Origin of the sequence: Microcoleus sp. Pol7_B2 (genome assembly GCF_036701035.1) — a bacterium.
Taxonomy (GTDB): Bacteria; Cyanobacteriota; Cyanobacteriia; order Cyanobacteriales; family Microcoleaceae; genus Microcoleus.
Genome location: NZ_JAUBQB010000027.1, coordinates 1 through 57671 on the forward strand (window position 1 = coordinate 1; position 57671 = coordinate 57671).

Annotated in this window: 49 protein-coding genes and 1 tRNA gene (1 of these 50 running past the window's edge); 29 read left to right on the forward strand and 21 right to left on the reverse strand. The window is 46.2% G+C overall.

Annotation, left to right across the window (positions count from 1 at the left end):
- Positions 1-238: 238 nt before the first annotated feature.
- A complete protein-coding gene (locus tag QUA57_RS12815; RefSeq protein WP_333251134.1) occupies positions 239-3364 on the reverse strand; it encodes an EAL domain-containing protein in 3126 nt (1041 codons plus the stop codon).
- A 161-nt stretch (positions 3365-3525) separates the two neighbouring features.
- A complete protein-coding gene (locus tag QUA57_RS12820; protein ID WP_333061268.1) occupies positions 3526-4359 on the reverse strand; it encodes a prohibitin family protein in 834 nt (277 codons plus the stop codon).
- Between the two features lie 626 nt (positions 4360-4985).
- Here QUA57_RS12820 and nfi point away from each other — a divergent pair.
- The 10 genes from nfi (at position 4986) to QUA57_RS12870 (ending at position 17703) form a co-directional block, all read left to right on the forward strand.
- Positions 4986-5639, forward strand: coding sequence for a deoxyribonuclease V (nfi, locus tag QUA57_RS12825; protein ID WP_333042515.1), 654 nt, complete (start codon positions 4986-4988; stop codon positions 5637-5639).
- Positions 5640-6093: 454 nt separating this feature from the next.
- Entirely contained in the window at positions 6094-6324 is a 231-nt protein-coding gene (locus QUA57_RS12830) for a KGG domain-containing protein (RefSeq protein ID WP_006631632.1), read from the forward strand.
- Between the two features lie 480 nt (positions 6325-6804).
- Positions 6805-7335, forward strand: a complete 531-nt coding sequence (locus tag QUA57_RS12835; protein ID WP_333061269.1) for an FHA domain-containing protein — start codon at positions 6805-6807, stop codon at positions 7333-7335.
- Positions 7336-7440: 105 nt separating this feature from the next.
- Positions 7441-9444, forward strand: coding sequence for an FHA domain-containing protein (locus tag QUA57_RS12840; protein WP_333061271.1), 2004 nt, complete (start codon positions 7441-7443; stop codon positions 9442-9444).
- Positions 9445-9721: 277 nt separating this feature from the next.
- The gene (locus QUA57_RS12845) at positions 9722-10150 is read left to right on the forward strand and encodes a hypothetical protein (protein WP_333061274.1); all 429 of its coding nucleotides are present in this window, start codon (positions 9722-9724) and stop codon (positions 10148-10150) included.
- 187 nt (positions 10151-10337) lie between these two features.
- Positions 10338-11480 carry a DNA cytosine methyltransferase gene (locus QUA57_RS12850; RefSeq protein ID WP_333061276.1) on the forward strand — a complete coding sequence of 381 codons (1143 nt, stop codon included), beginning with the start codon at positions 10338-10340 and terminating at the stop codon, positions 11478-11480.
- Between the two features lie 452 nt (positions 11481-11932).
- Positions 11933-13273, forward strand: coding sequence for a tRNA (N6-isopentenyl adenosine(37)-C2)-methylthiotransferase MiaB (gene miaB, locus QUA57_RS12855; protein WP_333042505.1), 1341 nt, complete (start codon positions 11933-11935; stop codon positions 13271-13273).
- 193 nt (positions 13274-13466) lie between these two features.
- Positions 13467-14537 carry a D-alanine--D-alanine ligase family protein gene (locus QUA57_RS12860; protein ID WP_333061277.1) on the forward strand — a complete coding sequence of 357 codons (1071 nt, stop codon included), beginning with the start codon at positions 13467-13469 and terminating at the stop codon, positions 14535-14537.
- Between the two features lie 261 nt (positions 14538-14798).
- On the forward strand, positions 14799-15881 hold the full coding sequence (locus QUA57_RS12865) for an AI-2E family transporter (RefSeq protein WP_333061279.1): 1083 nt from the start codon (positions 14799-14801) through the stop codon (positions 15879-15881).
- A 586-nt stretch (positions 15882-16467) separates the two neighbouring features.
- Complete coding sequence (locus QUA57_RS12870) at positions 16468-17703, forward strand: HhoA/HhoB/HtrA family serine endopeptidase (RefSeq protein WP_333061280.1); 1236 nt, start codon at positions 16468-16470, stop codon at positions 17701-17703.
- Positions 17704-17784: 81 nt separating this feature from the next.
- On the opposite strand, the gene QUA57_RS12875 is transcribed toward QUA57_RS12870, so the two are convergent.
- Positions 17785-17919, reverse strand: coding sequence for a hypothetical protein (locus QUA57_RS12875; RefSeq protein WP_333061281.1), 135 nt, complete (start codon positions 17917-17919; stop codon positions 17785-17787).
- A 30-nt stretch (positions 17920-17949) separates the two neighbouring features.
- On the opposite strand from QUA57_RS12875, the gene QUA57_RS12880 reads away from it, so the two are divergent.
- Complete coding sequence (locus tag QUA57_RS12880; RefSeq protein WP_333061283.1) at positions 17950-18822, forward strand: MBL fold metallo-hydrolase; 873 nt, start codon at positions 17950-17952, stop codon at positions 18820-18822.
- Positions 18823-19045: 223 nt separating this feature from the next.
- Here QUA57_RS12880 and QUA57_RS12885 read toward each other — a convergent pair whose 3' ends face one another.
- The 3 genes from QUA57_RS12885 to gcvH form a co-directional block, all read right to left on the reverse strand.
- A complete protein-coding gene (locus QUA57_RS12885; RefSeq protein WP_333042496.1) occupies positions 19046-19378 on the reverse strand; it encodes a hypothetical protein in 333 nt (110 codons plus the stop codon).
- A 118-nt stretch (positions 19379-19496) separates the two neighbouring features.
- Complete coding sequence (gene gcvP / locus QUA57_RS12890) at positions 19497-22448, reverse strand: aminomethyl-transferring glycine dehydrogenase (protein WP_333061285.1); 2952 nt, start codon at positions 22446-22448, stop codon at positions 19497-19499.
- Between the two features lie 393 nt (positions 22449-22841).
- Positions 22842-23231, reverse strand: a complete 390-nt coding sequence (gene gcvH / locus QUA57_RS12895; protein WP_333042492.1) for a glycine cleavage system protein GcvH — start codon at positions 23229-23231, stop codon at positions 22842-22844.
- A 59-nt stretch (positions 23232-23290) separates the two neighbouring features.
- Here gcvH and QUA57_RS12900 point away from each other — a divergent pair, with 59 nt between their 5' ends.
- Positions 23291-24136 carry an alpha/beta hydrolase gene (locus QUA57_RS12900; protein WP_333061286.1) on the forward strand — a complete coding sequence of 282 codons (846 nt, stop codon included), beginning with the start codon at positions 23291-23293 and terminating at the stop codon, positions 24134-24136.
- Positions 24137-24238: 102 nt separating this feature from the next.
- Here the strand turns inward: QUA57_RS12900 and gcvT are convergent, their stop codons facing one another.
- The 3 genes from gcvT to QUA57_RS12915 form a co-directional block, all read right to left on the reverse strand.
- Positions 24239-25390 (reverse strand): glycine cleavage system aminomethyltransferase GcvT, encoded by a 1152-nt coding sequence (gcvT, locus tag QUA57_RS12905; protein ID WP_333061287.1) that lies wholly within the window; start codon positions 25388-25390, stop codon positions 24239-24241.
- Between the two features lie 203 nt (positions 25391-25593).
- A tRNA-Ala gene (locus QUA57_RS12910) sits at positions 25594-25666 on the reverse strand.
- 153 nt (positions 25667-25819) lie between these two features.
- On the reverse strand, positions 25820-26023 hold the full coding sequence (locus QUA57_RS12915; RefSeq protein WP_190659577.1) for a hypothetical protein: 204 nt from the start codon (positions 26021-26023) through the stop codon (positions 25820-25822).
- Between the two features lie 968 nt (positions 26024-26991).
- On the opposite strand from QUA57_RS12915, the gene QUA57_RS12920 reads away from it, so the two are divergent.
- On the forward strand, positions 26992-27363 hold the full coding sequence (locus QUA57_RS12920; RefSeq protein WP_333061289.1) for a hypothetical protein: 372 nt from the start codon (positions 26992-26994) through the stop codon (positions 27361-27363).
- Between the two features lie 923 nt (positions 27364-28286).
- On the opposite strand, the gene QUA57_RS12925 is transcribed toward QUA57_RS12920, so the two are convergent.
- Positions 28287-28748: a cupin domain-containing protein gene (locus QUA57_RS12925; RefSeq protein WP_333061291.1), complete on the reverse strand. Its 462-nt coding sequence runs from the start codon at positions 28746-28748 to the stop codon at positions 28287-28289.
- Positions 28749-29009: 261 nt separating this feature from the next.
- Here QUA57_RS12925 and QUA57_RS12930 point away from each other — a divergent pair, with 261 nt between their 5' ends.
- The 3 genes from QUA57_RS12930 (at position 29010) to QUA57_RS12940 (ending at position 33215) form a co-directional block, all read left to right on the forward strand.
- Positions 29010-30464, forward strand: a complete 1455-nt coding sequence (locus QUA57_RS12930; protein ID WP_333061292.1) for a folate/biopterin family MFS transporter — start codon at positions 29010-29012, stop codon at positions 30462-30464.
- Positions 30465-30594: 130 nt separating this feature from the next.
- On the forward strand, positions 30595-32091 hold the full coding sequence (locus QUA57_RS12935; RefSeq protein ID WP_333061293.1) for a carotenoid oxygenase family protein: 1497 nt from the start codon (positions 30595-30597) through the stop codon (positions 32089-32091).
- Between the two features lie 224 nt (positions 32092-32315).
- On the forward strand, positions 32316-33215 hold the full coding sequence (locus QUA57_RS12940; protein WP_333061295.1) for a DUF4436 family protein: 900 nt from the start codon (positions 32316-32318) through the stop codon (positions 33213-33215).
- A gap of 239 nt (positions 33216-33454) precedes the next feature.
- Here QUA57_RS12940 and QUA57_RS12945 read toward each other — a convergent pair whose 3' ends face one another.
- Entirely contained in the window at positions 33455-34309 is an 855-nt protein-coding gene (locus QUA57_RS12945) for an SGNH/GDSL hydrolase family protein (protein ID WP_333042338.1), read from the reverse strand.
- 358 nt (positions 34310-34667) lie between these two features.
- Between QUA57_RS12945 and QUA57_RS12950 the strand changes: the two genes are divergently transcribed.
- The 8 genes from QUA57_RS12950 to QUA57_RS12985 all read left to right on the forward strand — a co-directional run bounded on the left by QUA57_RS12950 (position 34668) and on the right by QUA57_RS12985 (position 43146).
- On the forward strand, positions 34668-34910 hold the full coding sequence (locus QUA57_RS12950) for a DUF7219 family protein (protein WP_333061297.1): 243 nt from the start codon (positions 34668-34670) through the stop codon (positions 34908-34910).
- Positions 34911-35016: 106 nt separating this feature from the next.
- Positions 35017-35550, forward strand: a complete 534-nt coding sequence (locus QUA57_RS12955) for an RDD family protein (protein ID WP_333061298.1) — start codon at positions 35017-35019, stop codon at positions 35548-35550.
- A gap of 38 nt (positions 35551-35588) precedes the next feature.
- A complete protein-coding gene (rpmG, locus tag QUA57_RS12960) occupies positions 35589-35777 on the forward strand; it encodes a 50S ribosomal protein L33 (RefSeq protein WP_190658616.1) in 189 nt (62 codons plus the stop codon).
- A 168-nt stretch (positions 35778-35945) separates the two neighbouring features.
- The gene (rpsR, locus tag QUA57_RS12965; RefSeq protein ID WP_006631377.1) at positions 35946-36161 is read left to right on the forward strand and encodes a 30S ribosomal protein S18; all 216 of its coding nucleotides are present in this window, start codon (positions 35946-35948) and stop codon (positions 36159-36161) included.
- A 312-nt stretch (positions 36162-36473) separates the two neighbouring features.
- Positions 36474-38495, forward strand: coding sequence for a ribonuclease R family protein (locus QUA57_RS12970; RefSeq protein ID WP_333061300.1), 2022 nt, complete (start codon positions 36474-36476; stop codon positions 38493-38495).
- Between the two features lie 418 nt (positions 38496-38913).
- Positions 38914-40353, forward strand: a complete 1440-nt coding sequence (locus tag QUA57_RS12975; RefSeq protein ID WP_333061302.1) for a 1-acyl-sn-glycerol-3-phosphate acyltransferase — start codon at positions 38914-38916, stop codon at positions 40351-40353.
- A gap of 157 nt (positions 40354-40510) precedes the next feature.
- Positions 40511-41398, forward strand: a complete 888-nt coding sequence (locus QUA57_RS12980; protein ID WP_333061303.1) for a histidine kinase dimerization/phospho-acceptor domain-containing protein — start codon at positions 40511-40513, stop codon at positions 41396-41398.
- A 284-nt stretch (positions 41399-41682) separates the two neighbouring features.
- Positions 41683-43146, forward strand: a complete 1464-nt coding sequence (locus QUA57_RS12985) for an IctB family putative bicarbonate transporter (protein WP_333061304.1) — start codon at positions 41683-41685, stop codon at positions 43144-43146.
- Between the two features lie 282 nt (positions 43147-43428).
- Here the strand turns inward: QUA57_RS12985 and QUA57_RS12990 are convergent, their stop codons facing one another.
- The 3 genes from QUA57_RS12990 to smpB form a co-directional block, all read right to left on the reverse strand.
- A complete protein-coding gene (locus QUA57_RS12990) occupies positions 43429-43659 on the reverse strand; it encodes an Osc7112_2153 family protein (protein ID WP_333061305.1) in 231 nt (76 codons plus the stop codon).
- On the reverse strand, positions 43656-44381 hold the full coding sequence (locus QUA57_RS12995) for a tetratricopeptide repeat protein (protein WP_333061307.1): 726 nt from the start codon (positions 44379-44381) through the stop codon (positions 43656-43658). The genes QUA57_RS12990 and QUA57_RS12995 overlap by 4 nt, the downstream gene beginning before the upstream one ends.
- A gap of 713 nt (positions 44382-45094) precedes the next feature.
- Positions 45095-45562, reverse strand: coding sequence for an SsrA-binding protein SmpB (gene smpB, locus QUA57_RS13000; protein WP_006631384.1), 468 nt, complete (start codon positions 45560-45562; stop codon positions 45095-45097).
- Between the two features lie 127 nt (positions 45563-45689).
- On the opposite strand from smpB, the gene xrtO reads away from it, so the two are divergent.
- Both xrtO and QUA57_RS13010 read left to right on the forward strand, forming a co-directional pair.
- Positions 45690-47255 (forward strand): exosortase O, encoded by a 1566-nt coding sequence (xrtO, locus tag QUA57_RS13005; protein ID WP_333061310.1) that lies wholly within the window; start codon positions 45690-45692, stop codon positions 47253-47255.
- Positions 47233-50133: a TIGR02921 family PEP-CTERM protein gene (locus QUA57_RS13010; protein WP_333061311.1), complete on the forward strand. Its 2901-nt coding sequence runs from the start codon at positions 47233-47235 to the stop codon at positions 50131-50133. The genes xrtO and QUA57_RS13010 overlap by 23 nt, the downstream gene beginning before the upstream one ends.
- A gap of 208 nt (positions 50134-50341) precedes the next feature.
- Here QUA57_RS13010 and QUA57_RS13015 read toward each other — a convergent pair whose 3' ends face one another.
- The 4 genes from QUA57_RS13015 to QUA57_RS13030 all read right to left on the reverse strand — a co-directional run bounded on the left by QUA57_RS13015 (position 50342) and on the right by QUA57_RS13030 (position 52990).
- The gene (locus tag QUA57_RS13015) at positions 50342-50644 is read right to left on the reverse strand and encodes a Rieske (2Fe-2S) protein (protein WP_333061312.1); all 303 of its coding nucleotides are present in this window, start codon (positions 50642-50644) and stop codon (positions 50342-50344) included.
- A 144-nt stretch (positions 50645-50788) separates the two neighbouring features.
- The gene (locus tag QUA57_RS13020) at positions 50789-51457 is read right to left on the reverse strand and encodes an HAS-barrel domain-containing protein (protein WP_333061313.1); all 669 of its coding nucleotides are present in this window, start codon (positions 51455-51457) and stop codon (positions 50789-50791) included.
- A 139-nt stretch (positions 51458-51596) separates the two neighbouring features.
- The gene (locus QUA57_RS13025; protein WP_006631389.1) at positions 51597-51788 is read right to left on the reverse strand and encodes an NAD(P)H dehydrogenase subunit NdhS; all 192 of its coding nucleotides are present in this window, start codon (positions 51786-51788) and stop codon (positions 51597-51599) included.
- Positions 51789-51919: 131 nt separating this feature from the next.
- Positions 51920-52990, reverse strand: a complete 1071-nt coding sequence (locus QUA57_RS13030; RefSeq protein WP_006631390.1) for an Mrp/NBP35 family ATP-binding protein — start codon at positions 52988-52990, stop codon at positions 51920-51922.
- A gap of 190 nt (positions 52991-53180) precedes the next feature.
- Here QUA57_RS13030 and hemF point away from each other — a divergent pair, with 190 nt between their 5' ends.
- Both hemF and QUA57_RS13040 read left to right on the forward strand, forming a co-directional pair.
- A complete protein-coding gene (gene hemF, locus QUA57_RS13035) occupies positions 53181-54224 on the forward strand; it encodes an oxygen-dependent coproporphyrinogen oxidase (protein WP_333061314.1) in 1044 nt (347 codons plus the stop codon).
- Positions 54225-54281: 57 nt separating this feature from the next.
- Positions 54282-54644: an STAS domain-containing protein gene (locus QUA57_RS13040; protein ID WP_006631392.1), complete on the forward strand. Its 363-nt coding sequence runs from the start codon at positions 54282-54284 to the stop codon at positions 54642-54644.
- 245 nt (positions 54645-54889) lie between these two features.
- On the opposite strand, the gene QUA57_RS13045 is transcribed toward QUA57_RS13040, so the two are convergent.
- The gene (locus QUA57_RS13045; protein ID WP_333061315.1) at positions 54890-55510 is read right to left on the reverse strand and encodes a chromophore lyase CpcT/CpeT; all 621 of its coding nucleotides are present in this window, start codon (positions 55508-55510) and stop codon (positions 54890-54892) included.
- Between the two features lie 339 nt (positions 55511-55849).
- Between QUA57_RS13045 and psb29 the strand changes: the two genes are divergently transcribed.
- Positions 55850-56563, forward strand: coding sequence for a photosystem II biogenesis protein Psp29 (gene psb29 / locus QUA57_RS13050; RefSeq protein WP_333061335.1), 714 nt, complete (start codon positions 55850-55852; stop codon positions 56561-56563).
- A gap of 243 nt (positions 56564-56806) precedes the next feature.
- Here the strand turns inward: psb29 and QUA57_RS13055 are convergent, their stop codons facing one another.
- Both QUA57_RS13055 and QUA57_RS13060 read right to left on the reverse strand, forming a co-directional pair.
- Complete coding sequence (locus tag QUA57_RS13055) at positions 56807-57343, reverse strand: late competence development ComFB family protein (protein ID WP_006631395.1); 537 nt, start codon at positions 57341-57343, stop codon at positions 56807-56809.
- A gap of 208 nt (positions 57344-57551) precedes the next feature.
- Positions 57552-57671: the 3' end of a M23 family metallopeptidase gene (locus tag QUA57_RS13060; RefSeq protein ID WP_333061317.1), read on the reverse strand. It continues 822 nt past the right edge of the window; only the last 120 of its 942 coding nucleotides appear in the window; the start codon falls outside the window, past its right edge — the gene reads right to left on this strand; the stop codon is at positions 57552-57554.

Below are 57671 nucleotides of genomic sequence, written 5' to 3' on the forward strand. Positions count from 1 at the left end.
TGGTTAATCCACAGCACTTTAAAAACTGGTTTACAAGCTGCTGCTACTGTACTTCATAAACCTGGAATCGGCTGTATATTTTTACCTATCTCTATAGTTTGCTATTATACTCAATTGTAATTTTAACACTCAAGACATCGATTACCAAAAGATCGATCGCCCTTATTGAATCTCCAATAAGCACAGGCCGCAAGAGCTTTAATATTTTTCAAAATACAAATTAAATATTTGGTTCAGTTCACCATTTGGGCGATCGCCTCAACAAGGCTGTAGCTGCCTCACTGTCGAGAGGTTTAGAGAAAAAGTACCCCTGACCGTACTCGCAGCCGATCGCCCGCATTTGAGCCAATTGGACGGCGGTTTCGACACCTTCTGCTACTACCTCCATCCCCAAACTGCGGGCCAGCATGACGATCGCCCGCACGATTTCCAAATTTTCGCCCATTTCCCCGATGCGGGTAACAAAAGAGCGATCGACCTTCAAAATATTAATCGGGAACTTGTGCAAATAACTCAGAGACGAATAACCAGTGCCGAAATCATCAATACACAGCCCGATACCCAAGTCTCTCAAATGCGAAAGCATCGCCGCCGCCGCTTCCCCATCTTCCATCACCACACTTTCAGTAATCTCCAACTTCAAACAGCGAGCGTCAACACCTGTTTCCAGCAAAACTTGCTTAATTTGCTCGATCGACTCGGGTTCCGCAAACTGCCTCCCGGAAAGATTTACTGCGACTGTCAGCGGCGAATTTCCCACAGGTAAATTCAAACTCTGCCACTTAATCATTTGGCGGCAGCTTTCGTTCAAAACCCACAAACCCAAAGGCGTAATTAACCCTGTTTCCTCCGCCATCGCAATAAATTCCATCGGGGAAACTAAACCCCTTTCCGGGTGCAGCCAGCGCACCAGCGCCTCAAATCCGATAACCGATCCGCTTTTTAAACAAACAATCGGCTGATAATAAACAGTAAAAGGACATTCCAATTTATAAGGAGCCAATGGCGATTTCGGACGATCCAACTTCCGATCTATTTCGCTCATCGGTGAGGTTTCCTCCACCGCCACACATCCGAAATCCACTATCGAATATTTCAAATTGAGTTCTTCAACCGACTCCCGCAAATCGTGTTCCAAGTGCATCAAAGCCACCGCCTGAGTGTGCATCGCACTGGTAAAAACTTCGTAGCGAGCTTTACCCAGAGCTTTTGCCCGGTACATCGCAATATCAGCATCGCGCAAAATATCTCCCGGGTACTGATATTTCTCGGTACTCAAAGCAATGCCGATGCTAGCAGTAATTAAAACTTTATTACCTTCCAAATAAAGCGGTCGTTCGATCGTTTTGAGAATTTCCTTTGCTTGGGCGATCGCCTCATCAACACCGTGAATTTCTTCCAGCAAAATCACAAACTCATCTCCTCCCAGACGAGCCACCGTATCCCCTGGCCGCAAACAAGTCAAAAGACGGCGAGCCACGCCCACCAACAGCCGATCGCCCATGCGGTGTCCCTGACTGTCATTAATCACCTTAAACCTGTCCAAATCCAGAAACAGCACCGCAAATTGATAGCTCGGATGCCGTTGCGCGCGGGCAAAAGCTTGCCCCAACCTGTCAGTCAACAAAGCGCGGTTCGGCAACTCTGTCAGCGCATCGTGCAAAGCATCGTGCAACAGTTGTTCTTCAGCCATCTTGCGCTCAGTCACGTCGTGACAGTTGACCACAATTCCCCGCACCGAAGGTTCGTTGAGCAAATTCGTCGCCACCGCTTCCAACACGCACCAGGAACCGTCCTTGTGCTGCACTCGGTATTCCGCCATTCCCTGACTAACTCTCGGCATTTGCATGACACCTTTGAACACTTGATCCACTATCAGCAATTCGTCAGGGTGAATCAAGTCAAATATAGACCGGCCCAGGACTTCCGCCGTCGGGTAGCCCAAAATCCGCTCTAGGGAAGGAGATACATAGCGGCAAAAGCCTTTCTCGTCGAGAATCACAATAATGTCTCTAGCATTTTCAATCAACGATCGAAAGCGCTTCTCGCTTTGCCGCAGCTCTTGTTCCGTGCGCTTTTGGTCGGTAATATCGGTATTCATGTAAATCAGACCGACAATTTTCCCCGTGCGGTCTTTAATAGCATCGGCCCGCAGCAACACTTGCAAAGTTTTACCGCTTTTAGTGCGGTTGGTAATTTCACCAAACCAAGAATAACCCTGGGCGATCGTGTCGAGTACCTCCCCGGCGACTGCGGGGTCAGCAAAAACTGCCGATATACCTCCGGCTAGTTTACATTCCTCTGCGGTGTCCCATTCAAATAGCTGAGAAAACGCTTGATTTTGATAAATGTGAGTACCGTTCGCATCGCTGATGCCGATCGCGTCGCTCGAACTTTCCACCGCCTTGCGAGTCAGCACCAGAGCTTCTTCTGCCTGCTTGCGCTCGGTAATGTCAATCCCTACCAAACAAGCTGCTCTGCCGCGATCGTACTTTTGAGCCACAATCAAATAGTATCCCTCCGACTCTCCCCCGTCGGTTTGTACCTTAACGTTGAGTTCTTTAACCGCTTCCGTAGCCTCGCCGGCAAAAAACTCCACCACAAAAGAGTTAAAATCCGAGCTAGCGCCCAGAAAACCGATATCTTGACCGACAAAAGCCGACGGCCGCAAACCATGCAGTTTGGCTAAGTGTTGGTTAACCCCCAAATAGCGCAAATCCGAGCTAATCCAAGATACTGTTCCCGGAACTGCTTCCAAAATCGTTTGCAGTTGGTCGTTAGCTTGCTGCAATGCTTGTTGCACTTCACATATTGGTTCCGACAAGTCAGATTGAACTCCTACGAAGTGAGTCAAATTAGCGTTGTCGTCTCGCACGGGAGATAGCGATAATTTGGCCCAAAATGGAGTGCCGTCTTTGCGGTAATTTTTGATTGGTGTCTGGATTTCTAGACCTTGGCGCAAGGCGTCGCGGATCTTAGCTACAGTAGTTCGATCGGTATCCGGGCCTTGCAAAAATCGGCAATTGCGCCCCAAGATTTCACTGGCGCAGTAACCTGTCATCCGTTCAAAGGCCGGATTGCAATAAATTATGGGACAATCCGGTGCATTGGCGTCAGCAATGACAATGCCGCTGCTAGTAGCTGCCAAGGCTCGATCGCGCAGCCACAGGGCTTCTGACGCAGTATGGCGATCGCCGACATCCCCGACTTCATCTAAATTAGAAATTGACTGGTTCTCCCGATCTCCCATCAGCCGAACTTTCAAGCAAACCTTTACAATTTCCGAGTTGTTTCTTACTCTAACGTTTTTCAGGACTCGCGCAACGTAAATTGTATCTCCGCATTTAAGTAAGCGGGATTTCACGTTAGTTGCTTGGTATTTTCTACCCTTGCTGTTGGGCATTTAAAAAAGCACATCTTCACTTCCGCAGTGAAAAACCCTCCATTCTTCTCCCCCTCAGACTCTCTCCCCCTCTCCCCTTCTCCCCTTCTCCCAGCGCCCTGGCAATCATGATTTGCAGCAGCTTATTTAGCAGGAGTTGCAGCTTGAGAAGTCGGCGGCGCAATATTAATTAATGGCAAAGTTCCGCCTCCTCCCATTACTGTCGGAAACTGACCGTTCCATTTTTCAATTGCTTGCTGCTGCAAAATTTCGGCCGTTAAAGTTTGTCGCTGCAAGCGTTGAGCTTCTGCATGACCTTTAGCACGGTTGATTTCAGCTTGAGCGTCTTGGGTTGCTTTTTGAACTGTAAATTCTGCTTGTTTGGCCTCTTGTTCTGCTATTTGTTTGGATTCGATGGCTTTGCTAAATTCTGGAGAAAAGCCAAAATTGATTAAAGAAACATCTCTGACAATGACGCCGTAAGGTTCCAAACGCTTTTTGAGGCTGTTGTCGATTTCTGTTTTTAGTTCGGTGCGCTTAGTGATAATTTCTTCTGCGGTTTTTTTAGAAGTTGCTGCTTTGAGAACTTCAGAAATTGCCGGACTTAGAATGCTGGTAACAATTTTTTCTTCGTCTCCTATTTGTTGGTAAATTTGATTTACTTTGGCGGGATCTACATTCCAGTTGACTGCCAAATCTGTAGTAATGCTTTGCAAATCTTTGGATGCTGCATCGGCTTTCAAATCTGTTTTTTGTACCCGCACGCTGAGAGTTTTTACAGAGGTGACGATCGGTAAAATCGGGTGAATGCCTTCATCTAAAATCGCGTCTTGAACTTTCCCGAAGCGCATCATAACGCCGCGTTCCCCTGGGCCGACAAGGGTAAAAGGTCTTAAAATCAAGGCTGCGATAATGAAGACGATGCCACCGACGATGTAGAGAGCTAGGTTGTACTTAACACTTTGCATGGTTTTCATATGTTGATTCACCTATGTTGTGTTACTTGATGTTAGTTTTATATTCATCTTATCTAAGATTATAGCTTCATGTTAATGGTGCAACAGCTCATAAATTCATTGATTTTTTTTCATAAAAGTCATATAGTTGCGAGGCTCAGGGAACCTCTTAGCTCGATGAGCGGGGATGTACAATGGCACTTGTAGCTGGGTGAGATTATTGATTAATAAATGTTTCAATCATCTTGACAAAGAGGACTTTTTTAGATATAGCAGAAGTAAAGAAAGAACTCGATCGCTCTTTGACAAGCGATAAAATGGCGATCGGAAAGATAAAGCTTTCTAGAAAGCTAAAAAATCAGCATCAAATAGGTATTTTTTGTAAATTTTGAGTAGAACATTGGAGAAGGGTGTCGATAAAACCTTTGGGGGTGGGTTCAAGCACAAGCGAAAGATAGAATTTTACTCTCCGACCTACAGACTCTATTTGTAAAATTAGCCTAGGTCGCCTTGCTCAACCCTCCGGAGTAGGAAAAAAGACTCCTTGGGCAAGTTAGGAATTTATAGCTACAAACGATAAAAATCCGAGTTTAAAAATGGCCGAAAAGAAGTTAAGCTTAGATGAGAACGGTTGAAGAGAAATCAAAATGTTGCAGCGACACCCTTGGCCGCAGACAGTTGAAGAGGCGATCGCCATTCAAGAACAGCTTCGGTCAGAGGTAATTACCGCCAATCAACTGGAGACAGTTCAGTACGTCGCAGGCGTAGATGTCGGCTACGACAGTGTAAACGATGTATCGCGGGCCGCTGTAACCGTTCTGAGCTTTCCCGACTTGCAGTTGCAGCAGCAAGCTGTGGTTCGCAGTCCTACCACTTTTCCTTATATTCCGGGTTTCCTGTCTTTTCGAGAAGTGCCGGCAGTTCTCGAAGCTTTGGAAAATATCAGTTTGAGGCCAGACTTGATATTGTGCGACGGTCAAGGACTAGCCCACCCCCGCAGATTCGGTCTTGCGTGCCATTTGGGGGTTTTGACCGGGATTCCCACAATCGGAGTTGCCAAAAATCGATTTATTGGAGAACATTCAGAAGTCGGACTCGACCGGGGCAGTTGGCAACCCTTGCTGCTGGAGGGATCAACGGTAGGCGCAGCGCTAAGGACGCAAACAGGGGTAAAACCGATGTATGTTTCGATAGGTCATAAGGTAAACTTGATAAGTGCGATCGAGTACGTCCTGCGCTGCGCCCCAAAATATCGCTTACCAGAAACAACTCGATCGGCAGACCAACTAACATCGGGATAACTGGCAAGCGCGGAAAGCATCAAAAAAAAAGTAAAAAGACCAAAAAAGCATCCGTCTTTGGACTTTTAATTTTTGAGGTGGCGCCGCCCGAGTCAAAAAATCCTCTGAGTCTACTGCCAATCAGCTTTCGGTTCCATCCTTCCAGCGAACTAAAGAATGACTATACCTGAGAAAGAGGTATAAAAGTTGGGGGGGTTTATAGAATGATTGAAAGACAGTAACCAGCTTAAAACATTGGCGGCTCTAACAATAGTGCCCGGGCGTGAACTATTTTTAGTTCACATTTGTAAATTATGAAAGAGTCATCCTGCGAGTTAAACCAAAAGCTTAGATTCGTGTGATGAGGTTTCATAATTTACCGTCGGATATCTCACCACTGACTGGGAGCAACCACGACAGTGGGAGGCGAAGGCGCGATCGAGCTAAAAAATCAGAAACAAACAAGGAGACAGTCATGGCTGAGAAAAGCAAACGCGGATTCGCTTCTATGGATGCAGAAAAACAGCGCGCAATTGCTAGCAAAGGCGGAAAAGCTGCACACGAGAAAGGAACTGCACACGAATTCACCCCTGAAGAAGCCAGACAAGCTGGTCAAAAAGGTGGGGAAGCTGTCAGCAGAAATCGCGAACACATGGCTCAAATTGGTCGCGAAGGCGGTCGCAAAAGCCGCAAGAGCGAAGCTTAAGTCTCTCAAGGCTGGCCCTGTAATGAAAGATTGCACAGTTGCAGCGTGAGAGATAGCACTAGGACAGTGAACGTTTGAGGAGGTGGGGCGATCGAAGTTACCGAGGTAGTTCGATCGTCCAACCTCCAAAATTCGTCACTAGCGCACCAAAGCTTTGCAAATTTGAAAACCCCACAGCAATTAGTTTTTAGTAATCGCTGGCAAATTTTGAACAGCAATTTTTTAACCAAGCTGCACTGCAGTCAATAATTTTGTGGGAAAGAAAAGCTGGCTAGCGCGAGTCAGCCTCTCAAAAAAAGCCAATACCAGCACTAAAAGCCTCGAACTCAGGGGTTTTTTGTTTAGCTGCACATAATAATATTTTTAGAAGTTCGATCGAGTCGGCCCCAATAATTATAATTAAGTTTTTTAGTGAGGAACTCCGTCCTCAAAATAAATCAGTTAATATTTTTTTATATTTTTGAGCAAACATATACAATCATGACAAACCAGCTAACTTTAGCATGGACAGAAGCTGGGGTGCGTCAAACTCGAACAATTCAAAACGGACAGCCGAGCAAAAATCCGGGAACCGTGAGGCTAGGGCGCGATCCGGCAAAGTGCGATATAGTATTTTCGCATCCCAGCGTATCGGGGCTGCACGTTGAAATATTTTTTAATCAGGAATTGCAGGAGTATGCAGTGCGGAATTTGCGCGAAAGCAATCCGCCCCTGGTAAACGGACAAATTCTCGCCCGAGGCGAAGCAAAATTGAACTCGGGAAGTCACATCCATTTAGGGCAAGTGCAAATCGAGGTGGTGAATGTGACGGAGGTGCAGGTAGCCGCGCCCCAGACAGTTTTGCTGTCTGGGCCTCCCGCACCTGGTAACTTTCAGCCGACGGGGCCTTCAAAATACGGTTTGCAGTGTCCCAAATGCAGCCGAATTTCGCCTTACGCGCAGTTGAATGCGGGGTGTCCGTGGTGCGGTACTTCTTTGGCGGCGGCGGCGAGTGTGGTCATCTCTCCGTGAGAGTGTAAAAAAGGGAAAATCGGGCTATCCGCTAAACACTCTCAACTTCAAAAATCTTTTTTTGCAGAAAGCTCAAAGCCGACGGCTGATGTTTAAAAAATAATCATGAATTCTCAACCCTTGCGCCTGCGACTGACTTGGACAGATACAGCTACGGGGGATTGTCGATCCCCCATACTCGACTTACCCATCGCTTTGGGACGAATTTTTGAAGCTATGCCCGCCACAATCAACGGGAAACGAGTTTCTCGAATTGCGCTCAGCAGCAGTCAAGTGTCTCGCTTTCACGCAGTGATTGGCACCGAAGGTAACAGTATTTTACTTACTGACACGGGTAGCCGCAACGGTACTTTTGTCAACGGCGTTCGCCAAACCCGTTGCGTGCTGGCAAACGGGGATATGCTGCAAGTTGGGCCCTATGCGATCGGCATTTCTTTTGCTGTTAATTCCCCTGAAATGCCGTCGGTCAATTTTCACATTTTCTTTAACCCGCAGACGAATGGGCCCGATCCCGCGTTGGGGCAGCCAGTAATGTTGCAGCTTCCTCAAACAAGTAGTAGGGGAGAATTTCCGCCGATCGAATTTTTGCAAGCTTCTCAAGTGTCAATGCGATCGCTCGAATCTAGGGGACTCCCTGTGACAGAAGTTGATTGGGCTGCCGTTGGCGGCGGTTTGGGCAGCTTTATTTGGGTGGATTTGCTCAGAATTTGCGGTGTGAAAATCGATCGAATTGCGGTTTTGGGCATGGAAAACCAGCCTTACGCCCGCTATCTGCGTCTGTGTCTCAATTCTCAAATTCCGCTGCGGGAACGCCTACGATCGAATTCTGACTCTTGTCCAGACAACATTTGGGGGTGGCCTCCCTATGCTTTGCGGGAAGCTTGGCAGGAATTGCGGAAAGGGCGTTTGGGGATGTCGTTGAAGTTGATGTGGCAGGTGTTTGCTGAACCGACTTTTGCCGAAACTTATACGCCTCGCGCGGGTAATGTGTTTGATTCTATTGACAGGGAAGTCGATCGAATTGGGTGGAATCAGATGTTTCGCTACGGTAGAGTGCGGGGAATTCGCAAAACAGATGACGGCAGGTACGCGATCGCTTATTCTCGATCGGATGCGGATCACCGCGAGCACGCTTTTTTAATCGCCAAATACGTACACTTAGCCACCGGCTATCCCGCCATTCAATTTCTGCCCGATTTGCAAGCTTACCGCGAAAAAACCCAGGATTTTGAGTCGGTTGTCAACGCTTATGAAAGCCACGACGGCGTTTACGAAAAATTGGAAGCCAGCGGCGGCAGCGTGTTAATTAGAGGCCGGGGAATTGTGGCTTCCCGCGTGGTGCAGCGAATTTACGAAGCGCGACAGCGGAACCGCAACATTCAAGTATTGCATTTGATGCGATCGCCCAAACCTCAAGGTAACAAATTTAAACTCGCTCAGCGAAGAGTCGAAAATCACTACGAATTTCAACCTTTCAACTGGCCAAAAGCTTGCTGGGGCGGGGAACTCCGCGTACTTTTGGAACAAGCCGCCCCAGAATTGCGGCCGCAGTTGCTCACCGACTGGGGTGGAACTACTACAGCCCAGCGCAGCGACTGGCGGCGGATTGTCAAAGAAGGTTTAAGTCAAGGATGGTATCAAATTACCTTCGGTGAAGTTGAGCGAGTTGAGCGCGACAGTCAAAACCGCACAGTGACGTACATTCAGGAGAAGGAACTCAAGGGGCAAATTAAGTTAGAGGCTGATTTTATTATTGATGCTACGGGTTTGGACGCTAAGGTAAAAACCAGTCCCCTGTTAAACGATTTGGTAGCTCAATACAATCTTCCCCTCAACGGTTTGGGCCGGCTGAGTGTTAACAACGATTTTGAAGTGCCCGAATTGCGGAATTCTTCTGGTAGCAACACAGAAGGCCGGGTATACGCAGCAGGCGCGATTACTTTGGGAGGGCCTTACGCGCCGGTAGACAGTTTTTTGGGCTTGCAATACGCGGCCTTGCGATCGGTTGAAAGTCTGGCCGCCAACCGAGTTGCTGGTGTGCGGAAATTGAGCGTTTGGCGATCGTTTGTGCAGTGGTTGAAGTGGATTTTAAATAAATCTCCCGACTAACTTGAAGGAGGAAGTTCGGCAACAAGCAATGTACAGGATTTAATGGATTTAACTGAGATATGGCACCATTTTCAATAGGTTTTTTACGGGCAGGATGTCCACCTCACAATAAAACTCACTCTTTGTGGAACACGCAAGATGCCTGTTCTTGAAACTGGTAAAAGATGTAAGATTTAACGGATTTAAACAAACTTCGCCTTCAATCTAAAATCTAAAATCTAAAATAGAACAAACTTCGCCTTCAATCTAAAATCTAAAATCTAAAATCTAAAATCGCATGACTCCCACTTTATTCGGCCGTTGGCAAACTCGGTTATTGTTATTTGCAACCGTAGGCGTTTTAGTAACGCTGCCCTTTTGTTTGGGTTTAATTACCTCCCAATCAGGCTCAATCTTTTTCTGGATTTTAGGGTATGTAGCGATTTTGGGCCTCGGCTGGGATGCTTTATATATCTACATCCAACAGTTCCGCTGGGATCGAGATTGGCCCGGCGCGTTTCAATTACTCGCTGGAATTTGGGAAGCACTTTTTGTGTTATTTTTAATCAAAATTATCGGTTTGCCCGGGATACCTGCACAAGATTTTGACTTGGGAGCTTTTGCTTTGCATTACAGTTTAGTGTGGCTGGCTATTTATCTGGCGTCGCAAACACTGATGCGGATTTTGTTTCCTCACTGGCGTTTCCGAGGCGGACAATGGTTGTAATAATACCTGTAGGGGCGGTTTTTACCAAAAATAATCGCCTCAAACCAATAATTTCATAAACCCGCTCCGGCTATTCTACCAATTCCCAATTCCCTATTTCCTACAGAATTTATAGTCAGGTGTACCGCTCCCTGAGCACCCAACATAATTTATAGTAAGCTCAACTCAAAATTGCTGTGATCCTTCAATGCACCGTCCTCCTTGTATTTTCTCATTTTTTTCGGGTTCTGGGTTGCTCGATCTGGGTTTTGAGTCGATCGGCTTTAATGTAGCGTATGTCAATGAAATTTTCCCACCTTTCATGCAAGCATACCGCTATTCTCGGCAGTGCCTGAATTTGCCGCTACCAGAATACGGATATTGCGAAGGAGAGGAAGCAGATGTAACTCGACTTGTAGGGGGAGAACCAGCTTTTCGCCTACGGGAATTGATGCAGGATGCCCGGAAGCATCACGATATTGTGGGATTTATCGCGGGGCCGCCTTGTCCTGACTTTTCTATTGGTGGCAAAAACCGGGGTCAAGAAGGAGATAAAGGTCAACTTTCAGCTTCATACATTGAATTAATTTGTCAGCAGCAGCCAGATTTCTTTTTATTTGAAAATGTCAAAGGTTTGTGGAGAACCAAAAAACATAAATCTTTTTACGACGAACTAAAACATCAGTTGGCGGATTCGGGCTACGTTTTTGCCGAACGTTTAATTAATGCGATAGAATACGGGGTTCCGCAAGATAGGGATAGAATTATTTTGATTGGGGTTAGAAAAAATATTGTCAAATATCTGGGCATTTCCCTAGAGGAAAAAAGCCAAATGTTATCCGAAAGTTTATTTCCTTGGCAAAGTCAGATCTTATATCCCAAATCAGAAATTTTTTCGCATCCTTGGCCTGATAGAACAGCCTTTGCAGGTGATGGTTTTGTGCCTTGTCCTGATGGCATTCCCCAAGATTTAACGGTAGAATTTTGGTTCCAAAAAAATGACGTTCTCAACCATCCCAATGCCAAACACTATTTCCAACCCAAAGCAGGTCTTAAGCGGTTTGCTTCCGTTGATGAAGGAGATGATTCAAAAAAATCTTTCAAGCGATTGCACCGATGGCGTTATTCGCCAACAGCTTGTTACGGCAATAACGAAGTTCACTTGCACCCTTACAAACTTCGCCGGCTTTCAGTTGCAGAAACACTGGCTATTCAGTCAATGCCAAAAGATTTTGCACTGCCGGCCAAAATGACGTTGACTAATATGTTTAAAACTGTTGGCAATGGGGTTCCTTATTTGGCTGCACAAGGTATTGCCAAAACAATTTTACAGTTTTTACAGACAAAATAAATAGAGAAATACGCCCAAATAAACCTTAGCATTAGGACTTTCGGTGTTGTGCAAGAGGGCGAGTAATTTTTGCATTCAAACTGTAAGATTTTTAACACTCACCCACCGCCAAAACTACATTTTGGTGCCTGACGCGCGGTTTAAGATTGATTGTCGGTGGCGCAAGTTACTCGCAGCGCCTCACACACCCTACAGATTTGTGAAAGTGATTTTTTTAAGAGACAAGATTGTATGCCTTAGCAAATTATCTTGAAAGGCATTTGCGTTTATCTGCGTTTATCTGCGGTTTCCCCTATTCATCAAAGATTTATGCAATAAGTCTAATAAACAGCAGAGGGTGCTGAGAAAAAGAAAAGAGTGATAAAAATAAAAGTTCACAAAGGGTTTAGACTTGTTATATAATAGTTGGTTAAGGTTGAAAACCTATATTTTTTATTTGCCTGCAATTCGCCATGACCGTTAAACCCCGCCGCTATCACATCACTACTTTCGGATGCCAGATGAATAAAGCCGACTCGGAACGGATGGCCGGCATTCTCGAAAATATGGGCTTTGAGTTCTCGGAAGACCCGAACGAAGCTAGCTTGATTCTCTACAATACTTGCACAATTCGCGACAATGCCGAACAAAGAGTTTATTCTAACCTCGGAAGGCAAGCTCATCGCAAGCGCCAAGAACCGGGTTTAACTTTAATTGTAGCTGGATGCGTCGCGCAGCAGGAAGGTGAAGCGCTGCTGCGGAGAGTGCCGGAATTAGACTTAGTAATGGGGCCGCAACACGCTAACCGACTTGAAGATTTGCTGGAACAAGTTTTTGAGGGCAATCAAGTTGTGGCGACAGAAGCTGTTGAGATTATGGAGGATATTACTAAGCCGCGCCGCGACAGCAAGGTGACTGCTTGGGTGAATGTAATTTACGGCTGTAATGAACGCTGCACTTATTGTGTTGTCCCGAATGTTCGCGGGGTTGAACAATCGCGAATGCCGGAGGCAATTCGGGCGGAAATGGAGGATTTGGGGCGTCAAGGTTACAAGGAAGTAACTTTATTGGGGCAAAATATTGATGCTTACGGACGCGATTTGCCTGGAACAAAACCGGACGGCAGCAACCAGCATACTTTGACGGATTTGCTTTATTTTGTGCAGGATGTGCCGGGAGTCGATCGCCTCAGATTTGCTACTAGCCACCCGCGCTATTTTACGGAAAGATTGATTAAGGCTTGTGCTGAATTACCGCAGGTTTGCGAACATTTTCACATTCCTTTTCAGTCTGGAGATAATGATATTTTGAAAGCGATGTCGCGGGGTTATACTCAGGAAAAATATCGCCGGATTATTGATACCATTCGCCGTTATATGCCGGATGCTTCGATTACGGCGGATGCGATTGTCGGTTTTCCGGGGGAGACGGAAGCACAGTTTGAGAAGACTTTGAAGTTAATCGAAGACGTTGGTTTCGATTTGGTGAATACTGCTGCTTATTCGCCGCGCCCGGGAACGCCGGCGGCTTTGTGGGAAAATCAGTTGAGTGAGGAGGTGAAAGCCGATCGCCTGCAACGAATCAATCATGTAGTCACAACAACGGCGATGGAACGATCGCAGCGCTATTTCGGACGCACTGAAGAGGTTTTGGTGGAAGTCCAGAATCTCAAAGATTCAACTCAGGTGATGGGACGCACTCGTGGCAATCGTCTCACATTTTTTAAGGGCGATATTGCAGAATTGGCGGGTAAAATTGTGCGGGTTAAAATTACAGATATTCGCGCTTTTAGTTTGACGGGAGAAATGCTGTAAGCTGTTGGGGGATTTAAATTGTATGTCAAGAAATCATCAAACTATGACTGGGGAGTTTCTTCGAGGCCGCCCGCAATATACAATTTAAATTCGCAACAGCTTATGCTTAATTCTTAGTTTCTGTCGCATACTTCCTGTGATAGCTGCGCTAACTGCGTGTATATTTGTCAAAAAGTACCGGGAGTATTAAAAAATGACAAAGATGCGGATCGGGCTATTGTTCGGGGGGCGATCGGGCGAACACGAAGTCTCAATTAGTTCAGCGCGGGCAATCGCCCGCGCCCTCGCTGCTGACGAAAATGCCTCTAAATACGAAGTTCTGCCCTTTTACATCCAAAAAAACGGTCGCTGGTTGTGGGGAACATTACCTCAACAAGTCTTAGCCAGCGGAAAACCTCTGGAAATAGAGGAACAAACAGGACAAGACGACTCTCCCGCTGGACAGTTTCCTAATTTTAATGCCGTAGATGTTTGGTTCCCTGTTTTGCACGGACCAAACGGCGAAGACGGTACGGTGCAAGGATTGCTGAAATTAATGCAAGTTCCTTTTGTCGGTTCCGGGGTTTTAGGGTCGGCGCTGGGAATGGATAAAATTGCGATGAAAATGGCTTTTGCTCAGGCTGGTTTGCCGCAGGTAAAATACATCGCTGTCAACCGTTCCGAAATCTGGTCTAATCCTTGCGTTTTCCCCAAACTGTGCGACAAAATTGAAGCTGAGTTGGGCTATCCTTGCTTTGTCAAACCGGCGAATTTGGGCTCGTCTGTGGGGATTTCTAAAGCTCGATCGCGTGCTGAATTAGAAGCAGCTCTCGACAGCGCCGCCAGCTACGACAGGCGGATAATTGTCGAAGCGGGTGTGGTTGCTAGAGAATTAGAATGTGCAGTTTTAGGTAACGACAACCCCCAAGCTTCAACGGTGGGAGAAATTACTTTCCAAAGCGATTTCTACGACTACGAAACTAAATATACCCAGGGACAAGCCGACTGCTCAATCCCGGCAAAAGTCAGCGGTGCGATCGTCTCGCAAATCCAAGAAATGGCAGTGCAAGCATTTTTGGCTATAGACGCGGCAGGTTTAGCGCGAGTAGACTTTTTCTACATTGAATCAACCGGAGAAGTTTTGATTAACGAAATCAACACTTTTCCTGGCTTTACAGCTACCAGTATGTATCCGCAAATGTGGGCAGCGGACGGCATTTCTTTCCCGGAATTAGTAGACCGTTTAATTCAATTAGCTCTCGAACGGCACGGGGAAAAAGGTTGAATCCCGCGCTGCAAACTGCTGCCTTGCCAACAGCAAAAAATATTTTTTTCGCAGGTGATATATCCATACCAGCGGAAACGATATAACATGGTTGTGGCAGGCACTGCCTGCCAGCAACCCAATTTCCGCTGCTGGTCGAGCAACTGGGAATTTTCAGCAGTCGGGTATAAAAAAATGCACTATAAAATGGTTAACAGAGAAGGGCGAATAGCAGCGCCAATCTCACATCTTGCATCTCAAATTTTAACTCGGTTAACTTAGATGAGACGTTTCACTCAACTGCCGCAGTGGTGGATTTACGGACTGGTATTTCCCCTAGCGGTACTCAACTGCTGGTTAGCCCTCCTAGTCTTTGAATATTTTCGCGCCCTGATTACTGTTTTGGTAGTGGCTACAGTGCTGTCTTTTTTGCTAGATTATCCAGTGCGCTTTCTGCACAGATACGGCTTGAAGCGCGATCGAGCAGTTTTGTCGGTATTATTTTTGACTTTACTGCTATTGGTGGTTTTAGGTCTGACTCTAGCCCCGATTCTGCTAAACCAAATTACTGAACTTGCCACCCGACTGCCGACTTGGATAGTTTCTGGCACAGAACAGATTGAAGCGTTCAACAAGTGGGCGGAAAATCGCAATCTCCGCATTGATGTCAGCGGTTTGACTACCCAATTGAGCGATCGACTTTCATCTCAATTGCAGTCTCTCACTGGCGAAATTCTCAAATTTGGCTTAGGTGCTGCCGACAGTCTGTTGAATTTCCTCCTCACAATAGTCGTGACATTCTACTTGCTCTTGCACGGCGATCGCGTATGGGAAGGATTGTTTAAATGGTTTCCTTCCAAGCAGAGCCTTCAATTGCGAGAGTTGCTGGCGCGAAGCTTCCACAACTACTTCGTCGGGCAAGCAACTTTGGCAGGTTTGATGGGACTGTCTATCACTGTTGCTTTTTTAATTTTGCGAGTTCCCTTCGGACTTCTGTTCGGTTTGGGTGTGGGTGTAATGACTATGATTCCCTTCGGCGCACCTTTCAGTATTTGCATTGTCAGTTTGCTCATCACATTAAACAACTTTTGGCTCGGCGTCACAGTTTTAGCTGTCGCTACAGTAATTGAGCAAATAATTGAAAGCGGGGTTGCTCCTCGGTTATTAGGCGGTTTTATCGGCCTCAATCCTGTGTGGATTTTAGTGGCGCTGCTGGTAGGGGTTAAGGTGGCAGGAGTAGCAGGTTTGTTAGTTGCTGTGCCGATGGCTGGTTTTATTAAGAATACTGTTGATGTTTTGGAAAGTTCGAGGAAAAAGTCGAGGGAAATCGATTCGGTTAGTTCCATTGAACCTATGGAGCAATAAAATTCCTCCATAGGTTCAAATTTTAGATTTGAAGAGAGTTTTTGCAGGCTATTTTGACTTAGGTTTAGTTGGTACTTTAGCTTGAGGCTTTACAGGTTTTTTACTTCCTGCTTTCGGGTGAGGCTTTCCGGTGCTTTAGCTGCTATCCTTCCTGGATGCAGGCGGGGTCAAAAACTCCGTTTCTAGGTTAACGTCGATCGCTGACAACGAAGATTTTGCGTAGAAACCTGGTTTTTTTGAGTGCAAGCAAGATTGTTGTTGACTTCGGATATCAATCCAGTGAAAAGTTCGCGGGAAATGCGGAATATGCGAGCTGGCTACCGTAGTTTGTATTATCGCACTCAGACAGCAAGTCGCCAGTGCCGACCCAGTTCGATCGCACTCAAAAGCTCGATTTCACAAACAAGTTGCCTGCGACTGTCCGGTTTCTACCCCAGCTTGTAGGGTAAACCCCACCAGTCAAGCAGACATCACAAATGCTTGAATTAAAATTAAAGAGCCTTTACTTCTAACTTAATTACAGTAGGTGCTAAAAATGCAAAACCATAATTATAACTCTCGCTCTAACTCTCACCAAATCAATACTATGTCAACTCAAAATATGCCTGCATCTCAGCGTTCTCGCACTTTTACGTGGTCGAAAAAAATTGCTTTTTTATCTCTCCTTTTACTCGGCTCCACTGCAACTGTTGGGTGCAACGCCCTAACTTCTCAAGTTCCTGGAAGTTCTAACGCCATTCAAGCTGAACCTTCAACTACAGCGCCAATCTCAGCATTGCCCGCGAATATACTGCCCTCTCAAGACTCTAACTTTGTCACTAAAGTTGTGCAGGAAGTCGGCCCGGCAGTGGTGCGGATCAATTCGTCTCGCACGGTGACGAACCAAGTTCCAGATGAGATACCCGAGCAATTCCGGCGCTTCTTCGGTTCGGAATCTCCCATTCAACCGGGAAATCGAGTAGAACGGGGTTCCGGTTCGGGTTTTGTTTTTGGTTCCGACGGCCGCATTTTGACTAACGCTCACGTTGTTAATGGCGCGGATACGGTGACGGTAAAACTGAAGGATGGCCGCGAATTTGTCGGCAAAGTTTTAGGCGTAGATACAGTTACTGATGTGGCTGTTGTTAAAATAGAAGCTAACAACTTGCCTGTGGTGAATTTGGGCAAATCTGAAGAGTTACAGCCGGGAGAATGGGCGATCGCGATCGGCAATCCCCTCGGTTTGGACAATACTGTGACTGTGGGAATTATTAGCGCTACAGGCCGTTCTAGCGCCGATGTCGGTGTTCCCGACAAGCGCGTCAGCTTTATTCAAACCGACGCTGCGATCAATCCCGGCAATTCTGGTGGGCCGCTGCTGAACCAGCGCGGTCAAGTTATCGGCATGAATACGGCGATTATTCAAGGCGCTCAAGGATTGGGTTTTGCTATTCCGATCGATCGAGCACAACAAATTGCCGACCAATTAGTAACAGCAGGAAAAGCCGAACATCCTTATCTCGGCGTTCGGATGTTGAGCATTACTCCCGAAATCAAGAGAGAATTTAATCAAAATCCCAACACCAAATTGAGGCTGACTGAAGATAAAGGCGTGTTAGTTTTGGGAGTTGCGAAAAATTCTCCGGCGGCACAAGCTGGAGTTCGCCTTGCCGATGTCATCAAGAAAATCAACGGTACAGAAGTAAGTGATGCTGGCAGCGTACAGCAAATTGTCGAGAAAAGTACAGTGGGCAGCGATCTGCAGCTTGAATTGAGCCGCGGCGGACAACCTGTTACTGTGGCGGTGAAAGCGGGTGCTTTTCCAGCGGATCAGCAGCAGTAGAATTGTTGATTGAAACTTATATCTTGCACCATTGTCAATAATCCTTTTATGAACCGGCAAGATGCCTGTTCCACAAGAAAATTAATCTCTTGTGGAACGGGCATCTTGCCCGTTCTTGAGAATGCTGCAAGAGGTGAGTTTTAATCGGCTTGGTCTGTGAGAATGGTTTAAACCTCCGGCGGGATGTCGGAGGTAGTCATTATAGTAAGTTACCATAATTTATATGGGTTATTAAGAGGTAGAAAGATGGCTAACATTAATCGGAGGCGTACTGAAAATATTAACGGTAACTTTTATGTAGACAATACCTGCATTGACTGTGATACTTGTCGGTGGATGGCACCTGAAGTATTTGGTCAAGCAGGAGAACAGTCTGCGGTTTACCAGCAGCCAACTAATGAAACTGAAGAAATGCGATCGCTCGCGGCTCTTTTGTCTTGTCCCACAAGTTCGATCGGCACTGTAGAAAAACCCAAAAGCATCAAACAAGCCCAGCAAATGTTACCCGCACTCGTAGCAGAAAATGTCTATCACTGCGGTTACCACTCTGAGAAATCCTACGCCGCAGCCAGCTATTTAATTGTCCGTCCTCAAGGAAACATTTTAGTTGATTCTCCCCGTTTTGTGCCGCCGCTAGTCAAAAACATAGAAGCAATGGGCGGCATTCGCTATCTGTACTTGACTCACCGCGACGATGTGGCAGATCATCAACAATACCGCGATCATTTTGGGTGCGATCGCATTCTCCATGCTGACGAAATTAACGCGGGTACTCGCAGTGTTGAAATTCAATTGCCTGGTAGCGAACCGCATCAAATCGCAGATGATTTGTTGATTATACCTGTTCCCGGTCACACGAAAGGTCACACAGTTTTGCTTTACAATAACAAGTTTTTGTTCACCGGCGATCATCTTGCTTGGTCGGAAAGTTTGCAGCAGCTAGTTGGCTTTCGCGAAGTCTGTTGGTATTCTTGGCCAGAACAAATCAAATCTATGCAGCATTTGGCTAATTACTCGTTTGAATGGGTGTTGCCGGGACACGGCCGCAGGTATAATGCCGATCGACAAACAATGAGCAATCAAATGCAACAGTGTGTTGCTTGGATGCTCAGTGCTTAATACCGCAGATTTCAACTAAGTGAAGTACATTCACCCCACCCGCCCTATCGGGTACCCTCCCCTTAATAAGGGGAGAGTTGGGGAGGGGTGTACTCCATTTAGATGCCAAACGCTGTAGTTGAAAACCCCTTTTATTCTCCGCCGTTGAAACAACTATTAGATACACAAAGTCCTAGCAGAGGGGGACTAAGAAGAAGTGGGGATATTTAAGCCGGATTGGGTATTAAGCCTTTGGAATGGCCACCAAAGTGATAGAATTAGCGGGATAAGTTGCCTGAAAACCTGCGGCGCTGACACCTAAATCGGTCTGACGGACGATCGCCTGCAAATTCGCATCGCTATAACTGTAAACTTGAGCTTTGGCGGCTGGGTTAAATCCTTTCAAACTCAACTTGCTGGTCAAATTTTGGCTAGTTTTATTAATAATTACCAGCGTCAGAGTACCATCACTGGTACGATCGGCTGCGTAGATTGACAAAAGCCCTTGATCTGTGCTAGCTGAGCGCACCCAAGTATCGCCGTACTTACCGCCTTTTCCGTCGTAATTCATGTACATTCGGAAAGCCTAAGCCCCCGGTTCCGATATACATTTAAATTTTATTTTTTGGACGGGCTAGAAGCACCCCACAAGATTATATGCGTAAGGTGCCCATTGCCCACCCGGAGAGACTTATTTAACCTTGACTGTAAGCCTCCATTGGCAAACAAGAACAGACAAAATTGCGATCGCCAAACGCATTATCTATCCGACCCACCGCCGGCCAAAACTTATGTTCGCGAGTCCAAGGTGCCGGATAAGCCGCTTGCGCGCGAGTATAAGGACGATTCCACTCATCAACCATCAGAGATTCTGCGGTATGCGGCGCATTTTTCAAGACGTTATTTTGCGCGTCAACATTACCTTTTTCAATCTCCGCAATTTCAGCTCGAATTGCAATCATCGCATCGCAAAAACGGTCTAATTCCTGCTTCGATTCGCTTTCCGTTGGTTCCACCATTACCGTACCAGCAACCGGCCAAGAAACCGTCGGCGCGTGATAGCCGTAATCCATCAATCGTTTAGCGATATCTTCAACTTCAATAGCCGCAGACTTTTTGAGTGATCGCAAATCCAGAATACACTCGTGCGCCACCAAACCAGCTTTCCCTTTGTACAAAACCGGATAGTAAGATTCTAAGCGTTTTGCCATGTAATTAGCATTAAGAATTGCTACTTTTGTCGCTTCAGTTAAACCTACTCCTCCCATCATCCGAATGTACATCCAAGAAATAGGCAAAATGCTAGCACTTCCCCAAGGCGCGGCGGAAACAGCACCAACTGATATTTGTTGACTGTTGACTGTTGACTGTTGACTGTTAAGAATAGAATGACTGGGCAAAAATTCTACTAAATGAGACATTACCCCAATCGGCCCCATTCCCGGCCCGCCGCCGCCGTGGGGAATACAGAAAGTTTTGTGCAAATTCAAGTGACAAACATCAGCACCAAAATCACCGGGGCGGCACAAACCAACTTGAGCATTCATATTCGCGCCGTCCATATAAACTTGTCCGCCGCAGTGGTGAACTATCTCGCAAATCTCTTTAATTTCTTCCTCAAAAACGCCGTGCGTTGATGGATATGTCACCATCAAAGCCGCCAGTTCATTTTTGTGCTTTTCGGCTTTTTTATGTAAATCTGCAACATCAATATTACCCTGGGAATCGCACTCGACAGCAACTACTTTCATTCCCGCCATCACCGCGCTAGCCGGATTTGTACCGTGGGCTGACTGGGGAATCAAACAGATATTTCGGTGAGATTCGCCTTGGTGTTCGTGGTATTGGCGAATAACTAACAAACCCGCGTATTCGCCTTGGGAACCGGCGTTGGGCTGCAAAGAAATTCCCGCAAAACCGGTGATTTCTGCCAGCCACTGTTCTAGTTGCACGAACATCATTTGATAGCCACGAGTTTGATCGCGGGGTGCAAAGGGATGTATCTTGCCAAATTCTGCCCAAGTCACGGGCATCATCTCTGCTGTTGCATTCAATTTCATTGTGCAAGAACCCAAGGGAATCATCGATGTATTTAGCGATAAGTCCTTGGCTTCTAAACGGTGCAAATACCGCAAAAGTTCAGTTTCTGAATGGTAGCTATTGAAAACTGGATGGGCGAGATAGCTGCTGGTGCGATCGCAAAAATCTGGTAATGTCAGATATAAACTCAATGCGTCTGCATCCAGCGGAATGTTGAGAGCATTCTGCCCGTCCGCCCTGATATAATCTTTATCCTGTGCAAAAATTTTCCACAACTCTTGCACATCTTCAACGGTGACAGTTTCATCTAACGTGATTCCCACTGTCGAATTATCGAAAATTCGGAGATTAATTTTGCGAGCTTTAGCAGCTTCTAGAATTGCTGACAGCGGTTTATCTCCCAATTCTACCCGCAAAGTATCGAAGAAATGTTGAGAACCAATTTTGTATCCGAAACTTCTTAAACCGGATGCCAAAAGTGCTGTTAAACTCCATACTTTCTCAGCAATGTCTTTCAGTCCAGACGGGCCGTGATAAACAGCATACATACTCGCCATCACTGCCAGCAAAACTTGAGCAGTACAAATATTGCTAGTAGCTTTTTCGCGGCGGATGTGCTGTTCGCGAGTTTGCAAAGCCAAGCGCAAAGCAGATTTGCCATTAGCGTCTTTAGAAACGCCGACTATTCGCCCCGGAACTTGCCGTTTAAACTCTTCTCTCGTGGCGAAATAGGCTGCGTGGGGCCCTCCGAATCCCATCGGCACTCCGAAGCGCTGAGTGCTTCCTACGGCTATATCCGCGCCGAATTCGCCGGGGGGTGTGAGCAAGCAAAGGCTCAATATGTCGGCGGCGACTGTGACTAATGCGCCGACTTCGTGTGCCGATCGAATAAAATCCGTATAGTCGTAAATTGCGCCGTCTGTGGCGGGGTATTGCAGGAGAGCGCCGAAGATTGTACGATCGAACTCAAAGCTTTGATGGTCCCCGACAATTACCTCAATTCCCAGCGGCTTAGCGCGAGTTTGCACAACTTCAATAGTTTGAGGGTGGCAATCTTGGGAAACAAAAAACGCTTTTGCCTTATTTTTGCTGGCGCCGTAACTCACCGCCATCGCTTCCGCCGCCGCTGTCCCTTCATCTAGCAAAGAAGCGTTGGCAATTTCCAAACCCGTGAGGTCAATTATCATGGTTTGGAAGTTCAGTAAAGCTTCCAATCGGCCTTGAGCAATTTCGGCTTGGTAGGGAGTGTAAGCTGTATACCAGCCGGGATTTTCTAGGATATTCCGCTGAATGACCGGGGGTGTGATGCAGTCGTGATATCCAGTGCCGATGTACGATCGAAATACCTGATTTTTTGCCGCAATTTCTTTCAATTCGGCCAAAGCGCTGTACTCGCTTTGCGCTGCGGGAAGTTGTAGGGGTGCTGAAATGCGAATCGCCGCTGGAACCGTTTTGTCAATCAACTCATCGAGGCTGGAAATGCCCAAAACATTGAGCATTTGCTGGATTTCGCTGGGGGTCGGGCCAATGTGCCGGCCCGCAAAACCATTGATGGAGGAAAGGTTTTGCTGCTGACTGGGTTCAAGTTGAGGGCTGTAGAGTACCAAGGCGGATTCTCCTGAATAGACTTTTGCTTCTTTGTTTGTAACATTTTGCTAAGAAAACCAGGAAGATTTTCTGCGTCTATCAAAGTCCGACAGTCCGACAGGGGTTGAAACCCCTGTCTCATAGCTAAAGTCGTCGGTCACCGACTAAGCAAGATTTTTTGTGTGTATCAAAGTCCGACAGGGGTTGAAACCCCTGTCTCATAGCTAAAGTCGTCTGAAGACGACTGTAGATTAAGCTGCACTTATCGCAACTCCCCCCGCAACAGCTTGGTATTTCAGTCGTCTTTAGACGACTTGTGCTATTAGCCAGGGGTTTCAACCCCTGGCAGATTGTGGAATTATCAACGAGCCCTATGCCCTATGCCCCATGCCGTATGCCCTATTCCCTATGCCCTATTCCCCTTCCACCATTTTTCGATACTCCGGGGCCGAGAAAGCATCGTCTGCTTCGCTGGTGTTGTCAACGCGCACTTTCAGCAGCCATCCAGCGCCATAGGGGTCTTCCGCCAAATTTTCGGGAGACTCTATAATGTCATCATTGCGTTCTACAACTGTACCGGTAACTGGTGCTTTCAAGTCTTCAACGGCTTTCACTGACTCGACTGTACCGAAAGCTTCTCCCTTTTCCAACCCTGCACCGACTTCTGGCAAATCTAGAAACACGATATCGCCGAGTTGGTCAACTGCAAAGGCACTGATGCCGATGGTGGCAATTTCGCCTTCGAGTCGGATGTATTCGTGGGTGTCTAGGTATTTCAGGTCATCGGGGTATGTTAGTGCCATGTCTTTTCTCGCAATAAAAAAGTATTAGTTAAATCTTATTCAACTATGAGCCTTTAGTGATGGCTAACTGGAACAAAAAAAATATTAAACGCTTGCTTTTTGGAGAATTTTCTGTCAAAAGACTGATGCTATCTATAATTTTTATTTACGCATTTCTGTGTTTTTACGGTTTCTTTTTTTCAGAACGGCTAATTTTTCAACCTCCCCCATCTAGTCAGAGTAATAGCAGGGAAGTTATCAAAGTTAGCTCAGCTAATGGCGTGATAATTTCTACTGTTCATTTTCCTCACCCGCAAGCTCAATATACTATACTTTACAGTCACGGAAATGCGGAAGACTTGGACAGCATTTTGTGGCTACTCAGAGAGATTCGAGATAGCGGGTTTGCTGTGTTTGCCTATGATTATCAAGGTTACGGCACGAGCCAGGGAAAGCCTTCTGAGTATAATACTTATCGTGATATTGAGGCTGCTTACAATTATTTAACCCAACATTTGGGAGTACCTGCAAAGCAAGTTATTCTTTACGGGCGTTCTGTGGGGGGTGGGCCGGCAATTGATTTGGCTTCGCGGCAAAAAGTGGGCGGTTTGGTGGTTGAAAGTTCCTTTGTTTCGGCTTTTCGGGTGTTGACGCGGATTCCTATTTTACCCTTTGACAAGTTTGTGAATATTGATAAGGTTGGCAAAGTTCGATCGCCTGTTTTGGTGATTCATGGTAAGGCTGATGAGGTGGTGCATTTTTGGCATGGAGAGCAGTTGTTTGCAGCGGCGAAGCAGCCGAAATTGAATTTTTGGGTTGATGGGGCGGGTCATAATGATTTGATGGATGTGGCGGGCGATCGCTATGCTGCAACTTTGCGACAATTTGCTAAGCTAGTAGATGAGTATTCTTTACCACAATTATGAGCAATGGGCTAGAAGCCCGTTCCACAACAACACATACACTTACACTTTATTGTGAACCATTGCTGTGAGCAACTCCCCTGAACTAATGCTCACCTACTTAAGTTAAATGGGGCGGTTTTGCGATCGATAAAATGGTTTTTTCACCACACTAGCCGGATAGTTTTTTCCGCGAATTTCGACCTCTAATTGCTGACCGATTTTAGCTAATTGTGCCGGAACAACCGCGAGGCCCACTGCCCGATTCAAAGTAGGCGATAATGTACCGCTAGTAACTTCTCCTACTTTTTCGCCTTCACATATTACGGGATAGCCGTGGCGCGCAATGTGCCGCCCCTGCATTTCTAACCCTACCAACCGCTTGGATACTCCACTCGCTTTTTGCTGTTCCAAAACCTCACGGCCAATAAAATCGCCTTTGGTGTCGAGGTGAACAACCCAACCCAATCCAGCTTCTAAAGGCGTGATATTGTCGTCGATATCTTGACCGTAAAGAGCCATTGCTGCTTCTAAACGCAACGTATCCCTCGCGCCCAAACCGCAGGGCACAACGCCAGCAGCTAACAATTTTTGCCACAGTTCTTTCCCTACTTCGGCATCCACCATGATTTCAAACCCATCTTCGCCGGTGTAACCTGTTCTGGCGATAAAACTCGGCTGTCCCAACAGATTTGTTTCTAAGTGACCGAATGCCTTAATTGGTGACAGGTTGTCTTCCACAAAAGACTGGAGATAGTTAACAGCCTCTGGCCCTTGAATGGCAATTAAAACTTTATCTTCGGAGATGTCTGTAAAACAGAGTTCGCTCAATTCTAAGTGAGTGGTGATCCATGCTTTGTCGGCGAGGCGAGTGGCTGCGTTGACAATGATTACTGCACGTTCTTCGCTAGTGATAGGGTCTGGTTCTTGGCAGTAGAAAATAATGTCGTCTAAGATGCAGCCTTTGGCATTTAGCAAGACTGTATATTGAGCTTGACCGGGTTGCAAGCGGCTCAAGTCTGAGGGTACTAAGGGTTGAAATTTTTCTATTACTTGTTTCCCTCTCAAACCAAATTTTCCCATGTGGGAAATGTCGAACATTCCTGCTTGCTGTCGTACTGCTTGGTGTTCGCTGCTGATGCCTGCGTACTGCACCGCCATCTCCCACCCGGAAAAGGGCACCATTCGGCCTTTGAGTTCTAATGATAGGTCGTACAGAGGCGTGCGGGCAAGTTGGCTCGGACTCTCTGGATTGCTGGGTTCAGTTGACTTTGCCACAGGTAGCGCTTTGGTTGCGGGTAGACTGTTTTGATTTTACGGGAAAATTGGTTTTCGCGGTGTGTGGCCCGATCGAATTTAACGACACGGCAATGGTGTTTAGGTACCAGTCGCGATCGAATTTAAGCACGCGCTCGTACTGTTTGGGTACAAATTGGGTACAAATTAGGACACAGCAGTGATGTATCCCTAATCTTAATTTATGGAGAATAGCGGGCTCGAACCGCTGACCCCTACAATGCCATTGTAGTGCTCTACCAACTGAGCTAATTCCCCTTTCTTTTCGCGCTCTCAATCATGCCTTAACTGGCCAATATTTGTCAAGCTTTTTGAGGAAATTAGTTTTGAACCCTGGATTGGCAAGGCTTTCGGCTTTTTTTCCAAAAAAGTCTCCTCGCTTCTGGACAATGGTCAATCCCCTACTATGATCTAGTAAGTGTGTTGCGATATTTCGGTCAAATGGCTCAAACAAGACCCCATGAGGAAGTAGACGACTAGCAGAGCGGCGGCTGAGACCGCAACTAGGGTGCCGGCTAGCATTAGTGAAAATTCCCGTTGCGCGATCGCCTCCTGCATTAAGTGCAAAGACCAGGCAACGAGGGCAACGTCAATTATTAAAATAGAAACCAGCATAAGTTACGATTTGTAACAGCTTACCTATTGTAACAAAACTTTTCGCTCAGTGCAGATAAGCTCAGGCGTATTTAACTTTTGCTGTAAAACCCGAAGGGAGCAGCGGAAAGCTACTGAGAAAAAATGATAGCTTTTATTGATAATTACAATATGCAAAGTAAATGAGAGCTAGCTCAGCTTTAGATGTGGCGTTTTTGACTCTTGAGCCAGCGATTAAGAGCGGGATAGCTCCACTTCACACGCTTTTTTGAGGGGTCAGGGTGCGATCGCTATTCTGGCCAAACCCTTACTTTCATAGCTTTAGCCTTTATCGACTTGTTTTGATTTCAAATTTTCCACTATTTGAGCAATCAGTGGACGATAAATGGTGTTATCTAAGTGTTCCTTGTACCACTTCTTATAATTCCCACTATTACAGCTTATTCCAGGCTTATGAAGTACACCGCGCTCTCACGGGGCTTCTTTACAGTTCTCGCATCATTAGTGATTCTGTTCAAAAAACCCGGTTGATCGCGCTCTACATCTATAGGAAATATGCTGTATCCCTCTTCTGTCACTAAGCGGCAGAAGAAAATAATAATTCATTCTCATTGATCAAGTAAGAGAAGGGATTTGGGTAAAAATTCATTAACGATATTAATTGACCCAAGCCTGTAGATAATTGTGGAATAGGAAAAATTTTATCCATTTTTGTATCAAGTTAAAGCTAATTAAAGCTTGTAGTATTAATCAATACTCGGGACAGTTTTTAAAGAGGGATGCGCTCGCAATAAAGCACAGAAGCGAAAAAAGTGAGTGCAATCTGAACCCAAAATAAACAGAAAAAACGGCGCTCTTTTAGGTTAAAATATAAAAATACACAAGCTTAATAGATTGCCTTAGGAAGATTATTGAATCCATCTTTACAATAAATCCCGGGGATGAGTCAACCCCCAAAGAAGTTTTTAGTCACTTTATTTTAAACTATTTTGGTTGTCTATGGCAAGGTCAATTTCACGAATCTCAGTCGTTATAGTTATTTGATAGAAAAAAACTACCGTCGTCACTTTCTCAAAAGCTTTAAATCTCCACAAATTACTCAATATTTTCTTGAACTTGCTTTGAATTATGAACACACAGTCATTGCTGTTATTGAGGGTTATTTTGTGAGAAAACGTGGCCCCAAAACTGACGGTAAAGCTTATTTTTATAATGGTGTAGCTGGCAAATCGGAACAGGGGTGGGAAATTGCTGTGATTTCTATTGTAGAAATTGAGAGTCGTTTATATTATAGCTTAAGCGTACAGCAAACTCCATCACGTCCTCAAATAAAGCCCCTGAAAAAACTGGCAGAAAATTAGAAGAATTGCTGGTCAAAAAACACTCGCCAAAAACAGGACTCTCAAACTTCAAAGCCTGACATCACAAGAGTTAATGACTATGCACAACATTTGAAGAATACTCGTTATTTCTTCCCAACTTTTGTATGTTATTTGGTCGCTGATGGCTATTACTACCGCTCTAAATTCTGGGATGCTGTGCGGGAGTTAAATTTAGACTTTATTAGCAAGCTAAGAGTTAATGGTAACTGACGCTATCTTTATACAGGCGAACAAAATAAACTGGGAACTTCTCGTAAATATGATGACAAGGTTGATTGCCATGATTGGAGTCGTCTTAATTTTGTTAAATAAATAAAACCGGGAGTTTCAATCTCTACATTTATTTTAGGCGAGTTGTTGTTTAAATTGCAAAATTAGTTTGGCTTGTATCTCTGAAGTTCAAGCCAACGGCAAAATCACAAATGCTTTATTATTTAGCACTGATGTTCACCTACCTCCCGAACAAATTGTTGAATATTATCAGGCTCGTTTCCAGATTGAATTTATTTTTCGTTAGACCAAGGAATTTACGGGATTGTCTGATGGTCAAGCTCGTCATTTACCACAGCTTGATTTTCATTTTAATGCCAGTCTTCTTTCCTTAAATTTAGCCAAACATCCACTCTATAGTTGTCATTCATCTGCCAAGTCGTTTGTGTTTTCAATCTGTTCTTATAAACGGTGCGAATTCAATAAACACTTACTTTATACTTTTATTGATAAGTAAGATTTAGACCCGGATTTGATTTAAAATCATCCTAATCTTCCTTCAGTCTTGTCTTATGATACTTTAGCTGCTTAAAAACTGTCGTATTGTTATATCACACCTCATCTTTATGATAAATGCTATACCACAAAGCGTGTTCCGCCGAAGTCCCAAGATTCACTTAACTCATAAAATTTTAACTCTCATAAACCTCGCCATTTTTGCGAGTAAAAATCCAACTATTCCCGTTAGCTTTCGCAATTAGATCGTCATCGGGATATTCGGCACTATCTCCCGGAGTGCGATCGCCAATTTCGAGATAAACAACATCTGCATTCGAGCGGTTGACTAAATGATGCCCATCTGAATCCCCCGCCCGAAAACCCGCGGCCATACCCGGTGTCAGCACTTGCTCTCCCGAATTTGTAATCAGAGTAACTTCCCCTTCCAGAACATAGATTAACTCATCTTGGCGGGTATGCCAGTGCCTGAGAGCAGAACAACTTCCCGGCGCAAGTCTCACCCAATTTACCCCAAAATTATGCAATCCGGCCGCATCGCCCAAGCGCTTTTTAACTCTCCCCGCAACAGCAGATTGGAATTGCTGAGGGTACTTGGAACCCGTAATTTCCGGCAGATTTTTAGGCTCAATAATCATATAACGAAGCTGACAGCAGTTGTGAGTTTTCTCTTCTTTCTCTTGCTTGGCGTCCTAGGGTTTACGCGCGGCTTCGCCTAACGCGCCTTCGCGGTTCGTTTTTCTGTTTTTATTATTACAAAACACGCTTAAATTCAAGATAAATACAATTTTATAGCACTTACCAGATCCCCGCCACTCTCGCCTCCCACCTCCGACAGTTCCCGGAAGTCATTAAGAATGTGTTATAAATATTGAGATTCATTAAGAAATATTGCTCAAATGCTCGTTTCCCCCTCCGGCGTCAGCAAACTCAAAGAATCTTTAAAAGAAAAAGTATTCTTTGGGAATGAGCCAACCCCCGAACTCATAGCCATCTTACTGATTTACTTTGTCCAAGGCATTCTCGGACTCGCCCGCTTAGCCGTCAGCTTCTTTCTCAAAGACGAACTAGGTATGAGTCCGGCAGAAGTCTCGGCAATGCTGGGCGTCGTAGCCCTGCCTTGGATTATCAAACCCGTGTTCGGCTTCATGTCCGACGGTTTGCCGATATTCGGCTACCGCAGACGCCCTTACATCGTTCTCTCCGGGCTGCTGGGAACCTTAGCATGGGTGAGCCTCGCAACAATTGTACACACACCGCTTGCAGCTACAGGCGCGATCGCCCTGAGTTCCCTCTCCCTCGCCGTCAGCGACGTAATCGCCGACTCCCTGGTAGTCGAAAGGGCTAGAAAAGAATCCGTTACCGACGCCGGTTCCCTGCAATCCTTGTCTTGGGGTGCTTCAGCCCTCGGCGGACTAATTACAGCCTACCTCAGCGGTTCCCTGCTGCAACACTTCAGCACCCACACAATATTTTTAATCACCGCATCTTTCCCGCTAATTGTATCAGCAACAGCTTGGTTAATTGCCGAAGAAAAAACCAACAAAAGAACCGACTTTGAAACAGTAAAAGACCAACTAAAACAACTAAGGCAAGCTGTTACCCAAAAAACAATTTGGCTGCCCACCGCCTTTCTCTTCCTCTGGCAAGCCACCCCAAGCTCAGACTCCGCCTTCTTCTTTTTCACCACCAACGAATTAGGCTTTCAACCAGAATTTCTCGGCCGAGTGCGCCTCGTTACCAGCATTGCCGCCCTCGCCGGCGTCTGGCTGTTTCAACGATTCCTCAAAACAGTTCCATTTCGAGTAATTTTTGGCTGGTCAACGGTCATTGCGACTGCTTTGGGGATGACTACTTTATTATTAGTAACTCATGCCAACCGAGCTTTAGGAATTGACGATCAATGGTTCAGCATCGGAGACAGCCTGATCCTGACAGTAATCGGACAAATTGCTTATATGCCAGTGCTGGTACTCTCCGCGCGCTTGTGTCCCCCAGGCGTCGAAGCAACTTTATTTGCACTGCTAATGTCAATCACAAATTTAGCAGGACTTTTGTCCCACGAGGGCGGTGCACTTTTAACCCACTTGCTAGGAATTACCGATCGCAATTTCGATAACCTCTGGCTGCTAATTGTCATCACAAACCTGTCCACACTTCTGCCGCTACCGTTCTTAAATTGGCTGCCCGCCGACAGTACAGAAAGCCGCGATCAAAACAATCAAAAGTCTCTTCCCGTATTAGAACCAGAAATGGGCAGTTCCAAACCTGGTGGACAGCATTTCATGCCCGAATACTTTCCCGACTTAGTACCAACAGTAAGGTCACAAAGCCGCACCGCAGACAGCAAATAAAGGAAGGCACACACGGATTTTGACACGGATACATGGATGAATTTAACTGTGTTTCCCAATTCTTCGACTTTCCTTCTGTCTGCGCCCTCTGTTTTCTCTGCCGTTAAATCAATAAAAGCTTATTATACCCATGCAAAAATTACAGATTTCACAACCTCAAACAGCAGCCACAAAATCATCCTACGATCGCACAGACTGGCAGCGCGGCTACGAATCTCAACCCAACGAATCCGACTACTGGATTGACGACATAGAAGGCGAAATCCCCGCCGACTTGCAAGGCACATTCTTTCGCAACGGGCCCGGATTATTGGATGTCAACGGCCAGCGCATCCACCATCCGTTTGACGGCGACGGGATGGTTTGTGGGATCGCAATATCCGAAGGCCGCGCCCATTTCCGCAACCGATTCGTCCGCACAGAAGGCTATCTCGCCGAACAAGAAGCCGGAAAAATTCTCCACCGAGGCGTTTTCGGCACACAGAAACCGGGCGGCTGGCTAGCCAACATCTTTGATGTCAAAATCAAAAACATTGCCAACACCAACATTATTTATTGGGGCGACAAACTGCTAGCGCTTTGGGAAGCCGCAGCACCCTACAGACTCGACCCGCGCACCTTAGAAACACTCGGGTTAGACACCCTAGACGGCATTTTACAACCCGGTGAAGCCTTCGCCGCCCACCCGAGAATTGAAAAAGGGAAAAATGGCAAAGGAGACAGATTGGTAAACTTTTCTGTCAAGCCCGGTTTGTCGAGTACCATCACGATTTACGAACTCGACGAAAGCGGCAAACTTTTGCAGCGTCACGCCCATGCAATACCGGGTTTTGCCTTCCTGCACGACATGGTAATTACCCCGAATTACTGTATATTCTTCCAAAATCCCGTCTCATTTAATCCTCTACCATTCGTGTTAGGATTGCGGAGTGCTTCCCAGTGCATTCAATTTTCGCCAAACAAGCCAACGCAAGCAATTTTAATTCCCCGCAACGGCACTGACGAGGTAAAGATATTAGAAACTGAACCTTGTTTTGTCTTCCACCACTGCAACGCTTGGGAAGAAGGAGACGAAGTTTTTGTTGACTCAGTTTGTTACGAATCATTTCCCACTGTAGAGGCGGACGGCGATTTCCGGGAGGTTGATTTTGAGAGCGTTCCAGCGGGGGAATTGTGGCGGTTTAAGTTAAATTTGCAAGACAAAACGGTACAGCATCAAGTTGTTGAAACTAGGTGCTGCGAGTTTCCCACTTTGCATCCGAATAATGTCGGACAACCTTACCGATATCTTTACATCGGTGCTGCTGATGCTCCCACTGGGAATGCTCCTTTGCAAGCTATTCTCAAAATGGATTTCGTGACTGGTGAAAGGCAAATTTGGAGTGCGGCACCGCGTGGTTTTGCGGGGGAACCGGTGTTTGTTCTCCGTCCCGATGCTGTTGCTGAGGATGACGGCTGGCTACTGCTTTTAATGTATGATGCAGCTCATCATCGATCGACCTTAGTGATTTTAGATGCTCGTGACATCACCAAAGGGCCCCTAGCGCGCTTGCATTTAAAACAGCACATTCCCTACGGTTTGCACGGCAGTTTTACATCAAAGGTACTGCTTCCTATCGGTTCGTAGTTGCCCTACTATGGGCCGGCAGGATGCCCACCCCACAAGAAAGAAAATTGAACTTTTCAGGAATAGGCTTTCGGGCCTGTTCCTGAAAATGGTGCAAGATGTCAGTTTTTATCGATTTTAGCGATGAGACAGAAGTTTAAAGCCCTGACGGGCTGGCGCAGGGGCGGACTGGGAGACTGCGGTAAATCTTAACAACAAATCAAAAGATAAAATATCCATAATAAATGCAAAGTGTCAACAAATTTAATCTCAAAAAAATACTTATTTTAATTGGCAGTCTGACCGTAATTTGGGCAATTATCTTATCTATTTACTCTCACAATGCTAACGCCCAAGAGCCTTACAATTCACCTCCAGAAAGCGCTGTAGCGTCCAAAGGCTTGGTTGAAGTCAAAATGACGGTAATTGCAGTAGATCCCATTAAGAACGAATTAGAAGCCCGCTTGCAGTTTGAACTCAAAGGTATCTATAAAAAAGGGCCAACTTACCCAGCTCAAGACTTGTTAATGACAGTTAACGGCGCAAATGTACAGGATTCGGAAATTACCTTTAAAGAAGGCAAACCGATGATTGTGCCTGCATTAAAATTTAATTTGGTAAAGGGAAAGATTAACAATTATCCGTTTGACAAGCACATTGCTAAAGTAGCTATTTCGATCGATCCGCTGGCTTCGATTGGTAAAAAGTTTGCTCCATTTCAACTAAACCCGGTACCTCTAAAATTTAATTTTAATGCGGATGTTCCCGGTTTTGACATCAGTTATATGCCGATGGAAGAAAATTCCTCTATCTTTATTTATATTGATGTTTATGCAACTCGCTCAATCCCGGTGAAATTTTTTGCCTTAGTGATTATTGTTATTATGTGGGTACTGTCAATTATGGCGCTTTTGCTAGCATTAAAAGTGATGAAATCTGGCAAGTTGCCGGAAGTGGGAATGCTGAGTTGGACTGCTGTGATGTTGTTTGCTTTTCCCGCTATTCGCAATGCTCAACCGGGGGTGCCCCCGGTGGGAACTGCAAGCGATTTTCTTTCGTTTTTTTGGACAGAAATTATTGTTGTGGTGGCGTTGGTGATTATCGGTAGCTGTTGGTTGAATCGGTATCATCCGCCGATTGAATGATATGAGATTTGAAACTTCAGATTTGAAAAATTGGCGTTTGTGATTCACGGTATGAATAAACTTTTCGCTTGCTCTTACAAAACTCACCCTCAAGCGTGCCCATAGCAATTGCGAAATCTTGAATTCATATCTGTATTCAGCAACGCCGAAAAATTCACCCCAGAGATAAATCAAGGGGCTTCTAGCCTGCATACTTTAAATTAACAGTCAACAGTCAACAGCTAACTAAATTCCAAGATTCAATTTTTGACTTCTAAATTCTCAATATCCTTTGCAGGTACGCCCAAACCGCGCAAGATAGTAAAAGCAATAATTCGATATCCCGACGGATTGGGATGAACTCCATCTGCGGCTAACAAATTCAGAGTCTTGCCGGCGTGTTTTTGATACGTGCCGATAACTTCCCGACAAGGCCCATTTAAATCGATAAACAAGCACTGATTCTGCAACGCAATTTCTCGCATCGCGGCAATATACTCTTGCAACCTGCGATTTTCTGGGCCGTCGAGAATTTCGCCGATAGGAGTAGGAGAAAGCAGTACAACTCGAATTCCTGCGGCTTTCGCCGCCAACACCATTTGAGTTATTTTCTCCCGATATTCTGCCAGTGGCACTCCCTTGGGCAATTTGCCTTGCGGATAAAACTGACGGTTTTGGAAGTCGAAGAAAGCGTGCCAAACGTCGTTGACTCCGACATTAATCATCACTAAATCTGGCTTTTGGTCGATCGCATCTTTCTGGAAGCGGGCTTGCATATCCGTCGCCCTGTTACCGGAGATTCCGGCGTTGACGATTTCGATTTTGCGATCGGGATAAAGGGCATTCAGATAGCGTTGCAGCAGCCAAACGTAACCTCCAGGGTATTTCCCAGCCTCGGTGATGCTGTCGCCCACTGTCACAATTTTGCGCTTGCCGGCGAGCACGTTTTGGATTTCTGGTGGCGGCGTTGCTTCGGATAGGGATTCTTTAAACACGGGAATTAAGGAGTGAGGAATATTGAAGGCGATAACAGCAGCTATTACGGCGAGGGCAAGTCTAATTAAAACTTGCCTCAGCCGGGATTTGGGACTGGGCGATAGCCCATTGGGAGACATTACGCAGATTCCTAATAAAAATCTAACTATTGATGTATGCAATAATATTATCCATTTTGGTTTTTTTTGTCACTTATTTCAATAACTCAGTCCTGGACTAACAAAAACCTGGTTTCGACGCCAAATCGGAAGTTATAAGCCTTAAGGCAGAAAGCTGGTTGTTGACCCCGCCTGCGTAAGTTGTACACGTGAAATTACAGAGAGTTTTGTCGCCCAGATCTGTGGGTGTAATTGCCATCACAAAAAAAATCGCAAAATGTCACATGATTTTTGCTACTTAGAGCACATCTTTAAAAGGGAAGCGCGGTTTATAATATTGATATGTTCAGGGAACAAGTTTTCATGCGAGGTTAAAGCAATGGTAGCAAATTCAAATTTTTTATATCCTCAAAATCGCTATTACGGTGAAGTAAAGCCAGAGAATTTGGTATTTAATGCGAATTTACAAGAGTTTTCTCAGCGAGTGGGTTACATCAGTTCCTTGACATCTAACGGTAAAATCTCTGTGGAACAGGCATTTACTCAAATACAAAAACTTTGGGAAGAGGTGGAAAACTCGAAAAAGCAGTTGGGAATTGGCGAAAATCCCTTTTCAGCTTGAATAATTAGCGGTTGGCTTTGACGTTGAGTTACGCGCCATTGATGCCGATCGATTAATCGAGAGCTTAAAATCAAAAAGTAGCTAGTGGCGATCGACCTTTTTGCCTATGAGTTCCGATTTAGTACCTCTCCTTCCCAAAGTATCCGTCGGCCGCCGCGCCGCGGCCCTCTGCATCGACGGAATCGCAGTTTGGCTGCCCAGTTTGCTTCTGGGCAATAATGCGATCGTCCAAACCATATTTTTTGTCCTGCTGTGGCTGATCATGCGCGTAGCCATCGTCAGGAAAAACCAAGGTCAAAGTCTGGGGCGCTGGGCCTTGGACATGAAAATTGCCGATACCAGATTCCACCGGACTCCCGGAGTGCAAGAACTCTGCAAGCGCGAGGCCTTACTGGGCTTTTGCGCCGCCTTAGCCTTCGCAGGTATAGCTGGGATCACATCTACCAACGCTGCCGTCTTGCTGCTGATCCTGCCCCTGGCGATCGACTGTAGCGTTGCCCTCACCTCCGCCGAAAGGTTTCCCCAAGCTTTCCACGATCGCATCGGCGGGACGATCGTCGTCGGAGCCCGCCGTGGCTACTCCCTCGACATCAAAGTTAGAAGATTGCTTGACCAAGTGCAGAGCAATGTGAGAAGATAATAAATTGTGTTTAAATTAGTCGAAATTTATTTAGAATTATGGCTAAAGGCGTCCGCATCATAATTACTCTAGAGTGTACTGAGTGCCGTACAAACGTAAGCAAACGCTCCAAAGGCGTGTCTCGGTACACCACCACCAAGAACCGTCGCAACACGACGGCGCGGCTAGAACTCAAAAAGTTCTGCCCCCACTGCAACCAGCACACTGCCCACAAAGAGATCAAGTAGTGATTAGTCATTAGTCCTTAGTCATCAGTCATCAGTTGTTGGCAATTGATATTGACCCGCGAAAAGCAGATAACTAACCAATGCTTTGCTGACGGCTAGCAAGTAACGGCTAATAACTAAAAACTCACAATCAACAGTCAACAAACAACAGTCAACAAACAACAAACCATGACTTACTTTCGCCGGCGCGTTTCGCCCATCAAACCAGGAGACCCGATCGACTACAAAGATGTCGATTTGCTCAAAAAATACGTCACAGAACGCGGTAAAATTTTGCCCCGCCGGATTACCGGTTTGACGGCAAAACAGCAGCGAGACCTGACCAGAAGCATCAAAAGAGCAAGAATTGTAGCTTTGATGCCCTTCGTAAACCAAGAAGGTTAACAGGATTTGGGATTTTGGGTTTTAGATTTTGGACTGGGAATAAGACTTGCGCGAAAAGAACGTCTTTCTGTCATTAATAGTGCAGCAAGAAGGCAGCGAAAAAATCGCGAAATAGGGTTAAGAGTCGCCGCAGCGCAAGTCTTAATCACAAGTCAGAAGTTAAAAAAAAGCAAGAAGAAAAAACAACTTTTTAGATTTTAACTTTCACAATTGACCAGAAAAATTGCCAATATCCAAAATCTAAAATCGCAAGCTCGAAACTCGATAAGTGGCTACTGTAAAAATCCAAAATCTCAAATATAAAGCTGGCAAGTGGAGAAGGGAACGTTAGTAGAATTTAGAGTGCACGGCGACCGCCGTCTGGCAGTTGCCGATCGCCCCGACGGCAAGAAAAACTGGGTCGTGGTAGACGAAAACGGTCAACCGCACAGCATACCGCCCAAACAAATCACCTACGAAGTAGTCGGAGAAACTTACAAACCCTCCGATATTCCCAAATTTCTCAAAGAAGTAGAAGCCTACTCAGATCCGTCGAGTTTGGAAGTAGCTTGGGAACTTTTAGTCGGCGACGGAGAAACGACAGATCCCGAAGCCCTGGCAATGCTGCTATTTTCGGAACGCAGTCCGGCCCAGTGTTACGCGGCTTACTGTTTGCTATCAACAGACAAACTGTATTTCAAACAAAAGGGCGATCGCTACGAACCGCGACCGGCAGCCCAAGTAGCCGAAATCAAACACCAGCAAGAAGTAGAACAGCAGCGACACCAAGAATCCCAAGGATTTTGGGATCGAGTCAAACAGCGGCTGGCAGGGGAAAATGTAGATTGGGAACACAGCGATCGAACTCGCCTCGACGCCCTAGAACGCTTTGCTCTCCTCGGAGAAGAAGCAACGCACCGCACCCCAGCCTTAGAAACTTTAGCCAGCTTGCAACGATCCGAAAACCCCGAAGCAGCATTTGGCCTCCTCGTCGATCTCGGCCTGTGGAGTACCCACGAAAACCTGTTTTTGCGGCGCAGCCAAATTCCCCTACAATTCTCCGCAAAGGTATTAGAAGTGGCCCAACGCTGCCTAGAAAATCCCCCAACCGACTCCGACACAAATCGTCTCGATTTAACTCACCTCAAGGTTTACACGATCGACGACGAAAGCACCACCGAAATCGACGACGGCCTCAGCTTAGAATTCCTCGAAAACGGCCAGCAGCGCCTGTGGATACACATCGCCGATCCCACCCGCCTGCTTTCCCCCGGAGACGAACTCGACCTCGAAGCCAGAAAGCGCACCACTACGGTTTACCTGCCCACGGGAATGATCCCCATGTTTCCCCCTGCTTTGGCAACCGGGCCGATGAGTTTAATTCAAGGCAAAGAGTGCAGCGCGCTCAGCTTCAGCGTCACCTTAGACGAAATCGGCGCGGCTCAAGATTACAGCATCCACATCAGCACCATAAAACCCACCTACCGCTTGACATACGATGATGTAGACGAAATGCTGGAGTTGGGAATCGAAGCAGAACCAGAAATAGCAGCGATCGCGTCTGCAGCAAAACTGCGCCAAAAATGGCGGGAAGCCCAAGGCGCAATCAGCATTTTCATGCCCGAATCAGTCATCAAAGTCAACGGCGACGACATCAAGATCCACGTCATCGATGACTCCACAGCCCGGATGCTAGTAGCCGAAATGATGATTTTAGCCGGCGAACTAGCCGCCCGCTACGGTCAAGCTCACAGCCTACCAATACCCTACCGCTATCAGCCACAGCCCGAACTCCCTCCAGATGAAGAACTGCTGGCCGTGCCTGCAGGCCCCGCCCGCGCTTGCGCCGTGCGCCGCTGTATGCCCCGCAGCGAAATGGGCCTCACCCCCGGACGCCACGCAGGCTTGGGTTTGGAATTATACACTCAAGTTACTTCCCCGATCCGCCGCTATACCGACTTGCTGACTCACTTCCAAATCAAAGCCCACCTGCGGGGCGAACCCCTGCCTTTTTCCGCTGAAGAAATACAGGACATTGTGATGTGTCTCGGCACCGCAGTTAAAGAAGCCTCTACCGTCGAACGCCAAACTAACCGCTATTGGGGATTGGAATATTTGCGGCGCAACCCCGATGAAGTTTGGGAAGCCTTAATGCTGCGCTGGCTGAGGGAAGACAGCAATCTGGGATTGATTTTATTGGAAGAGTTGGGTTTAGAATTGGCAATGCGATTTGGTCGATCGGTCGAAATAGGCGATCGGCTAGAAGTCAAAGTCACCCACTGCGATCCGCGATCGGATGTCATTAACTTCCAAGAAATGATATTTGAAGCCGCACAAGAGGATTTTAGATTTTAGATTTTGGATGGCAAAAATTTGTGTTGAAGGCGGAAACTGAGGATAAATCTTGTTTTTAATCGAGTTTCTCACCCCCTCGCATCCCCCTTGTCCAGGACAGGGGGGTAAAAAATATGATGGTTTCATATCTAGTCCTGTAAAATAATCCTAATTCTTGTCAGGGCTAGTTCACCCCCGATCTGTAATATAAGCCAGGCATCCCGTAAACCCGCCCCGACCAAAATATTGGGGTCGATCGACTCGACATCATATCCGATCCCAGACGGGTAATACTTTTGACGTTAAATTGACACGCTTTGCTATCTCCTCTCTTCCTCCGTGTCCTCTGTGTCCTCTGCGGTTAATAAAAAAAACTTCAGCATTCTAAAAATTGGAAGTTTTTACCCCCACCTAGTAATTTAAAATTTAAAATCCCCAAATGCCCAATTCAATTAGCCAAGTTCAGCCGCCGCTGGAATTCATACCCCCAGCCTACAACCCTCTAGTGATGCAAGGTTGTAAGCAAATATTCCCCTGGTGGCTGCGATTTCGGACGAGTATCAGCCAGGTTCAAGCCGAAAACGTCGAAACCCTCGCCGAACTATTCCACCAATTTCAAAATCAGAAAGTTCGCTTCTTGCTAGCCTTCCGCCACCCCAACTCAGACGATCCCTACTGTTTGGGACAACTAATTTGGAAACTCGTTCCCCAGGCAGCGCGCGCCAAAGGCATTCCCCTGCAATTCCCGGTACATTCCCACTTTATCTACGATCGCGGCATTCCCCTCTGGGCCGGTGCGGGCGTCGGCTGGTTGTATTCCCAACTCGGTGGCACTCCGATTGTTCGCGGGAAGATCGATCGCGTCGGATTGCGATCTGCCCGCAATTTATTTGCCAACAGCCAATTCCCGATCGCCGCCGCCCCAGAAGGCGCCACCAACGGTCACAATGAAATAGTTAGTCCCCTCGAACCGGGAATTGCTCAAATGGGCTTCTGGTGCGTTGAAGATTTGCTGAAAGCCGAACGCACTGAAAAAGTTTTAATTGTGCCGATCGGCATTCAATACCGCTATGTCAATCCACCTTGGCAACCCTTAGAAAAACTTTTAACTCAATTAGAAATTGATTGCGGACTGCCATCCTTAGAACGCACCGAGATTTCTAATTTAGAGACTGCCAATCCCGATTCCGAAAACCACAATCACAAATTCCAATATCTGCGCCTGATTCGACTGGGCAGCCATTTACTAGCAGTAATGGAAGAGTTTTACAGCCGTTTTTATCATAAAAACTTAACCCAAAAAATATCTATTTTACCATCATCAGTTTCCGAAAAGACGACAAATAATTTTGACAATGAAGTAATGATAGCTCGACTGAAAGCCCTGTTAGACGTGGGTTTGCAAGTAGCAGAAGAATATTTTAACTTAAAGCCCAAAGGCAGTTTAATAGACCGCTGCCGCCGTGTGGAACAAGCAGGCTGGGAGTATATTTATCGAGAAGATATTAAAGATATTGCAGCACTTTCTCCCTTAGAAAGAGGATTAGCCGATCGCCTCGCTGAAGAAGCAAGTCTTCGGATGTGGCACATGAGACTTGTAGAAAGTTTCGTGTCCGTCACGGGCAGGTACGTCGCAGAACAACTGACAGCAGAACGTTTGGCAGAAACAACTTTACTGCTGTGGGACGTACTGGCTCGCATCAAAGGGGGAAATCCTTTCGGCAGACCGAAGTTGGGCAAACAGCAGGTACAAATGACCGTGGGCGAACCCATATCAGTGAGCGATCGTTGGGATCGATATCAAACCAGCCGCAGGTTAGCAGTTGCCGAACTCACTCAAGACTTGCAATCAGCTTTAGAAGCAATGATTAAATCTTAATTAGTCAGAGAAGGAAGAGCTTCTAGGGAAGAAGGAATATATATTTTTCTTCACTACGTTTTTTTGTGGTGAATTATAAACAGATTGTTATAAACTTTTGGAATAGGTCTAATGAACCGCCAACCCTCGCTCGACAATGAACCAATAAAATTTAGCGATGACTAACAAACCTATCGATTTGTCTACTAACTCAATTAAAGTAAAACTGCTGAATAATTTAGCGCAGGAATTGCTCACACCGCTCACTTCTGTCCTCGGCATGGCAAGCGTGTTGAAACAAGAAATTTATGGCCCCTTAACGAGCAAGCAAAAAGAATATATTGACGTGATCCAAGACAGCAGCCGCTCTTTGCGATCGCTAGTTGAAGAAATTTTGGAACTGGCAGAACTAGATGATTCCGCTTTCACCTTGAAGCGAACCGCAGTCGATATAGAAACTTTGTGCCAGCAGGTGGTGACAATCCTGTCGTCGGCAGCAAGTAGACGAGAGCAAGAAATTAATTTGTCGATGGGGCCCGGGTCGCGCATCTGGTTGGTAGATAAAGATAAGGTTCAGCAAATGCTGCACCACTTAATTTTTAGCATTATTCAATCTGCTGGGGCAGGCAGCGTGATTCGAGTCCACGTTTCTCGGAAAGAAGACGGTATCAACATCGGAGTTTGGGTTTTTCATCCTTGGTTAGGGGAAAGTTTGCCCCATGCTAAACTCTACACCGACTACTTGTTGAAGGTCGGATCAGGTAGCGGTTCGCCATCGCACTCCGAAACCGACTCCGAGGGAGTCGAAGCGCAACTCCCGACACAGGGTTCGCAGCGCTTAACGCTGGCTTTTTCTGAGTTGGCGGCTTTGGTGGCCCAGAATGCAGAGGATACCGCACCGGTGTTAGCTGGTTACGGGGCGCGGGAACGCTTGGGGCTGCTGCTTTGCTGCCAATTGGTGGAAATTCAAGGCGGCCAACTCTCGATTCAAGGCGCCCCGGAATCTGGATATCGCTACGTGCTCTGGCTGCCCTGCACAAATGCTACGGAATTGTTGGAAGGCTAAAGAAGGAAGAAGGAAGTTCGGCAACGGATTTTCTAACGGATGTAACGGATGGAAAGAAGAAGGAAGAAGAAACAAGTCATTTGTTAATTAATACTGAGATGTTGCACCATTCTCAATAAGGCTTTTATGCGCGGACTCGCGTGCCCCACCCACAAGAAATTTATTCTTTGTGGAGCCGACCAGAAAAGCCTTAAGGGAGAATGGTGCAAGATTGGAGTTACTATCAATTGTCGATGCTTTTAGACTCAATTCCCAATTCCCAATTACCAATAATCAATCTAAAAATGAATTCAGTTTGGCAACAGTTAACTCTGGCAAATTTGCCGCTCTCTCAGTGGCAAAGTAGAAGTTATTTATTCAATTTGGCGATCGGCTCTTTACGCAGTTGGCGGCAGAGTAGCTGGCTGATGCAGTGGGCAGAACCCTTGGGTTTTGTTTTGCTGGGCTTGACTTTCGGTTTGGCGCCGTTTGTAAACAATGCCTTGGTGGGGGTGTTGATGGCGGCTAGCGCTGCATTTTGGGTGCTGCTGACTGTTTCGGACGATCGCGAGATCCCCTTCACGCCGATTCATTTGCTGGTTCTGCTGTACTGGGGCATAGCCACTGTCGCAACGGCGATGTCGCCGGTGAAAGTCGCCGCTGCTACTGGTTGGAGCAAGCTAACGCTGTATTTGCTGTTTTTTGCGCTGATGGCTCGGATATTGCGATCGCCCCGTTGGCGATCGTGGTTAATTGCCGTATTTTTGAACGTCTCTTTAATTGTCAGTTTCTACGGCGTGCGGCAGTGGATTGATAAAGTGCCACCATTAGCTACTTGGAACGATCCGACTTCTACTCAAGCCAATGTCACGCGAGTTTACAGTTTTCTGGGAAATCCTAACTTGCTTGGTTCCTATTTACTGCCAGCCATTGCATTGAGCGCTGCCGCGCTTTTTGTGTGGAAAGGATGGGGAACAAAAATTTTAGCGCTGACGATGCTGGTGGTGAATTGCGCGTGTTTGCGCTACACCGATAGCCGGGGTGCTTGGATCGGTTTTGTGGCTCTACTGGTGGTATTTTTAGTGCTGCTGTGGTACTGGTACACCCCTTTGATGCCTCGGTTCTGGCGAACTTGGGCGCTGCCGTTAGGGTTAGGAGGTTTGGCTGGAGCCTTAATTTTGGGAGTGGCTTTAGTGGAGCCACTGCGCGATCGAGTTTCGAGTATGTTTATCGGTCGAGGTGACAGCAGCAACAATTTTCGGATTAACGTTTGGACGGCGGTGATTGACATGATTCGCGATCGACCAATTCTTGGAATTGGACCCGGAAACACTGCTTTTAATAAAGTTTATCCGCTTTATATGAGGCCGAAATTCACTGCTTTGAGCGCTTATTCCGTGCTGTTGGAAATTGCGGTGGAAACTGGTTTTATCGGTTTAATGTGTTTCCTGTGGCTGATGACTGTCACCGTCAATCAAGGTTTGTTGCAGATCAAAAATATGCGGGATTCACAATTTAAAATCTCTAGTTTAGAGGAAGAATCCCAAAATCCCAAATCTCAAATCCAAAATCTCAAATCGAATCAGGGGTTTTGGTTGATAGGGGCGATCGCAACTTTAGCCGGCATGATGGCCCACGGTTTTGTCGATACAGTTTGGTATCGGCCGGAAGTTAATATGCTTTGGTGGTTGATGGTGGCGATTATTGCTAGTTTTTACAGCAACTCACACCAGCAGCCGCAAGATTTAGCTTTGAGGGAGGGCGAGTAGATAGAATTGCTGGCGGGGATTTTCTCCCCGCACAGTGCGGATTCCAGCAATAGCCGATACAGCAATGATTAGGAGTTATATCAGTTCAAAAAAAGAATGCAGCTTTATGCAAGCTGCAAACCATTATAGCCATAAGTTATTTCCAATTCTTCAATTATTAATCTCAAATCTCAAATGCTATAAGGTGCGGACGGGGCACCCTGCATACTACTACTACATACTACATACCTGTTGCTGTAAAGTGGTGATGGTACACTCTACAAAATTTATTGAAAATAACTCTTATTCTTCGCTCTCCGAAGGCATGATTAATCTGGGACACGGATATTTTCCACCATCTCTATCTCTGCACCGCCGCCTCCTCGCTTGATTGGAGTCGAACGGCGTTTCGACTGATTCATTAACTGTAATTTTAACAGTCGAAGGAGTTGGCAGTGCTGTTGAGGCTTGACTTAGCTCCACTACCGTTATAATTGCCAGTATGGTTGATGAAAACAAAACTGTGCGTTTCATTTATTTGTTTTTTCCTCGTTTAATCGTTGACGTGCCATCCCTATCCATATATCCTCATCGAATTCTTGAGAATCCGCATACTTTAGACAAATTTTCCACTGCGGTAGCGCTGCCTTAGTATTTTTCAGTTTTTCTAGGACTTGCGCTTTTAAGCAGTAAGTTGCTGGTCCTTCACTATCAAGTTTAATCGCTTCATCCAGATGTTGCAATGCCTCTGAATATCGACCCTGTTCCAGGCGAGCCCATCCCAAGTTTTTGAGTAAAGAATATTTTACTTGATCGTCCTCAGCTAATTTCAAACCTTGCCACAGGAAGTGAACGGCAGCCGGATAGTTTTTTTGATCAACTATATATAACCGAGCCAGATTGCTGTAAGCAGCAGGTAGACCGAGTTTTGCAGCTTGCAGATATTTTCCTCGGGCGCATTGTAAATCTTGCACCTCTTCGCAAAGCCATCCTAAATTGTAAAGAGCTGTTCGGCTTTTTGGATCTACCCAGAGCGCTAACTCATATGCTTGTTGAGTATCAGCGAATCGATTAGCTTTGTAGTTTTCAAAAGCCATATTATTAAAAAAAGATGCCAGTTCCGGCAACCCAATTTGCCAGCCGCCCAAGCCTACTGCTAGCATCAGCAATAAGGCTCCCCACTTGGAGTTTTGAGGCTTTTTTGCTGGCTCTTTCATAGCATTGAAGATGTTAGCTAATGGTGTCATTTTTAGCATTTTTTAACTTGAGAGTTAGGCGATATTTTGTTTGCCAGTTTTAATTGCCACCCTAATGGCATCATAATCTTACGAAATGACTCATGATTGAACCCATTTCTCATAAGAGTTTGTTAGTCCACAGCCGAATCCTTGGGGAATGCTCCCACTACCCAGATGTATTCGAGCATAGGTTAATCATTCATGAGGCTCCACAAGCCATCCGGATATTTTCAGGAAAAAGGAAGCGGGAAGCAGGAAGAAGGTAAAACTCTTCCCCTTGTCTAAGTAATAATACTTAGTCAGCGGTCAGTTGATCGACAGTATGCGACTCTATGAGGAGATACAGCGTATTCCAGGTTTATGAAGTGTAGGGACTTACCCTGGGCCGTTTCCGTACGGGGATAGAACGAGCTGGGGTTTAGTTCATCAACATAGAATCTGTTGTAAGATGGACTCCAGTCAAATAACTCTAATTAAGTTTGTAGTGACGATGGAAGTCCTCAAAATCCTCAAGGGAGGATTTTGAAACATATTATGATGAGTAATGAACCGAAATCGATTTAAAATAGCCAATCATTAATCAGCAATCACCAATCATGAATCAGTAATGACTCCTGACTAATAAACATCTCCATAAATTAACTTTCAACCTTCGAGTAGCAAAGGTTTGAGTTTATTTGTTGGAGATATTTAATGACTAATGACTAATGAGTGATGACTAATGACTCTGACTAAAATTGCTTCATTGCTCTTTCCATATCCCGCTTATCTTCACGTTTCTTCAAATCTTCGCGCTTGTCGTACAGTTTTTTCCCTTTACCCAAACCTATATCAAGTTTTACCCAGCCGCCTTTCAAATACATTTTTAACGGCACTAAAGTCAAGCCTTTTTCTTCCACTTTGCCGATTAATTTGCGAATTTCCTGCTTGTGCATCAGCAATTTACGGGTGCGGCGGGGTTCGTGATTAAAATAGTTGCTAGCACTTCTCCAAGGCGAAATGTGAACGTTTATCAGCCACAGTTCCCCGTTCCGAACTAAGCCATATCCGTCCCGCAAATTTGCTTTTCCTTCCCGAATAGATTTGACTTCGGTTCCCTTCAACTCGATTCCCACTTGGTATGTCTCTATAATTTCATAGAGATGGCGCGCTTGTCGGTTATCGCTAACAATTTTGTATCCTGGGCTTTTTTCGCTCATTTTTACCTCCGCTAAGATTAATTATTATAACGCTAGCTTCTCTGTAGAGAAAATCGAAGCTTGACAAAACTTAAATAATCGGTCTAGACATTACCAATTTGGCTGAGCTAAGATGTCACCAACGTGAATGTCAAGCGGTATCATGCAGCGCACCAATATTACTGATTCTGCAATTGCAGATTCTGTTACTCCTCATCCTGCGGTTAATTGGGTTTGGCTGGCTCCTTTTTTACTGGCGCTTGCTTGGTTTTGGGCCAATATCTCGGCAGTTAAGTGGCTGTTATCCTCGTTTGTTGAGGTACCCACACTGTACAAGATAGTAATTGGTTTTTTGATTGTAGCATTAGTAGTGCGATCGATTCGCAACTCCGCTCGCCCGCCGGGATTTTCGCCAAATTTCGTTTTGAGGCGATATCCGCTGCTGTTGATGTTGGGTGCGGGTATTTGCTCGATCGCCCTTCAGTACATAATTGATATAAAACAAGTTACTGTCCTGCTATTTATCCTCGGAACTTACGGGCTGTGCGGCTTATTCGTCGAGCAGAACTTTTGGCAAAAAAACTTGCCAGTTGCGGGCTTGCTGGCTTGTATTTTACCATTCAACAGTCAGTTTAATAGCGGCTTAGGTTTGCCGGCGCGAGTGCTGACTGCTCAGGTAGTAGAACAGTTGCTCTCAATGCTGCACGTTGGCGCTATTTCTTCTTACGATATTATCGTTTTGGAAAACGGCATCGCTCACGTTGACGTGCCTTGTAGCGGCATTAAAACTCTCTTAGTGGGAACGCTATTTTTGCTTGCTGCTACCTGGCTAGAAGGTCGCAAATTGAGTTTAAAATGGCTTGCAGTATGCGCTGCTAACTTCTTAATGTTGGTGTCTGCTAACGCTTTGCGGGTTGCCGTGCTAGTGCTGGTTGCCCAAGTTTTCCAACAGCCAACTTATGCAGCAATGCTGCACGTACCGCTAGGAATTGTGGGTTTAATCGGCGCTTGCTTCTTAAGTTGGTTGATGCTGCAAAAAGTTCCGAAATTTCACGAAACAAAAGAAAGTGATTTTAACTCGCAACGAGATTTAGAAATACTCAAAAATCAGCCTTTGGCAAAACCGGGACTAATTGTGGCGGTGGCTGTTTTGGGTGCAATTTCTCAATTGTATCATGTAGAAAGTGAAAAATTAGCGATCGCCCCCCTGAAATTTCTAGACCCGATTGTATCCGAATCAATCCCGCTGAATCCCAGCGAAGAAAAATTTTTTGGGAATTACCCCGGCACCCAAACACAAAAAATCAGATTTGTCGCGGGCAACTTGCGCGGTTCCATGCTCACAGTAGCGAGCACATCCTGGCAAACTTATCACGCCCCCGAGTTGTGTTTTGTAGCGAGCGGGATTCCAGTCAATCGCATAGAAAAAAAACAACTAACTCCTTCAATAACAGCGCGCTGGCTGTCTCTCAAAAACAACCAATTATCAGCAGCATACTGGCTGCAATCTGCACAGATAACTACAGATAACTTCATGTCCCGTATCGGCAGCGACCTCACTCACAAAAACCACAACTGGGTGCTAGTTTCCATTTTATTTGACAGTTCGCTACAAGCCGAAAACTATGAAGTAAAAAAGTTTGCTAGTAATGTATACGATACCGTTAAAAAAAGCTTACAAGGAGAAATAAATGAAAATTCAACAGGTATTTGATGGAGTTTTTAAAACAATTTTTTGGCTGTGGAATTTAACTTTTTTATCGATTGTTTACTTGGGAATCTTGCCGATTATCGGAGTGCCATTAATTATGGCGACAATCGATGGCAGCATCCCCTTAGAGTTTTCTTTGACGATGGCAGCTACGATTGCAGTACCCACTGTATGTACTGTAATAGGAGCTAGGCGTTTTAGCAAGCAACCCCTACAGCTAATGCGTTGGTTTTACGGTGTAGAAGCACCGCTATTTTTGCTGTGTTTGCTCCGCTTGTTCCTGCTGCGAGAACTAACTCCAGCTAGTTCTCAAATCATCGCTACTATTGCTTTGTGCATTGCAGCATTTTCAGTGGAAATGCTGTACGGCTATCTGGGTAGAAAAGAAAATGTTCAAAATATTTTTGATTCCCAGAATTCCCATAATAAACAGCCTCATTTTTTCAGCTTAATTGGAGAAAAGCGAAGTGCGTGGCTGCAATTAGGATGTCACAGTTTAATGGTAGTAGTTGGCATTTGGGCGGCAACATTGCTGATTTATTACGCTTTGCCTGTGGCATTGTATACACTTTATGGATTCTTATTTCTCCTCATTCAATTTTTCAATTTTACATGGGTTTCACCATTTCTGGAGATGTTTAAATACGGGGCGTGGGTCTGGGCTTTAATTTGGATACCGCTATCCTTTATATTGTTTAGTTTAACCTGTAGCTTGTTCGTTATCATGCCTTCGCTGTACGGCTTTCTCTACATTCATTCCGGGCGGAAAATATGGCATAGTTTTGCTGCAGAATACGGGAAAAATAAAGCGCTAATCGGAAGTTTGGGAGTCATAACAGCTTGGCTGGCTATTTTCTCCGCTTTGCAGCAGCAGCCACAAGTGGCCGCACTAAAAATGCTGGCGACTCCCCCCGCAAACGACACGGTTCGCCAAACTTTATTAGCCAAGTCTGATATGATTCGATCCGGCTTAGTCAATGCTTATTTGTCCCCTTACCGCTACCTCAGCACTGTGGGAGAAAACAACCACATTTATGAGATATACAAAAATAGTTTGAATTTGCCTGACGGAGCGGCTCAAACTGTGCAGAACAGCTATAATTTTTTAATGTCGCCGTTTTTGTATCAAGGCTCTAGTGCTGATGTGGAGAAAGCAGAAAAACTCTACGGAGAATTCTTCGATACGGAACTGCAAAAAGGCGACACCGAAGCAGTAAAACACGCCGTACAGTCAACCTCAAACCAGGAAGAAGCTAAAGCTGGTTTGCTGAATGTCACTGAGGAAAAAGTGTGGTTGCAGTCGCAAGAAGTGACAGTCAAAGAAAACGGCGACTGGGCTGACGTTCAACTCTACGAAGTTTACAAAAATCAAACGCCGAACTTGCAAGAAGTATTCTACTACTTTTCGCTGCCGGAAAGCGCCGCAGTTACAGGAGTTTGGCTGGGAGACACTGGCGATTTAAACAAACGTTTTGTATTTACGGTATCGCCTAGAGGTGCCGCCCAGCAAGTCTACAATCAACAGGTAGCAGAAAGAGTAGATCCGGCTTTGTTAGAACAAATTGGCCCCAAACAATACCGCTTGCGGGCTTTTCCAATTCCGGTAAAACGAGAATTCACCCAAACAGACGGGCCAACGGAAATGCACCTGTGGCTTACTTACAAAGTCATGCGCCAGCCGCAGGGTTGGGCTATGCCTGTTTTGGCTGAAAAACGCAACATTTTTTGGAACCAAAATACTCGCCGCACGATCGCCGGGAAAGAGGTAAAATACAGCGGGAAAGAAGCAAGAGAAACTTGGCTGCCACCCTTTTTGCCCGCAGTCGCACAGCAACCGCTAACAGCGCAGCAGGCGGTTCTACCGGGAGGAAATATCATTTCTGCTAAGCCACTGGCTGATGCAAATTACTCCCTACCGCAAGGCAAAAAATTTGCAGTTATTCTCGATACTTCCCGCAGCATGGCGGCGGAAAGTAAGGAAGTAAAAGAGAATTTTGAATGGTTGAAAGCTAATACAGCCAGCAAAAATGCTGTTGATTTGTATATCGCCAGCGCTGCGGGAATGCCACCTAAGTTTGTGGAAGATGTACGCAATTTCGATGCGGAAAAGGTGACATTTTATGGTACGCTCCAGCTCAAAGATATGCTCCAACAGTTTACACAGTTGCGGGGCGATAAAAGTTACGATAGTGTATTTTTGGTGAGCGATCGCCATAGTTACGAATTGTCGGACGATCGCAAACCTAAACTTTCCATCTCTGCACCCCTATGGACAGTGCATTTGGGAGGTTTGCCCCCCGGCTACGACGACGCAACTTTAAAGGTGATTCAAGATAGCGGCGGTGGAGTTGCTACGGATATGAAAGAGGCGATGCAGCGAGTAGCAACCACAGCAGCTTCCGGCCCATCTACAGTTAGCGTTGTTGACGGCTATGCTTGGAGTTATGCCAAAACCCCGCAGTCGAAAAAAACCGCCAAATCGGCGGCAGTCGCAGAGCCGAAAAATGCCGGAAATGAAGGCTTTAAACCGATTGCTGCGCGGCAGTTGATAACTGCACTTAGCAAGCAGAAAAGTTCAAATCAACTGACGCAACTGGATGCGATGCACGCCGTAGCTAAAAATTTCAAAGTGGTGACGCCTTATTCTTCGATGATTGTGTTAGTTAATGACGCGCAAAGGGAGCAACTAAAAGCAGCGGAAGCTAAGAGTGATCGATTTGACAGAGAGGTAGAATCGGGTAAGGAACAGTTGAGTAAGCCGAATAATCCTCTGAATGTTTCGGGGGTTCCTGAGCCCGAAGAATGGCTGCTGTTGGCGGTAGGTGCGATCGGGCTTTTGGTGGTTTTCCTCCGCCAGCGACGGGCGAAAATGGTAGGTTAAAAGTTAATCAGGGTTGGCTGCTACTCCCTCAATGGTTCGGCGGTTGAAACCGCTACTACAAAAACAAAGTCTGCCTCCGCAGACTAACAGAGTGAGGGGGTATTGAAGCCGGACTTGATATCACATATTAATCTACAGTCCTCTTGAGACGACTTTAGCTATGAGACAGGGGTTTAAACCCCTGTCGGACTTAACAAATAACGAATAACTAATCTATTTCTACAAAAACGCGATCGCCCTCAATCTTTACCGGATAAGATTCCAGGGAATCGCTGGGTGCATTCAAACATTTACCAGTATCTAATTTGTACTGATACTTATGAAACGGACAGGTAATGATGCCGCTGCTTACCTTACCCATGTCGATCGGATATTCTAAATGAGTGCAAGCATTACGGTAACAAGTGACATTCATGCCTTGACGATTCAAAATCACTGAGGTTTCGTCAACTTTTACCTTCAACACACCCCATTCGGGAACTTGACTTACTGCTGTTATCTCTACCCACATAAAATATTTTTTCTCCGAAAAAACCTGACCTGGACTTACGCAGAACCTAATTATTTAGGGTGCCGATTGCGCAGCTTACTGCTATCCGTAGCGTGTCAAACCACTTTTTGCCTTAAGTCCTGATTATCTTACTCCAGCTTCCCCCTAGGGATGAATCTGACTCAAAATCACCCGCAACCGATCGTAATCATCCTTCAGCAAAACACTCAAGCTTCTCCCCGCTTCCACCAACCAAGATCGATCGCGCATCCGCAACTGATAAATCTCCCGAATCGCCGCCGCCGTCAGCGCCTCCACCGGCGCATTAGCCACCCCCAGCAGCGTCCTCAAAAAATCCAACTGCACGGTAAAATCAATCACCTCATCCGGTTCGCAGCGGTAAACCGCCTGGTGAATTTGCGGCGGGCGCGGCGGCAAATACTGATAAATTTTACCCCTCGATGGGCCGTGACCGTTCAACCTTTCCGGCGCAGCCTCATACCCAACAATCGCCACTCGAAACTCGGTTTTGAGCATAGCAAAAATCTGCGGTTGTTCTTCCCGCAACTCTTCCAGCGACAAACCCAAAGCGCGAGCTCTGTGCACCGAGTCGATCGGGCTAGTCGTAGCGTAATAAACCACACCGTAAATTTGATTTTTTGACTCTTCATCCTCGGCCTTCACCCAACTCCCAAAAGGCGGCATCACGGGAAAACTTAAGTCTTCCGGTTCCAAACATTGAGCCAAAAACTCCGACGTTGCCGTCTCGATTACCTCAGCAATGCGATCGGGATGGCGCTCTTTTGTAGCAAATTGGGGTAAAGGTAAACGCATAGTTTTAGTGATTAGTCATTAGTTATCAGTCATTAGTCATTAGTCATTAGTCAAGGGTTTTCATTTAGTAGCCTGGTCTTGGGTACTTTACCAATTACAAATTACACATTACCCCTTACCAGTGACTAATGACTGCTGACTATTTCACGCGACCAGCCGTAGCATCGACAAGTTCCAACTGCGACAGCCGGAACGTGATCAGCTTGTCCCAATTGCCGCCTTCAAACAGTACCGCGACCTTTCCATCACTAACTCGCTGAACTTGTCCTTGAAAGGCGTAGTAAATCTCACCCTTATCTTTAACTCGAACTGCCGAACCTGGAAAAATCATAATTCTGTGAATGTTAAGTTGGCTCTTTATAGCTTACCTTTTCTCGTTTCTAGTTCCCAAGCAGAGCCTGAGAACTAGGCAAATCTTGGTTTACAGGAAGACGGGAGGCAAAGCCCAGAAACGAGAGTTTGTTAGGCTAAGGCTGCTACGGAAACTTTACCGGCAATGCGGCCCGCGATCGCCCGCAACTCCCTAGCTGAAGCAGAACCCGGTTGCCCGACCACTATCGGCACCCCCGAATCGCCACCTTCCCGCAACGGAATTTCCAGCGGAATGCGGCCTAACAGCGGCACTCCCAACTCAGCAGCAGTCTTTTCCCCGCCACCGGAACCGAAAATATCGTATTGCTTATCGGGCATATCCGGCGGCACAAAATAGCTCATGTTTTCCACAATTCCCAGCACGGAAACTCCCAACTGCTGGAACATCTTTAACCCCTTGCGAGAGTCCAACAATGCCACAGTCTGCGGGGTCGTCACGATCACCACACCAGCCATCGGCACCGCTTGCGCCATTGTCAACTGCGCGTCTCCAGTACCCGGAGGCATATCGACAATCAAATAGTCTAAATCCCCCCAATTCACCTGATAGAGGAACTGCCGGATGATCCCGTTCAACATCGGGCCGCGCCAAATCACGGGTTGGTCTTTGTCAATTAAAAACGCCATCGACACTAATTTGACCCCGTAGTTGAAGGCAGGTTCGAGGCTTTCCCCGCTTTTCCCGTCCCTAACCATCACTTTCGCGTCCCCCAAACCCAACATTGTCGGGTCGTTGGGCCCATAGATATCCGCATCCAGCAAACCCACCTTGGCGCCGGTTTGCGCCAGCGCTACTGCCACGTTTACCGCCACTGTGCTTTTGCCGACGCCGCCTTTGCCGCTGGAAATTGCGATAATATTTTTCACTCCTTCAATGCCTTGGCGATCGACCACTCCCTTTTGCTGGGGAGTCTCGGCTGTCACCTCCACCGCCACTTTTTCGACTCCTGGCAACTGTTTGACCGCTTTTTGGCAATCTTCGACAATAAATTCTCGCAGCGGGCAAGCAGGCGTTGTCAGCACTAAAGTAAAACTGACGACACCGCCGTCAATTTTTATGTTACGAATCATGTTCAATTCCACCAAACTCTTTTGCAGTTCGGGGTCTTGCACGGGTCGCAGGATTTCTAAGACTGAACTAACATCGAGTGTATTGGGCATTGTGTTCTCCACCATAGCTCTGCAATTGGGTTAGCGAATTTTTGATCGCAGGTTTAAGTATATTTTTATTGCTATTTTTTAATGTAACTTCATAGCGATCATTTGCAGACCTGCGGTGGCATAATTACATGACGACTGGATTTGGGATTCATCGCCCATCTAAGACTCAAATCTGACAACAGAAAATTTTATGACAGTTTCTACAACACTTAAAACAGCCACTTCCCCCTTTTTGCCGCCCGCTGACTCTAGAGCTAGAGTCAGCCAATTTATGAAAAGCCTACAAGACGAAATTTGTCAATCCCTCGAACAGCTCGATGGTCTTGGCAAATTTAAGGAGGACTCTTGGGAAAGGTCCGAAGGTGGCGGCGGACGTTCTCGCGTCATGCGCGAAGGCGACGTGTTTGAACAAGGGGGAGTCAATTTTTCCCAAGTGTGGGGCGAAAGTTTGCCGGCTTTGATTCTGGCAAAGCACCCAGAAGCTGCTGGTCACGATTTCTATGCAACGGGCACTTCGATGGTGCTGCACCCCCGCAATCCCTACTTGCCTACGGTTCACCTGAATTACCGCTATTTTGAGGCCGGCCCGATTTGGTGGTTTGGCGGCGGTGTGGATTTGACTCCTTATTACCCGTTGGCTGAGGATGCAGCTCATTTTCACAAAACTTTGAAAGCAGTTTGCGATCGCCACCATCCCGGATATTATCCGACATTTAAACTTTGGTGCGACGAATATTTCTACCTCCCGCACCGCCAAGAAACCCGCGGCGTGGGCGGCCTGTTTTTTGACTACCAAAGCGCTCAAGGCGCGCTTTACCGCGACCATCATGTCAAAGGCAAAGCCGCTGAGTGCAGCAACAACATCGGCGTGCCTGAACCTAGAACTTGGGAGTCGCTGTTCGCCTTCGTACAGGATTGCGGCCGGGCCTTTTTGCCGGCTTACACCCCTATTATTGAAAAGCACCGATCGAAAGAATACGGCGAGCGCGAGCGTAATTTCCAACTTTACCGCCGCGGCCGTTACGTTGAATTTAACTTGGTGTACGATCGAGGCACGACCTTTGGCTTGCAGACCAACGGACGCACCGAATCGATTTTAATGTCCCTGCCACCTTTGGTACGCTGGGAATACTCTTACGAGCCAGAACCCAACTCTCCCGAAGCCGAACTCTACTCGAAGTTCTTAAAACCGCAAGATTGGGCGAATTGGATGCCTCAGCAGTCACCGACCTGAGTTAAACTACTGGGACAGTAACCACCGCGATAGATAATAAATTTGAGGGAAGGGTCAGTGATTCATATTGATCAAAAAACCCACACGCTTCAAGACGGTACAACAGTTATCGTCTTAGCACCGACAGGACGGTTGGACATCACTACAGCTTGGCAATTCCGCCTCAAGTTGCAAGAGTGTATTTCCAAACTTAGCCGCCATGTTGTAGTGAATCTTGGTCAGGTTAACTTTATCGATAGCTCTGGCCTGACCTCACTTGTAGCAGGTATGCGGGATGCGGATAAAGTTAAGGGAAGTTTCCGCATTTGCAATGTTCATCCCGAAGCCAAACTGGTGTTTGAAGTCACCATGATGGATTCTGTGTTTGAAATCTTTGAAACGGAAGAAGAAGCTCTAGAGGGGGTGCCGCGCGCAAGTTGACCACTCCCGCTTGCATCGCTTTCGGTGTAAGCGCAATTTCAGCTTGAGGCTCACAAAAAGCGCCGGAACCCTTCACAAGAACAGGAAGCAGGTAAATTCTTGCCAGCTTCCTTATGCTTTCTTCCTTTCTTGAGAGGTTGAGAGGTTCACCAAAACACTAAAGTAGAAGAATAGGTCAAGGTAAAGTCTTGCCTTCTATCCTAGATAGCTAAATCTTTCTTCCTTGTTTCTTGTTACTTCTTGCTTCAAACCAATATCTCAGCAGCAAAATCCTGACGCTTGACAAATCTAAAAGGGCCCATTAAAGCTCCCCAGATAGCCTTGCCTGTCGTGGGGCTTATTCCTTTGTCGTAGCTGAGAAATTCCTCGCCTGCGGCTTCAAATCCCAAGTCTACTTGGTAATTTTGCCCCCCGTAGGCAAAGCCGCAGCGAGTGCCCTCCGGCAAAGATCCCCGAAAGCGATAGCTGTTTGAGGCTAAATTTTCCACTGCCACCGACAGGGTGCAGCCCGGGAGGAGTTGGATTTGCTCTTTCGTTAGCTTTCCAAGCAAGTCGGGGTTGCAACCGGCTCCTTTGACGGCTGTAATGTCGTTGAACATATAATACTGAGCTTCAATCAGTCCTGGCGCTATCTGTGAGTGCCTCAGTTGCACGATGCGGGGGCGGTATGGCTTGTCTAATTCCAGAATGTTGGCTTGTTCGGCAAACAGGGCAATGCTGGGTTCGGAAAATAAAGGAACGGGTAGTGGTCTTTGCCACATACGAAGGTGGACGTACCACGCCGGCTCTGCTAGCGCTTGTTCCCGGTTGTCAAATTCGCCCGCCATGTACTGGGCTAAAGCTATCAATTCAGGAGAAATTGTCATGTTTGTTTGATTTTTCACGATCAGGGTTGACAAGAAAAGGTTATTGTGATATTTGAGGCCATATCAAGGCTGGGCAAGTCAGAAGATTAGATTTATGAGCGATCCCAGCTAAGCTATGATTGTAAAGATACTGGGGTTTTTCCCTCCTATTGCGACATATTAATTGTTGCTGCCGATCGCGCGTAAAATATTTTTGATAAAATTTTGTCTCGCAATCCGGCGGCAACGCTTAACGAACTGGCAATTTTTGTCAGCCCGATCGCAGATAGACTCCCCCGACTTTACTCACGCCGCGCTGGCACGCCCGCTACGGCAAAATTATTTATCTATAAGACTCAGGTGAACAATAACCGTACTGTTTCAGATACTAAGCGAAGTTTCTATACGATTCACACTCGACCGATCAACTCAATTTACCGTCGAGTGGTGGAAGAGTTGATGGTAGAAATGCACTTGCTTTCGGCGAATGCCGATTTTCAATACGACCCGATTTATGCTTTGGGTGTAGTGACAGCTTTTGATAGGTTCATGCTTGGGTACGCCCCAGAAGCCGACAGAGTTTCGATTTTTAACGCTTTGTGCAAGTCCCTAGAAGACGATCCAGAGCGCTACAAGCAAGACGCTCAGCGATTGGAAAGTTTGGCAGATAGACTTTCCGGGCAAGAGTTGCTCTCCTGGCTCGATCGCTCGACCAGCTTTGAAGATACAGCGGATTTGCAAGCGTCTTTAGGGGCGATCGCCAGCAACCCTCAATTTAAGTACAGCCGCTTGTTCGCGATCGGTTTGTTCTCACTATTAGAAAAAGCTGACCCTAACTTAGTAAAAGACCAAGAAACGCGAAACGACGCGATCGCCAAAGTCTGTGCGGCATTGCACCTGCCAGAAGACAAAGTTAGCAAAGATTTAGATTTGTACCGCAGCAATTTGGAAAAAATGGCTCAAGCACGAATAGTGCTTCAAGATGTCATCCAAGCGGAACGGAAAAAACGCGAAAAACGAGAGACAAAAGTTACCGTCGGTCCTTCGGCTGAGTCTTCTGACAGCAGCAATTAATCGTTTGAAGGAAGAAGGAAGTTCGGCAACGGATTCGCTCGACGGATGTAACCGATGTCAGGAACTAGGAAGAGGGAGTTTTTTATTTTTTACATAAAATAGAAAACTCTTAAATTTTAATTTTTTGTTCTTGAATTCTGGCTTCTGCCTTCATATGAATCTTGGGGGCTGCGGAAACTAAAAATCCCGCTTTCTTAATTGAGCGGGATCGACTTAACCATAAATAGAGCTTTTGGGGTCGTACTAAGGCTGTGGCTCAAAATTAGTGGCGTTAGCTTGCAGCCAAGTGCTTAGCTGTGAAAGAACTTCGTTTCCCGAAGACTTGCCCAAAGCTGTTGGGTTTGGGGTGTCGGGCCTGTCCAAGTTGCGGGCGATCGCGGCGTTGACTTCTTTGGAAATCAAATCGTGAAGTTGCTCTTTAGCCCTAGCCCTTTGAAAGTGAGCTCCCTCTTCCGTCGTAGCGTACAGAGGTGGCAGCCTATTTAAAGCATAAGCTGCAATATCTCCCACATCCAGACTAAGGTCGCTCGTCGCTTCAATTTCGGCCACCCTAGCGATCGCATCGCTGAGTACCAACTCTTCCATCACGTTGATGAACTGTTTGCGTGGCAGAACTACAACTTCGCCAGTCAACAATGAGCCCATCAGACGATCGAGAGCCATGTACTCTTCGATCGACAATTCCGAAGCCGTATTGCAGATCCGTCCCACCTCAGCTTCCATTGACGGCGTTAAATAGCCATCCTGCAAAGCCTGTTCAACAATTTTTTCAATACTCATATATGCGTCCCCGCTCAACGGCATCATCAATAAAGTTTTGTGAAGACGCGATTGTTAGCGTCTTGAGATTCGAGCTTTGAGAGTTGAGTTGACAAATTTTATACAAATCCTAACTCAATACTGATAACCCATCAGAGTTATCTGCACACCCTAGCCACAAACTTACCCCATAATTGACTGATAAATCCGTCAAAACCTGTAAAAACTCCTACTCAACTCCCTGAAGCCGCCAAGGTACAGGATCGACGGACTGCCCATGCACGTAAAGTCCCCAATGCAAGTGAGGGCCTGTGGAAGCCCCCGTTGACCCCAGAGCACCGATTACTTG

Coding starts and splice junctions, on each gene's coding strand:
- QUA57_RS12955 (WP_333061298.1), top strand. CDS start 35,017: ATGAGTTCCGATTTAGTACCTCTCCTTCCCAAAGTATCCGTCGGCCGC.
- miaB (WP_333042505.1), top strand. CDS start 11,933: ATGACCGTTAAACCCCGCCGCTATCACATCACTACTTTCGGATGCCAG.
- QUA57_RS13045 (WP_333061315.1), bottom strand. CDS start 55,510: ATGACAATTTCTCCTGAATTGATAGCTTTAGCCCAGTACATGGCGGGC.
- QUA57_RS12935 (WP_333061293.1), top strand. CDS start 30,595: ATGCAAAAATTACAGATTTCACAACCTCAAACAGCAGCCACAAAATCA.
- QUA57_RS12990 (WP_333061305.1), bottom strand. CDS start 43,659: ATGAAACGCACAGTTTTGTTTTCATCAACCATACTGGCAATTATAACG.
- gcvH (WP_333042492.1), bottom strand. CDS start 23,231: ATGGCACTAACATACCCCGATGACCTGAAATACCTAGACACCCACGAA.
- hemF (WP_333061314.1), top strand. CDS start 53,181: ATGACAGTTTCTACAACACTTAAAACAGCCACTTCCCCCTTTTTGCCG.
- QUA57_RS13020 (WP_333061313.1), bottom strand. CDS start 51,457: ATGCGTTTACCTTTACCCCAATTTGCTACAAAAGAGCGCCATCCCGAT.
- QUA57_RS12930 (WP_333061292.1), top strand. CDS start 29,010: ATGCTCGTTTCCCCCTCCGGCGTCAGCAAACTCAAAGAATCTTTAAAA.
- QUA57_RS12915 (WP_190659577.1), bottom strand. CDS start 26,023: ATGCTGGTTTCTATTTTAATAATTGACGTTGCCCTCGTTGCCTGGTCT.
- QUA57_RS12830 (WP_006631632.1), top strand. CDS start 6,094: ATGGCTGAGAAAAGCAAACGCGGATTCGCTTCTATGGATGCAGAAAAA.
- QUA57_RS12925 (WP_333061291.1), bottom strand. CDS start 28,748: ATGATTATTGAGCCTAAAAATCTGCCGGAAATTACGGGTTCCAAGTAC.
- QUA57_RS12845 (WP_333061274.1), top strand. CDS start 9,722: ATGACTCCCACTTTATTCGGCCGTTGGCAAACTCGGTTATTGTTATTT.
- QUA57_RS12885 (WP_333042496.1), bottom strand. CDS start 19,378: ATGTACATGAATTACGACGGAAAAGGCGGTAAGTACGGCGATACTTGG.
- rpsR (WP_006631377.1), top strand. CDS start 35,946: ATGACTTACTTTCGCCGGCGCGTTTCGCCCATCAAACCAGGAGACCCG.
- QUA57_RS13025 (WP_006631389.1), bottom strand. CDS start 51,788: ATGATTTTTCCAGGTTCGGCAGTTCGAGTTAAAGATAAGGGTGAGATT.
- smpB (WP_006631384.1), bottom strand. CDS start 45,562: ATGAGCGAAAAAAGCCCAGGATACAAAATTGTTAGCGATAACCGACAA.
- rpmG (WP_190658616.1), top strand. CDS start 35,589: ATGGCTAAAGGCGTCCGCATCATAATTACTCTAGAGTGTACTGAGTGC.
- QUA57_RS12875 (WP_333061281.1), bottom strand. CDS start 17,919: ATGGTAACTTACTATAATGACTACCTCCGACATCCCGCCGGAGGTTTA.
- QUA57_RS12995 (WP_333061307.1), bottom strand. CDS start 44,381: ATGCTAAAAATGACACCATTAGCTAACATCTTCAATGCTATGAAAGAG.
- xrtO (WP_333061310.1), top strand. CDS start 45,690: ATGTCAAGCGGTATCATGCAGCGCACCAATATTACTGATTCTGCAATT.
- QUA57_RS12870 (WP_333061280.1), top strand. CDS start 16,468: ATGTCAACTCAAAATATGCCTGCATCTCAGCGTTCTCGCACTTTTACG.
- QUA57_RS12985 (WP_333061304.1), top strand. CDS start 41,683: ATGAATTCAGTTTGGCAACAGTTAACTCTGGCAAATTTGCCGCTCTCT.
- QUA57_RS12940 (WP_333061295.1), top strand. CDS start 32,316: ATGCAAAGTGTCAACAAATTTAATCTCAAAAAAATACTTATTTTAATT.
- QUA57_RS13030 (WP_006631390.1), bottom strand. CDS start 52,990: ATGCCCAATACACTCGATGTTAGTTCAGTCTTAGAAATCCTGCGACCC.
- QUA57_RS12860 (WP_333061277.1), top strand. CDS start 13,467: ATGACAAAGATGCGGATCGGGCTATTGTTCGGGGGGCGATCGGGCGAA.
- QUA57_RS12880 (WP_333061283.1), top strand. CDS start 17,950: ATGGCTAACATTAATCGGAGGCGTACTGAAAATATTAACGGTAACTTT.
- QUA57_RS12975 (WP_333061302.1), top strand. CDS start 38,914: ATGCCCAATTCAATTAGCCAAGTTCAGCCGCCGCTGGAATTCATACCC.
- QUA57_RS12840 (WP_333061271.1), top strand. CDS start 7,441: ATGAATTCTCAACCCTTGCGCCTGCGACTGACTTGGACAGATACAGCT.
- QUA57_RS12865 (WP_333061279.1), top strand. CDS start 14,799: ATGAGACGTTTCACTCAACTGCCGCAGTGGTGGATTTACGGACTGGTA.
- QUA57_RS12820 (WP_333061268.1), bottom strand. CDS start 4,359: ATGAAAACCATGCAAAGTGTTAAGTACAACCTAGCTCTCTACATCGTC.
- QUA57_RS12900 (WP_333061286.1), top strand. CDS start 23,291: ATGGCTAACTGGAACAAAAAAAATATTAAACGCTTGCTTTTTGGAGAA.
- QUA57_RS13055 (WP_006631395.1), bottom strand. CDS start 57,343: ATGAGTATTGAAAAAATTGTTGAACAGGCTTTGCAGGATGGCTATTTA.
- QUA57_RS12850 (WP_333061276.1), top strand. CDS start 10,338: ATGCACCGTCCTCCTTGTATTTTCTCATTTTTTTCGGGTTCTGGGTTG.
- QUA57_RS12835 (WP_333061269.1), top strand. CDS start 6,805: ATGACAAACCAGCTAACTTTAGCATGGACAGAAGCTGGGGTGCGTCAA.
- QUA57_RS13015 (WP_333061312.1), bottom strand. CDS start 50,644: ATGTGGGTAGAGATAACAGCAGTAAGTCAAGTTCCCGAATGGGGTGTG.
- QUA57_RS13010 (WP_333061311.1), top strand. CDS start 47,233: ATGAAAATTCAACAGGTATTTGATGGAGTTTTTAAAACAATTTTTTGG.
- QUA57_RS12945 (WP_333042338.1), bottom strand. CDS start 34,309: ATGTCTCCCAATGGGCTATCGCCCAGTCCCAAATCCCGGCTGAGGCAA.
- QUA57_RS12980 (WP_333061303.1), top strand. CDS start 40,511: ATGACTAACAAACCTATCGATTTGTCTACTAACTCAATTAAAGTAAAA.
- QUA57_RS12950 (WP_333061297.1), top strand. CDS start 34,668: ATGGTAGCAAATTCAAATTTTTTATATCCTCAAAATCGCTATTACGGT.
- nfi (WP_333042515.1), top strand. CDS start 4,986: ATGTTGCAGCGACACCCTTGGCCGCAGACAGTTGAAGAGGCGATCGCC.